The sequence below is a fragment of the Bifidobacterium anseris genome (assembly GCF_002860345.1).
GTDB classification, from domain to species: domain Bacteria; phylum Actinomycetota; class Actinomycetes; order Actinomycetales; family Bifidobacteriaceae; genus Bifidobacterium; species Bifidobacterium anseris.
Window position 1 is genome coordinate 1 of sequence record NZ_NMYC01000005.1, and the last position, 57671, is coordinate 57671.

Below are 57671 nucleotides of genomic sequence, written 5' to 3' on the forward strand. Positions count from 1 at the left end.
AAGGCCTCCATCCCGCACGCGGCGTCGCTGCATCAGGCTTGCGCCCATTGTGCAATATTCCCCACTGCTGCCTCCCGTAGGAGTCTGGGCCGTATCTCAGTCCCAATGTGGCCGGTCACCCTCTCAGGCCGGCTACCCGTCAACGCCTTGGTGGGCCGTCACCCCGCCAACAAGCTGATAGGACGCGACCCCATCCCATGCCGCAAAAGCCTTTCCCACACCCCCATGCAGGGGCGCGGAGCATCCGGCATTACCACCCGTTTCCAGGAGCTATTCCGGTGCATGGGGCAGGTTGGTCACGCATTACTCACCCGTTCGCCACTCTCACCCCGGCAGCAAGCTGCCAGGGATCCCGTTCGACTTGCATGTGTTAAGCACGCCGCCAGCGTTCATCCTGAGCCAGAATCGAACCCTCCACAAAAAACATTCATGGAGACATCCAACAGATGACTCACAAAAGAAAAAGACGGACCATCCAATAAGGAAGGACGGTCACACAAAAACCCCGACACCCATCAAACCCCCTCGGGTACCACACGGGCGGGCATCGGACTGGCAATCAAAGACCACCACACAACCAACACGAAGTCAGTCGCATGATGAAGTAGTACAGTACACACTATTGAGTTCTCAAACCACCACACACAGCCAACGACCCTCCGAACCCAGTCCAGAAGCTCACCAACCGGCAGCAAGATGAATAACTTACACCACCCCAAACCAAAACACAAACCCACCCCCACCACAACACCCCCAAAACCCCTGCAAACACACACAACCACCGGCGTGTCGCAAACCACCCAAAACCACCCACAAACACCACCACAACCCATAACAACAACCACAACAACCCACCAAAAAACACCCACCACCGGCGTGTCGCGATACAGTCGACGTGTCTATCGATCGTCGATCAGCCAGGCAAGTTCGTCGAACGTGCAGATTCTGTGACGAAATCATCGCGCATCACCACAGCGCACTGCGCGCTTATTATCATGTTTTGTCGGCGCGTTTCCGCCGCGTATCATGCAGACGGACGCCCCACCGTTACCCTCGGCGAGACAGGATAACGATCGATACATATTTCCGGTGCATCGCACTGTAGTCAGGCCGCAGATTCGCGATGCCTGTACGAAAAGAGATGCATGTCCACCTCGAAATCCCCGGCCTGCCAGTCCACGCGCGACGATCAGGCCACTCTCAACGCATCCGTCGTCACGGTGACGCCACGTCGACGCATGCTCATGCTCGTCAACATCATCCTGTGCTGCATCGCGTCGTCGCTGCTGTCGACGGCGCTAAGCACGGCGCTGCCGCCGATCATCAGCGAATTCGGCATCGAAGTGAGCACCGGCCAATGGATCACGAGCATCTACGCGCTCGTCATGGCCATCATGATTCCGATGACCGCATTCCTCGCGAAACGCGTTCCGACGAAGCCGCTGTACGTGGGCGTCATCGGCGTCTTCCTATTCGGCACCGCGCTGTGCATGTGCGCGCCGAACATCCAGACGCTGCTGCTCGGCCGCGCGCTGCAGGCCATCGGCGGCGGCGCGATCACGACGGTCGGCCAGATCGTGCTGTTCGCAATCTTCCCGATCGAACAACGCGGCACGATCATGGGATGGTACGGCCTCGCGCTGAGCGCTGCGCCAATCGTCGCGCCGACGGTCGGCGGCGTCCTCGCCGACACTACCGGATGGCGTTCGATCTTTGCGCTCGTCGGCGTCGTCATGCTGCTGTCGCTCATCTTCGCCGCGGTCGTCTTCGCGAACGTGCTGCCGACGAGCCGCATCCGTCTCGACATGCCGTCGTTCCTGCTCACGGCGATCGCATTCGGCGGCGTCACCTATGGCATCGGCACGCTCACCGGCGGCATCGACCGCATCGGATGCGCCGCGCTCGTCGTCGGCATCATCGGCGCTGTGCTCTTCGTGCGCCGTCAGCTGCGTCTCGACACGCCGTTCCTCAACGTGCGCGTCTTCCAAAGCTACCGCTTCCGCGTCGGCGTCATTGCCGCGTGCCTGCTGTACCTCGTGATGATCGGACCGATGACGACGATTCCGCTCGCCGTGCAGGACGGCATGGGCTTCGCGGCGACCGTCTCCGGCCTCATGCTGCTGCCCGGATCGATCTGCAGCATCATCATGAATCCGGTCGCCGGCAAGCTGTTCGACCGTACCGGCGCGCGACGCATCGCGATCGTCGGTTCCGCGCTCACGCTCGCGTCGATGATTGCGCTCGCGTTCGTGCAGTCGACGACGTCGCTCGCCGTGTTCGCCGGCGTCAACGCCGTGCGCACAATCGGCATCTCCCTTGTGCTGATGCCGCTGCTCACCTGGTCGATCAGCGGACTCGACGAATCGATGACGGCGGACGGCACGTCGCTGTTCAACGCGCTCGCCCAGATGATGGGCGCCGTGAGCACCGCCGTGTTCGCCGGCATCATGGGAAGCCGCGGCATGGCTGGCTTCAACATGTCGAGCGCCTTCGGCGCGCTGTGCACGCTCGCGTTGTTCATCGTCGCGATTGTGTTCATCAAGAATCGTCGGAAAACCGCGATCGCCGCGCCGACGAAAAAGGACGCCGCCGCAATCGACAATGGCGAAATCAGCAACACAACGATTGCCGACGACGACATCAGCAACGCCGATATCGACGTGTTCGAGACGGCCGAGCAACTCGAAGTCGCCTCCTGACGGCTCGCTCGACGCGAAACGGGCGCAGTCGCGGAACATTGTGCGCGATGTTCCGCGACTGCGCCCGTTTTTTCGTTGGCGGCTGGATGGGCACATGTCGCACGCGGCAGCGGCGTTCATGGTAAGCCTGTAGACAAGGAAACAATCAACGCAACGACAAATCACAGCAGCGTCAATAGCGACAGAACAGGAGCGCGACATGGCGAAGAAAATCATGGTGTTCACCGGAGCGGGCATCTCTACATCAGCGGGAATCCCCGATTTCCGCGGCCCCGATGGCGTATGGACGAAACACCCCGACCAGATGCAGGTGTACGACATCGACGCCTTCCTTAGCGACAAGGAGGCGCGCGAATACTCATGGCGGTGGCAGAAGGAATCGCCGGTGTGGAACGCGAAACCCGGCGCGGCGCATTACGCGCTCGTCGATCTTGAAAAGGCGGGACTGCTCAGCCTCATCGCCACGCAGAACTTCGACGCGCTGCATGAGAAGGCCGGCAACAGCCCGGACAAAATCGTCAATCTGCACGGCACGATCGGCACATCGCACTGCCTCAGCTGCCATGCGCAATACGACACCGAGGAAATCATGGCACGGCTCGACGAAGAGCCGGATCCGCACTGCCATCGCAAGATGCCGTACCGCGGCAACATGCCGTGCAACGGACTGCTCAAGACGGACGTCGTCTACTTCGGCGAAATGCTGCCGGAAGGCGCGATGGAACGGTCGATCCGCGCCGCGCAGCAGGCGGACGAACTGTGGGTCGTCGGTTCGACGCTCGAAGTGTTCCCGGCCGCGAGCATCGTGCCGGCGGCCGCGCAGGCGGGCACGCCGATCACGATCATGAACATGGGCAGCACGCAGTACGATTCACTCGCCGACCGCCTCATCCACGACGACATCGCGACGGCGCTGCCGAAGCTCGTCAAGGAGACGATCGCGGAGAACGCAGGGAATCAGTGAGATTGCGCAATCAGTAAACAAAAAACATCGTTGCCCCGACGGCCGCGTTGCGCGCCGGGACGACGATGTTTTTTGCTTGTGCGATGTTCGAGGTCGACGTTCACTGGCTGCGGCGGCCGCATCAGCGAACAGCGTAGTGTTGCACGTGGAACATCGTGTGGAACATTCGGCGCATGATGTCGCTGTGCCGCGCGTGCTCAGTAGAAGCGCTCAGTAGATGCGCTTCGGCGTGTAGCCGGCGTCGCGCATCATCTGCAGCACCTGTTCGATATGCTCTGGGCCGTTCGTCTCCACGGTGACGCCGAGCGCGACCGAGTTCGTGTAGTGGCCGTTCGCCTTGAACTGATCGTGGTCGAGAGCGATGACGTTCGCGCGCGCCTTCGCGAGAATCGTCGCGACCTTGACGAGCTGCCCCGGCGTATCCGGCAGTTCGACTTCGAAGTTCATGATGCGGCCGCGCGCGATCATGCCCTTCTGAATGACGGCGCCGATCGTGACGGTGTCGATGTTGCCGCCGGACATGATCGGGACGACGACGTGCTCGCCTTCGGCCTCGGCGAACTTGCGCGAGCGCAGATTGAGATGTTCGAGCGCGGCAAGCGAAACGGCGCCGGCCGCTTCGACGACCATCTTGTGCTTTTCGAGCATGAGCAGAATCATCTCGTTGATATCGCGTTCGGAGACTTCGATGAGATCGTCGAGGAACTCGTTGAGCAGCGCGAAGGTCAGGTCACCGGGACGGCGCACGGCGACGCCTTCGGCCGACGTGACAACCTTGTCGGCGGCGACGACGCGGCCTGCGTCGAGTGACTTGCGCCACGCGGGCGAACCTTCGGGGATCGCGCCGATGACGCGCACGTCGGGACGGAAGGTCTTGACGGCGAGCGCGACGCCCGCCCCCAGACCGCCGCCGCCGAGCGGCACGACGATGTCGGTGACGTCTGGGCAGTCCTCGAGGATCTCCATCGCAATCGTGCCCTGGCCGCACAGGACCTCGTAATCGTCGAAGGGCGGCACGTAGGTCATGCCTTCGCTCTGGCTCAGTTCGATGGCGTAAGCGGCGGCCTCGTCGAAGACGTCGCCGTGCAGCACAACGTCCGCGCCGTACGCCTTCGTCGCGTCCACCTTGAGCGGCGGCGTGATCTGCGGCATCAGAATCGTCGCCTTCGCGCCGCGTTCACGCGCCGCATACGCGACGCCCTGCGCGTGGTTGCCGGCGGACGCAGTCACGATGCCGCGCTCGAGTTCGTCATCGGTCAAAGATGCAATCTTGTTGTAGGCACCGCGGATCTTGAACGAACCGGTGACCTGCAGGTTCTCCGGCTTGAGCAGAATCGTATGACCGGTCATCTCGGACAGCACCGGGGACGCAATGAGCTGCGTGTGCTTCGCGGTTCCGTCGAGTCGTTCGGCCGCCAGCTTGAGCTGCGCGGCATGGTCATGGCGCATCGCCTGCAATACATCTTTTTGTTCCATAAACGGATATTGTAAGTTGCGGTTCGCGAAGTGCCGCGGGGGCGTCCGCGTAGTGGCCATGTGCGTGAGATGGAGGCAGGCGCGCGCCTTCTCAATACCCAGAGCGCATACTCAGAGATTGACTCCCTCATTCGATACTGCCATCAGCTTCGCACACGAAGTTCTGCCGCATTCCCTTTTCGAGAATGAAACGCTTCTGATAGAAGACATCCGTGTAGTCAAGCACTTTATTCATCTGCGCGGTGTCGAAGAACGCGCCGATGGCCGCCGAGACGACCGGAACGGCCTTCTTGACCGCCTGCTGCGTCAGTCGCTTACCAATCTGCTCAAACACACCTCGGAACATGGCATTCTCAAGGCCAGCCTCGCCTGCTTTTTCCAAAGCCCTCTTTGCCGCCTTGTTCGCCAGCGCGCGCAGCTGCACTATCAGCAGTGGAATACCGTGACTCCGACGAGCGTGCCGCCGATGATGAACGAGCCTGCCAAATCACGGGCGTGATGCGTTCTCCTCGTTGTTTGCGCTGTGGTCGCGCGTCGCGGTGCCGCGGTCGGCCGATGTAATGTACGGATTCACCATGGCGCCGCGCTCTGCTCGCGCTTCCGCGGAATGGCGGTCCCAGTTATCACAGTAGGTGTAGGTAATCATTCCGGGAGCGAACCGCTCGACGAGCGTCTGATGCACGATTGACTCATGGCACCGTGTTGACCTGACCACATTTCATCATTTCCATCATACTGACGCGCGACAGCCCGGGGCTGCCGCCACGGTCCATGCTTGATTCAGACGACGTCGGCATCGTGCTTGCGGCGGCCGATGAGTCGCCGACCAAGCAAGTACAGCAGCATGCCGATCGCGAGGTTCCCCAGCACAATGAGCAGCGCAGCCCAAAGATTAGTCTGCATGAGCGTGAACGTGTCCGCCGAGAACGTGGAGAACGTGGTCAGGCCACCGCAGAATCCGGTCGTCAGGAATTTGGAGAGTGATTTCGATGGCTGCCTGTTCTCAATGATCGCAGTGAAGAGTCCCATGAGGAAACAGCCGCAGCAGTTGATGATGAGAATGGAAAGCGGGTCGGCAAGCCAACCGTTCAGGCCGGTTTCCAGAAGATAGCGACAGACCGCACCGAGTGCACATCCGAGTCCCACAGCAAGCAGTTTCATAACCCACTCCTTCTATTTCGCGAACAGTTGGGCGGCAAGAAAACCAAGCGCCACGCAGCACACGCCGAGTACCACGCTGCCGAGCCAGTACAGCCATGCGCGCAATGTGCGGTCCGTGTTGAACAGTGCGACGACTTCGGACGTGAACGTGGAGAACGTGGTCAGACCACCGCAGAAGCCGGTGACGACGAGCGCTTTCCATGGGGCGCCGAGCGTGCCCACGGCAGTGACGGCGAGCATGATGCCGACGATGAACGAGCCCGCCAGATTGACGAGGAGCGTGCCAAAGGGGATGGCGTAGTCGGAGCGATTGAGCCAACTTGAGCACAACGAGCGTAGACAGCCACCAGCGAAACCGCCGACTGCCACCGCGGTGAGATTCCACCAGATCATGGTCGTGATGCGCTCCTCTCGTTGTATGCGCTGTGGCGCGCTGTTGTTGCGCTGTGGTCAGTTGACCGCGTTCCATCATAGTGATGTGGGGCCCGGCGCGGTGGACGGCTGGCTCTCACTTCCCACAATCATGTATGCAGCGGGTTCGGTGGCGAGGAAATCGCGCGTGACGCCAAAATCGAAGGTTGCGCTCTCCGTCATGACGCTCTGCGGGCCCTCGAGGATTGTATCTATATCCTCAAGGCGCACCTTGCTCGGGCACACGACCATCACGATGACACTGGCGATGGCGGTTCCCGTCAAAGATTCAACGGCGCGAGCCAACGCACCCGCCACCGCTCTTGCATCGCGCGTCTCGGAACAGTGAAACTGTGCAAGATGCAGATAACATCCTTTCACGTCATCAATAATCAGTGAAGCCGGAATACAAGAAAACGAATCGTCAGCATTCAGCATGCGGAGTAATGCTCGGATAGGCGCCAACGGATCCTGACCATCATCAGCACACGCCCATGCATCAGCAGACACACCGGGCGACCCAATCGTAAGAACGGACTGCTGAATTCTCGTATTGACGACAGTCGCTAGAAAGCCATCATCCCGATACTCGATTCCCGTCGAATACGTATCCGTCACGCTTCCTCTTTTTTTCATTTGGCGATTTCATTGCATTGCAAGAATCACAGAATCAGAAAGAACTCAATGTCACCCTGGAATACTCCAGGAATATATCACCGCATCAATCATTGCGATGCTTCCCAGCGGCCCCATCCGCTGATTCAACTGATGTGTGCGGCGCGCGGTGCGCGACGTGCACGCCTCACACCACCGATCACATAGCCGAGAATTCTTACATGCTTACAATGAAATCTTACATGAAAGAATTGATTCTTACATCAATGTAAGAATTCAGCGAGCCGGTTTGGAGCGCACGCAGACCACCGTTCGCGGTCGCGCACAGCCGCACGCCATCAATTATTCGCAATCGTCAACAATAGAAAACGGGCGGCCAGTCTACTGACTGACCGCCCGCAATGCTTCACGAGAAGCAACGCGCGCTCGCACGGCGTCACAACTGCACGACGACGCCCTCCCAAGCGGCCAGCTCACCATTCGCGAGCGCCTTCGCGCTGTGGATCGCGTCGATCGTGCTCAACACGATCTGGTCTTCGCGCACGCCGTCGCCGACCAGTTCAGCCACTGACTTTGGCAGTTCGGCGTGCTTGCCGCTCAGGTTGAGCACGACGAGCATGCGGTCGTCGCCCAGTGTGCGCGTGAACGCGTAGACCTTCTCGTCATCGTCGTCGACGAGTTCCCATGCGCCGGCGGCGACGAGCGCACTGTTATGGCGCAGGTTGACGAGTTTCTTGTAGAACGCGTATACGGAATCCGGATCGTCGAACTGCGCGGCCGCGTTGATTTCGACGTGGTTCGGGTTCACTGAAATCCACGGTTCCGTAGCGGCACCAGCGGCGGTGAATCCCGCGTATTTGGAGCCATCCCACTGCATCGGCGTGCGCGCGTTGTCACGGCCGAAGAGCGCGAGCGCCTCCATCATCGATTCCGCGGACTGCACTTTCGCAGTCTCCACACGCTGACGGTAGGCGTTGATCGATTCGAGGTCGCGGTACTGGTCGAGCTTCGTGAAATGCGCGCCGGTCATGCCGAGTTCCTCACCCTGATAGATGTACGGGGTACCACGGTGCAAATGGATGAGCATGCCGAAGGCCTTTGCGGAACGCGCGCGCATCTCCTCGCTCGTGTCGTCTCCCCAGCGGGTAACGACACGCGGCTGGTCGTGGTTGCAGGTGAACAGGCTCGCCCATCCGCGATCGTGCACGGCTTCCTGCTGCGCCTTGAGCTGTTCGCGCAGATGACGCACGTCGAACTTGACGATATCCCACTTCGAGTCGCCCTGATCGATGCCAACGTGATCGAAGAGGAACAGCATATCGAGTTCCTTGTTCGCCGGGTCGGTGATGTATTCGTTGCGCACGGCGTCCACACCCGGCGCTTCGCCGACGTTCATGTAGCCGCCGCGCTTTTCGAAGACTTCGCGACGCATCTCCTTGAGGAATTCGTCGATACGCGGACCGTCCGAGCTGAACGGATACGGCGACGAGTATCCTTCTTCGCCTGCCGGATAATCGTCGATTGCGCTGCCAGGTTCGCCAGGCAGGTGTCCTTCGCCATCGACGACCTTCGAGATCTGCGTGATGACATCCATGCGGAAGCCGTCGATGCCGCGATCCATCCACCAGTTCATCATGTCGTACACGGCTTTGCGCACGGCCGGATTCTCCCAGTTGAGGTCCGGCTGCTTCTTCGAATACTGGTGCAGGAAGTACTCGCCGCGCTGCTCGTCGTACTGCCATGCGGAGCCGCCGAAGTACGAACCCCACTGATTGGGTTCGGCTCCCGGTTCGCCGGGCGTCTTGCCTTCGCGCGCCGGACGCCACCAGTACCAGTCCGCCTTGTCCGAGTTCGGGTCGCGTGATTCCTGGAACCATGCGTGCTCGTCGGAGGTGTGGTTGACGACGAGATCCATGATGACCTTGATGCCGCGCGCATGCGCCTGCTCGAGCAGTTCGTCCATGTCTTCCATCGTGCCGAAGATCGGGTCGATCGCCTGATAGTCGGAGATGTCGTAGCCGTTGTCGTCCTGCGGAGACTGGTAGACGGGGCTGAGCCAGATGACGTCGACACCAAGGTCGGCGATGTAGTCAAGGCGGCTCGTGATGCCTTTGAGATCGCCGATGCCGTCGCCGTTGGAATCCTGGAAGCTGCGCGGATAGATCTGGTAGACGACGGCGTTCGCCCACCACGGGTTCGGCGTGGCTCCGTTCGTGCGCACGGTGTCCGGCAGTGTGGAACGGTTGAGTGTGGTCATAGATGCGGCTCCTTCGGCTTGGCTGTTGCGCTACGGTTGGTATATGGAAATCAGCCAACGCAACGGTTTCGGAATGTGACCATAGTAGGCGACGGCGAATTAGTTTCCCATTCAATGTGCGCCATTGGCGTGTGGGAAAGTATTCATGTGCAAGCGGCGGCAGAAGCGCACCATATCGCGCTATGACGCGACACAGACAGCACCCGTGCACCAGCTGCAACGCGCTGATCTGATGACAGCAGCGCCCGCAACGTCGTCATGGTTGCGCGCATCACTCGAATGTTCACATGAACAATCGAGTGATGCTGAACTGCACTCCGCACACAAGCCCACATCGCCACACATACGCACATATCCAAGCAGACACGCACACACATACCCCCAATCCCGACCAAAATCACCCACCCCGTCGTTCATATGCCCCATCCGCCAACGCGACGGCCGCATATCTCGATTACTCAAGAAAACAATCGAGATATGCGACACATGGATCAAGCAGCAACGCACCTTACACACCGTGGGCAAAAGAAACACAGCCACTAGAGACAGAAGGAGTCAGAAAGCTCAGAGCAGCAGTATGCCACCAACACGCAGTCGCCATAATCAAGCGTAATCGTGCGCTCTTCACCGGATTCCAGACGCTTGCAATCGCCGGTCCGCGAATCGAACAGGCCAATCGGACACCCAGAGGCACGAATGTGGACGGTCTGCGGGCAGTCTTCGTTCAAACCAATGTACAGCACCACATACTGGCCGCGGAACGTATTGCGGATGCCGAGCGGCACATTGCCGTGCACCGGGTCACAGAGCAAGCTCTCCAGTTCCGGCACGCCGACTCCATCTGGATGAGTGAGCTCGCCGCGCTCATCAAAGAACGGACGAAGCACCTCGAAATCGGTTTCATCGAGCGCGTCGGAACAGTAAATCGGACCGCCGCTGATCCACCGTAGCAGTGCATGCGTGCGCGCATGCGGGTGACGAGTCCAGAACATGTCCCAATCGCAGCGGTAGAGGGCGCCCACCATCAGCGAGCAGTAAGCGTTCTCAATGACGTGCTCGGCGAGCGACTCCGGGGTGCGCGGGAAGAAGTCGTCACTCGTGCGCGTGAGCACCGAACGCGGGCGATTCCAAATGTTCTCCGGTGCCATGCCCATGCAGTTGATGAGCGGAACGTTGTCGGCGAACGACTCACTGACCGCAATCTCAAGCGCTTCATAGCGCGCGCCTAATCTGTCGAACGACTCGACCCCACGAGTGAGCGGCGTCATCGTGCTCTGAGAGTCAACCTTGACGAAATCGACGCCGGCGTTGTGCAGCTCGGTGTCCCAGGCACGCCAGAACGCGACGCCGCGGTCCGGGTGCGGAATCAGCATGCCGTTCGGCAAACGCTCGAGCGTCTCGGCAAAATCGCGAGCGATTGCAGAATTCGAGTCAACGCCCTCCCAGTACCCTTGGAATGCCTGCCAGACGCCGACGTACTGCACATGGAAGTCATGCTTGAGCAACTCCACCGTGTGCGCAAGACCGTGCGGGAACCGCTCGCTGTCCGCGGTGAAACCAGTGAGTTTGTTGGCCTCGGTCTGCGACCAGCCATCGTCGATGAGCACCCACGACACGGGCACCCGTTTTGCTTGGAATTCCCGCATTTTCTCGATGATCGCCGACTCGCTCACCTGCTGGCCGAGCGAATCCCACGTGCACCAGCCGAGACCGCGGAACTGCTCGGGAAGGCGTGGTTTGCGCAGCATATCGCGGTGGGCGGCGATGCCGTTGACCTGCGCCGCATGCCGCACGCATTGCTCGACGAGCGCGTACGGGTCGTCGCCATACGCATACAGCAGCGCCAGGCCCTCCACAGTCGTACGCCCCACCTGATTCGTCGACACGTCGATCGCCACGCCGTCCGCGCACCCTTCGATGCCGCGGATATCGGCACGGCATGCCCGATTGCTCACCGCGAACAGCAGATGCCACTGCCGATCCGCCTGATTCGCGGAACGCCACAGCAGCATCTGCGTGCGCGGCGGCACGTCGGCGCAATCGTTCACCCATGTCGGACGCATCCACCATTCCTTGTGCTGATACAGGCACAGCATCGGCGATTGCGGCGTCGGCAGCGCGCATGTCAGCGTGAGCGCGCGCGACGCGCGAAACGTCGGATGTTCGAGAATCGGATTGCCGACGGGCAGTTGTGCGCTGACGGCGATCTCGACGACGTCGCCGTCAGCGCGCATGTCGACCGATTCGAGCGGCAGCGCCCGCGCAACGCACTCTCCCCCAGGTCCACATTCGGTGTACGCGGTCACCAACGTGACCTCCGGCAGTCGTCTCGCCTGGCCTGTCGTCATATGCCTTCTCCTTCGTGCGCCGATGACGTCGACGTTGCCGCATAGTAGCCAAGCTTGTCATAGTCCACAAGTCGCGCGCACATATGCGCACAATCCCGATCAAAGACACCCATCGCAATCGCTCCTGCACCCTATCCACCAACGCGACGGCCGCATATATCGATTGCTCGCAGAAACAATCGATATATGCGGCCAAGCATCGCGCATCGCACACCCGCGCGCACCCGCGCGCCGTCACTTCACGGCGCCGCGCATGACGCCACCGATCACCCACTTCTGGGCGAAAACATAGACGACGAGCACCGGCGCCATCGCCATCAGATAACTCGCGAAGGCCTGCGGATAGTTCGTCGCGAACTGCGAACTGAACACGTACTGTGCGAGCGGAATCGTCTGATTGCTCTGGTCGGTGAGGATGATGAGCGGCAGCAGGAAGTCGTTCCACGCCCACAGCGCCGTCATAATCGCAATCGTCGCGTTGATCGGTCCCATCAACGGGAAGATGATCTTCCAGAAGATGCGCCACGTGCCCGCGCCGTCGATGCGGGCGGCCTCCTCGAGCGAAATCGGAATCGAACGGATGAAGCCCGTCGCAATGAACAGGTTCGTGCCCAGACCCAGAATCACGTAGAGAATGATCAGGCCGGCCTGGTTATCGAGATGCCACGAGCCCATCTGCTTGGCGAGCGGCAGCATGACGACCGGGAATGGCACGAACATCGCGGCGATGAAGAAGTAGTAGAGGAAGCGGAAGAATCGCTTGTCCATGTTGCGCGCGATCGCGTATGCCACGAAGGTGTTCGTCACGAGCGTGAGCGAGACGGCGAGCACGGTGATGATCGCCGAGTTGAGCGCGGCGCGCGGATAGTCGACCCTTGCCGACGCGGCGGCGAAGTTCCCCCACTGCCAGCTCGTCGGCAGACTGAATGTGCCCGCTTCCGCCGGCGTCTTCAGCGCGGTGACGACCGTGAAATACAACGGCACGAGGATCGTCAGGCTGAACACGGCGACGACCGCGGTCAGCCACCAGTTGATGCGGCGATCCTTGCGGAACTTCTGCGACTGCGCATGATGAACTGTGGTTCGTGTAGTTGCGGACGTCATGATGATCACACCTTTTCCTTGCTGCCGAAGAACTTGAGCTGAATGAACGCGATGATCGCGAGGACGATGAAGAACAGCACGGCGTTCGCGGTCTGATACGCGTATTCGCCGCCGGTCAGGCCGCCCTTCCAAATGAGGTAAGTGACCGTCTCCGTCTTCGAGTTCGGGCCGCCGTCGGTCAGCGCGACGACCTGATCGAAGGTGCCGAGCGCGTTCTTCATCGTGAGCACGAGATTGATCGTGAAGAACGGTCCGATCAGCGGGAACGTGATCTTCCAGAACTTCTGCCATGCGTTCACGCCGTCGATTGCGGCGGCCTCATAGACCTGGCTGTCCACCGTCTGCAGACCGGCGAGGTAGATGAGCACCGAATAGGCGACGCCCTGCCACACGGCGAGGAAGACGATCGGAATCCACGCGTACCGCTCGCTTGTGAGCAGCGATTCGCTCAGCCATCCGATGCCGAGCGCCTTGCCGAGCGCGGGCAGCGGCTGCATGAAGATGTACTTGAACACGTAGCCGATGACAAGCACCGCCAATGTGTACGGGATGAAGTAGATCGCACGGAAGCCGTTCTTCCAAGCGATCTTGCCGTTGAGCGCGACCGAAAGGAACAATGCGATCACGTTGATGAGCACGGTGATGGCGATGGCGATCAGGAATGTGAACAGATAGGCGTGTCCGACGCGCTCGTCATGGAACAGCGCCGCATAGTTCCTCAATCCGATCCAGTCGTAATCTCCGTATCCCTGCGAGTTGGTGAACGAATACAGCACGCCCTGGATGAACGGCACGTACAGGAACACGGCGAAGATCACCGCCGCCGGCACGGCCATCCAGTAATAGGCGCGATCCACCTTACGATCGGAGAACGCGGACCGTTTCTTGTTCTTTTGCCGATTCGGCGGCTGGTTCGCCGGCTTGCGGGAGTGGTGGGTGTCGATGTCGTTCGCAAGCACGTCCTCCATCGCGCGCGCCTGCTGACCGGCATTGGTCAACGAAGTCATTTCTGACCTTCCTTTCCTTGCAATCTCATTCGCGGAAGTCGCGGGCCTGCACTTTGTCCCACTCGTTCTGCATCGAATCGACGAACTGATTAACGTTGCCGCTCAGAATCGCGGACTGCAGATAGCCGCCGATGTTGATCGACGACGGGATGTAGTGGTCGCAGAAATCGGCCACACGATTGCTTTCGAAGAACGGGCGCACCGTCTCGAGCGCAGGGTTGCCGAAATAAGTCTCCTTGAGCGGCGTGATTGCCGACTGCGCGTCCGCGTAGTTCTCCAGCTGCTGCTTGCTCATCAGGAACCGGATGAACCGCATCGCCTCCTTGGGGTGTTTGGTATCCGCACCCATCGTGAGAATGACGTCGTCACCGGCCGTGAGAATCTGCTCGTCCGCGTCATTCGTGGCCGGCATCTGCGCGAAGCCGAGATCGATGTCCTTGTTGATCATCGTGATCTGCGGAATCGCGTATGTGCCGAGCGGGATGATGGCCGCCGCTCCCTTCGCGAAGTTCTGCGTGCCCTGCTGGTAGGTGACGCCTTTCTCACCGTCCGCGTACGAGAACAGATCGATTTCCTTCTGCACTGGCTCGGTCCAGATCTGCCTGAACGTGGTGGTGCCGTCCTTGAGTTTCGTGTACTCGCTTTCCGGCACGAGCGTTCCAGCGAGCGACGCGAGAGGCGCCTGCGTCGTCCATGCGTCTGCGAGCGTCGCCTGCACCGGGTCGATGCCGGCATCGCGGAACGTCTGCAGCATCGCCGTGAACTCATCCCATGTCTTCGGCGGGTTCTGTGGGTCGAGCCCGACCTTGCGGAACAGTTCCTTGTTGTAGATGTACCCAGACGCATTGCCGGCGAACGGCAATCCGTACAGCTTCTTCTTGGCCGGATCGGACGTCTGCACGAGGTTCTTCGCGATGTCCACCATGCCCTCGTTGAGTTCGTCGACGATCGGATCATCGGTGAAATCATGGAAGACGCCGCTCGCCGCGAAGGTGCCGAAACTGTAGTCGCCGTTGAAGGTGATGACATCCGGGACGCGGTCCTTGACGAAGCGCGTGCGCAGGTCGGTCTGCGCGTTCGCGGAATTGTTGATGTTGATGCGGATGTCCGGATTATCCCGCTCGAATTCCTCGGCCGCCTGCTTGAACCAGTCCGCGGCCTCAGCCTTGAACTGGAAGAAATCGAGCGTGACGCGTCCGTCGGCGCCGGACGCGCCGCAGCCGGCCGTCCCCAGTCCGACGGCGAGCGTGCATACCGCGGCGCCGATTCCTTTCCATAGCCGCCGAAGCGTCGACGGTCCGCTGCTCGTTGCGAATGTCATCGTGACTCCCTCGTCCGTTCCAGTGTTCCTGTTCCTCAATCGGCGTCCGCTCCATCACATCCGCCGATATCATGCAGTGTATGAATCCGCGGATTTCATTCCCACCGTCCCGCGCGTCCGAGAACGGCGCAAGAAAAACAGCGTATATTTATATACCCATGGAAACAAATTCGGATCGACTGGAGTTCCCGCACTGGTTCAGCAAGTCGCAGGCCACGCACGACGTGGCGCGCGGCATCATGCAATACGGGCCGATCGCGCGTACGCCACTCGCGCAGATCTTCAACCTGTCCCAGGGTGCCCTGTCGCGCATCACGAGCGATCTCATCTACGACGGTGTCATCGAGGAGCTGCCTGCAGGCACCGCACAGACGGGGACGCTGCCCGCGGGAGCGGCGGTCCACGACATGGGCGGCCGGCGCGGGCGGCCGCAGACGGCGCTGCGCATCCGCGAGAACGAGCATGTCTTCCTTGGCGTCAACATCCACGACGGCGCGATCACCGTCTCCGAAGTCAACACGATGTGCCGGCCGATCGGTGCCGAGCTGACCGAGGACATCACCGACCGCTCCCCCGATGCGATCGTCGCGCAGATCGCACGCATGGTGCGGGCTGCCACCGCACCCGACGCGCCGGCGCCGACGGCGATCGGACTCTCGCTCGGCGGCCATGTCGAGGACGACCGTTTCGTGACCTTCGCGCCATTCCTGTACTGGGACTACGCGGTGGATCTGGGCGCGCTCGTACAGCATGCGACCGGCGTCCCGACGAAGGTGTTCAACGACCTCGATTCGATTCTGTTGTACGAATGCTGGTTCGGCGATGCGATCGGGATTCCGCGCTTCGCCGTCATCACGATGGGCGCGGGCGTCGGCTACTCGCTTTCCGATCAGGGCGATCCAATCGACAATCCAGACAAAAGCTACGGCTTGGCGGGCCATGTACTCATCGACCCGGAGGGGCCGCGCTGCTCCTCCGGGCATGTGGGCTGCTCGCAGTGCCTGACGTCCGATTCGATCGCCGAGGAGTACTCGGGCATCATCGGCCGAGTGACCACCTTCGAGGAGTTCGCGCATGATCTCAATATCAACAGGCCGCAGGCGCGCCGCCTCGGCGAACGCACCTGCTTCCGCCTCGGTGTGCTCGTCGCGACCGTCTCGAACCTCGCGATGCCGACGCAGGTGCTCATCAGCGGCGAAAGCTCATTCATCGCGAAGAAGAACCGCGAGTTCATCCGCAAAGGCATCGACGCCTACCGACACAGTCAGGCCGCACCGGTGTCCTTCACGATCCCCGAGTTCAGCTGGAGGCTTTGGTCGGACGCGGCGGCCGCCCGTGCGATCGCCGCGTTCATCAGTTGATTGACTGACAGTAATGTGCGTCAGATGCGCGAGACCGAGAACAGCACGGCGTTCGCCGGGTGCAGACTCGGCGGACGCAGCCCGTACGATGCGAGCGCAGCGCCGCTCAACACAATGCCGTCGGCGTTCCACCAGCCGAGCGGACTCTGGCCGTTGCCGAGCTCGGAGAACGGTTCGCCGGCAGCGAGCGAGCACGGCAGCGGACGGACCACATAGTTCGCACAGCGATCAAGCCCGGGCAGCCGCACGGGCGCGGCCGGGTAGTTCTGCGACGTCGTCAGCTGCGTGAACCGGTAGACGGCACGTTCGCCGTCGGCACTGATTACGCCGTCCACACGCACGGCCGGGTCGGCGTCATCACCGTGCACCGCCATGCCATGCGCGAAATCGTCACGGTGACGCTTGTACGCGTCCACCCATACGCCGAGTTCGTCAAGCGCCGACTGCGGCTCGGCGAGCAGGTTCCACTCGATGCCGAGATGCCCGAAGAACGCCATCGCCATGCGCATTTCCTGGCTCGTCGCACGATGCGTGGAATGCGCGGGACTCGCGCCCACATGCTCACCGATCATCTCCGGCGGCACAAGCAGCGACGTGTACCGCTGGATGTCGGCGCGCTCGACCGGGTCGACGCAATCGGACGCCCAGATGCGGTCGGCCAACGAAAGTATCGCGAAGTCCACACGACCGCCGCCCGACGAGCAGCTTTCAATCTCCAGTCCGGGATGCGCGGTCTTCAAGTCGCGGAAAATGCGGTAGACGGCGAGCGTCTGCGCGTGGATTGCGGGCAGACCGGTACGCGGCGAGACCGCCTCGGTCACGTATTTGTTGTGGTCCCACTTGATGTAGTCGATGCCGAGTTCCGCCACGAGCGTGTTCATGCAGCCATACACGTAGTCGTAGGCGTCCGGATTGCTCAGGTCGACGACCTGCTGGTTGCGGCCCTGCATCGGCAGACGGTTCGCCGTGGGCTTGAGCACCCAGTCGGGATGCTCGCGGTACATGCGCGAATTCAGGTTCACCATCTCCGGTTCGAACCACAGGCCGAATTCCATGCCCTTGGCGTGCACATGGTCGGCGAGTGCCTTGAGCGAACGTTCGCCGTCGGGCCACACATCCTGCGCAATCTGCCAGTCACCGAGACCGGCCGTATCGTCGCGGCGGTCGCCGAACCATCCGTCGTCGACGACGAAGCGTTCGACGCCGCTGGCGGCGGCTTTGTCGGCGAGCGCCTTCAACGTCTCGAAGTCATGCTGGAAATAGACGGCCTCCCAGGTGTTGAGGATGACCGGGCGTGGCTTGTCGGCGATGCCGTGCGCGGCACGCCAGCGGGCGTGCGTCGCGCGCAGCTCGTCATGGAATCGTGAGGCTACCTCGTTGAGCCCGTTGCCGTAGGAGCCGTAGAGCCATGGCGTCGTATAGCCGGCATCCGCCGGAGCCACGTCCTCGCCGGCACCCTCATGAGCGGGCAGCCTCATTTCGCCACCGGCGAGCACCTCGCCGCCGCCGAGCAGTCCGGTCGTGTACGGCAGACGTTCGGCGGCCATCAGCGAATTGCCACTCCAGGCGACGTGCACCGCGTAGACGTCGCCGTCGGTGAAACCAAAGCCGGGGCGTCCGGCGTTGAGCAGCAGCGACGCGTCGAAATCGGGACGGCCGACCATGCTCGCCTTCTGGAAGCGGCCGATCGTGAACGGCTGGCGTTGCGGCGAGCGTTCACGCAGATGATGGCCGGTCGTCGTCAACAGTTCGGTCATATCGGCGGGCACCGGGAACGCAAGCTCAACGTGGCCGATCTCAAGCGCCTCGGCACGCCCGTTCGTCACCGTCAGCCGCTGTCGCACAAGGCCGCTGTCGCACAGTTCGCAGCGCCAGACGATCCGCACGCCCTGCTCGCCGTCCTCGGCGACGACGTCGGCGCCGTCATCGTCGATCCGCACATCGGTGACGGCGAATCGGCAATACAGTTCGACGCCGTCGGCTCGCACAACGAAGCGCGGCGAACCCGTCCATGCCTCGGCCTGCGTCGGCAGCACGCTCGGCCACGCGGTTTCGTCAAGCGCGCCGGAGACTCGCTGCGGACGCAACGCGTCCACGCTGGAGATAAGCGCGTGCGGGTCGGATAGCGGACGCCCCCAATGAACGATACGCGGCAGCTCGTCGCCGACGATTGCGAACGCGAAGGCTGCGCACGCCTCATGCCGTTCGAGATAGACGACATGCACCGCCTCGCCGCGGCTCGAGGTTCCGCTGAAATCCATGATCGTGGCCATCCGTCCGTCCTTTCATCCGGGCCGCTCATGCGTCATCGCCCGCGGCCGATATGCGATGGAGGATTATCCTATGAATTCGCGCATTCCTTGACACGCGTCGGCGTGTTCGCGCGGCCGGCAAGAAAATCGGGCGTCGACACCGGCTCACATGCGCCGCGCGCGGAAGAAATCGGCAAGCCGATCCGCGCACCGCTGTTCGCACACGCCGCCGACGACCTCAGGCACATGCCCCACATGCGGGTCGCGCGGAATGTCCCAGACCGAGCCGCATGCGCCGAGCTTCGCATCCCACGCGCCGAAGACGAGGCGTCCGATATGCGTCTGCAGGCACGCGCCCGCGCACATCGGGCACGGCTCGAGCGTCACGATGAGCGTGCAGTCATCCAGATTCCAGTCGTCGCGCTCGTCGGCCGCCTGACGCATCGCGAGGATCTCAGCATGGGCGAGCGGATCGGCGTCGCGCTCGCGCATGTTGCGGCCGATACCGACGACTTCGCCGTTCGCGTCGACGATGATCGCACCGACCGGCACATCGCCGTGCGTGGCCGCCTCGTCGGCGAGCGCGAGCGCCTCCTCCATCCATCCGCGCATCGCCGCGCGGTCCATCTGCATCAGCGACATCAGCGGCTCCTTTGCATCGTGTACATCGTGCGGCGACGAGTCGTACAGCCGTCACCATTTGCTTTTCAGTCATCATACGATGTGCCACATGCCGGTAACGACCAGCTTGCTATGCTGAAAACGATCCCCATGATGAACGCGCTTGGCGGGGATGTGACCGTGACGGCGAAGATGATAGGGCCAAGGAGGACCGACTGTGGCGATTTTTGGACTGATTCTGGGCATTGTCGCCGCCGTGTTGCTGTCCTCCTTCCTGAGCCGTTTCATTCCGCGCATTTCGACGCCGCTCGTGCAGATCGCGCTCGGCGTGCTCATGTCGCAGCTGGCCTTCGTGCCGGACACCGAACTCGACCCGGAACTGTTCATGGTACTGTTCATCGCGCCGCTGCTGTATCTCGAAGCGCATGAGATCAACAAAAGCCAGCTGCTCAAATCACTGAAGCTGTCGCTGTCGCTCGCCTTCGGACTGGCGATTGCGATCATGGTCGTCGTGGGATTCACACTGCACGCGATCTGGCCGATGTTCACGCTCGCCGCGGCGCTCGCGCTCGGCGCCGCGCTCGGCCCGACCGACGCGGTCGCCGTCAGCTCACTGAGCCATGAGGCGTCGCTGTCGCAACGTCAGATCGGCGTGCTCAAAGGCGAATCGTTGTTCAACGACGCGTCGGGCATCGTCGGCTTCCAGTTCGCGATCACGGCGGCCGTCACCGGCCAGTTCCGCGTGACCGAGGCGGTCGGCGAGTTCGTCGTCTCGTTCTTCGGCGGCGCATTGTTCGGCCTCATCGTCGGCATCATCGCCAACTGGCTGTTCGAGACCTCGCGGCAGCTCGGTTGGGAGACGACGACGTCGCGCATCCTGCTCGAGCTGTTCCTGCCGTTCCTGCTGTATCTGGGCGCCGAAGCCGTGCACGTCTCCGGCATCCTCGCCGTCGTCGCCGCTGGCCTGACGATGCGTTTCGACCGCACCGGCATCGGCCCGAATGTCGCACGTACAAACATCGTCGCGTCGAGTGTGTGGTCGGTGTTCTCGTTCTCGCTCAACGGCGCCGTGTTCATCCTGCTCGGCCTGCTACTGCCGGATGCGATGCGCGCAAGCTGGGACAATCCGGCGATCAGCAACTGGACGCTGCTGACGATCATCCTGTGCGTGTCCGCCGTCATCGTCGGCCTGCGTTTCCTGTGGGTGACGGCGATGCTGCGTCTCGCGCGCGCCGAGGATTCGCGCAAACGCCGCCGCATGACGCCGGAACGCTGGCGTTCGGCGGCTGTCATGACCTTCGGCGGCGCGAAAGGCACGATCACGCTGTCCTTGATGTTCACGATTCCATACACGCTCGCGAACGGCGAATGGTTCCCGATGCGCGACGAGCTCATCTTCATCGCCGGCGGCGTCATCATCGTCACGCTGCTGCTCGCGAATTTCCTGCTGCCGATCATCGCGCCGAACAAGGCGGCGGCCGAATCGCGCGAAATCACCGAAGCGTCGATCGAAGTGCTGCGGCGCACCGTCGAGGAACTCGCCGAGCTGGCGACCGACGAGAATCGCGCGCCCGTCATGGCCGTCATCAATTCGTATACGCAGCGCATCACGCGGCTGAAGAAACGGTTGGGCGAGACGACGAACGCGGACGCGCGCGCCGCATTGCAGCTCGAGGCGCTCGACTGGGAGAAGGACTACGTCAAACGTCGGCTCGCCGAAACGCGCATCGACCCGCTGATCGATGCACATGAACGCGGCATTCGCGTCGAAGCCTGCGAACGTCTGCTCGACCAGATCATGACGACGCTGCGCCACACGCACACCGAACGCGACTCGTCGCATGTGCTGTGGCAAATCAAGGGACGCGTGCACTCGCTGCAGCGGCGCACCGTCATCCTTTCTCGGCGCGCGGCGAACAAGATCCGTCGCAGCACTCCGATGTTCAGCGAGGACGAAGTGTACGGTAGCATGCGCGACCTGCAGACCGACGCAATCGACCACGTCATCGACCGCCTGTACGAGGAGATGACGAGCACGACCTACGACACGGAAATCGTTTCGGGACTGCTGCTCGACTACCGTCGCGCCGAGGCGTCGCTCAAATCACGGCCGAACATGCGCAATTCGGCGTCACTGTCGACGCGCATCGACGCCGTCAAGCGCGAAAGCTTCGGCATCGAGCTCGGCGTCATCCAGGACATGCTCGAAAATGGTGACATCACGCGCGCGCAGGCGAAGCAGCTGCGCAAGAACGTCTATGTGATGAGCGTCGCCGCCGATGCGAACTTCTGACGACGGAGCGCGAAGCCGCGATGTTCACGATGTTCGATTGATGATGATCGTCGATTGAGTATGCAGAAAGGCGACGCCGACCTCGATGGTCGGCGCCGCCTTTCTGCGTTGTGGGCGACTACTGCGCGACACCGCCGGTCGTATCACCGGGGAGCGTCGTCGTGCCTCCGGGGTTTGTCGTCGTGCCGCCGTTCACCGTTGTGTCACCTCCGGTCGATGGAACGCCGCCGCCGGTCGTATCGCCACCGATGGTGCCACCTGTGGTCGCACCGGTGCCATTGTCGACGCCCGTGCCGGTGCCGTTAGTGATTCCCGGCTGCTGCGCGTTCGCCGCGTTCTGCAGTTCCTGCTGGCGCTGCGCTTCGGCGGCGGCCGCGTTCGCCGCAGTCAGCGCATCCTCGGAGGCGCGCACCGTGTCGCCGGCCGCACGCAACGCGTCACGCGCCTTGTCGGCGGCCTCCTGCGTGAGGCCGGCGTCGGCGACCGTCTTCTTCGCATCGTCGATCGCCGTCCGTAGTGCCTCGCGCGTCGCCTCGTCGGCGACGAGGCCGGCCGATTCGTCGTACAGCGTCTGCGCTTCGTCGATTGCCGACTGCAGATCCTTCCTGACACCATCCGACTTCGTGCGCGCGTCCTTTGACGCGTTGACGGCAGAGGCGGCGTCCTTGAGCGACTTCGTCGCGTCCTCGATCTGTGTGGCCTGCGCGTCAAGCTTGTGCGCCGCCTGTTCGAGCGCGGGCTGTGCGAGCGACGCCGCGCACATCTGGTCGATGTTCTGCGTGTCCTTCTGCAATGCCGTCGCCTGCTGCAGCGCATCGGCAAACTTCGTGACCGTCGACGCGTCGGCGACGGCGTCCTGCGACGTCGAGGCGAGGTCACCGTCCGCCTTCACCTCCTTGTCGAGCGCCGCCGACACGGTCTGTACGAGCTCCTGCGAGCGCTTGCAGGAGGCGAGCGCGGCGTCCTTCGCGTCGGCCGACTTGCCATGCCGCCAGATCACGATGCCGACGACGATGAGCGCGATGACGACGATCGCGGCGACGATGGCGATGATGATCTTCTTCTTGTTGGAGCCGCCGTCACCGTCATCGCGGCCATGTCGACCGTTGCCGGGTTCGCCCGGCTCGGCGGCGCCGTCGTCCTCGTCGGAGACCTCTTCGAGGGGTTCGAAGGAGTTCGGTTCGCTTGCCGTGACCGTCTTGATAACGGTGTTCGTGTAGGACGACGCCGTCCGTCCGAGCACATGCGTGCCGTCGGCGGCGGTGTCATCATCGGAACGCAGATTGATCGGCGGCAAGGTCGCCGTCGTCGCTGAATCCTGCATCATCTGCTGCGTATAGGTGTTGACCGATGTGGGTGTCGGCGCCGGCGGGAACAGTTCGGTCTGTTCGTCGTCGGCCGCGGCGGCGCTGCCTTCGGCGGCTCCCCACACCGGCACATTGAAATCGTCGGAGGCCGCGTCGGCACTCAGCGGCGCCGTGCGGGACGTCGGCATCGCCTGCGTCGGTGCTTCGGTATTCGAATTCGCGAACGTGAAGGTCGGCATCGCCTGCGTCTCGGATGGCGTAGTCGACGGCATAGTCGACGATGCAGTGGCCGGCGTTTCAGCGGGCGTAGTCGACGATGCAGTGTTCTGTGCGGTGTTCTGAGTAGTCAACGACGCAGTGTTCTGCGCGATCGACGACTGTACGGTCGTCTGCTGCGCGTTCGCGTTGTGCTTCGGCTTCGGCGCGTCGTCGAAGGAGGGGAAACGCAGCGCGGCGCTGTCGACGCGTTCGTCAATCGGCTGCAGACTGTGGTCGATGTCGCCGGCGGGGTCGCTCGGGAACTGCAAATCGGAATTGGAAGGATTGGAATTGTTCGCCATAGGCCGTCATCCTCTCTTCATCTCATGCGGACGTGCGTGCGGCGTGGGCACGTCCGGCGGCGCCGACCACTAGTCGTTGATCTGCGCGCGGTAGAAGTTCACGTAGGAGCGCGACGGCGTCGGGCCGCGCTGTCCCTGATAGTGGGAGCCGGTCGTCGCCGAGCCGTACGGATGCTCGGCCGGCGAACTCAGCTGGAAGAAGCACATCTGACCGATCTTCATGCCGGGCCACAGTTTCACCGGCAGCGTCGAGACGTTGGATAGCTCGAGCGTGATGTGGCCTTCGAAGCCGGGATCGATGAAACCGGCCGTCGAATGCGTCAGGATGCCGAGACGGCCGAGCGAGCTCTTGCCTTCGAGGCGTGCGGCGAGCGTCGCGTCGAGCTTGACGTATTCCCATGTCGAACCAAGCGCGAACTCGCCCGGATGCAGAATCCACGGCTCGTCGGGCTTGACTTCGAACTGTTCGGTGAGTTCCCCCTGATTCTCCGCCGGATCCACATAAGTGTACGCATGATTGTTGAACAGACGGAAGAAACGGTCGAGACGCACGTCGATCGATGCGGGCTGCACCATTTCAGGCGTCCACGGATCGAGCGAGATATGGCCCTCGGCCTGTGCGGCGAGGATATCGCGATCGGACAGCAGCATCTTAGGGGCATCTCCTTCGTGACGGATCGGTTCCCATGCCATGGCCGTATGCACATGGTCATGCTCGATTCAGTGTAATTGCGTACGCCGACGCACTCGCAATGTTCGAGCGGCCGCGACGCCGGCGGCTGATTCGCGCGCGCGGACACATGCGCACGCATATGGGGCGCGTATATTGGCGGTATGACTGATGCTTCCAAGAACCGTGGCGCCCTCATCGGCCGCCCATCGACGGTCGTGCCCGGCCGTTTCGGCGAACCGCTCACCGTCACCTCCGCGCGCACATCGCGCAACGGCGCCACCGCAGCCGGCGGCCGCCCGCTGTTCCTGTGCCTGCATGGCTGGGGTTCCAACGAGGACGATCTGGCCGACATGATGCGCTATGTGGCGCCGTACAACGATTACGTCTCGCTGCGCGCGCCGCTTGTGCTGCAGGAGGCGTCGCTCATGCAGCCGGGGGCGTACTCGTGGCTGCATGATGCGATCCCCGTCGGAGAGGATCTCGACCGCGACGCCTTCGCGGCGGCCACGGCGATTGACGCATGGGTGATGGCGAATGTCGACGCCGGCCGCGACGTCGTGCCGATCGGCTTCTCGCAGGGCGGCATGCTGGCGATCCAGCTGCTGCGCGTGCATCCGGAACGCTACCGCGCGGCGATCAGCCTGTCTGGATTCCTCGCGCCGGGCATCGTCGAAGGCGCCCATCCCGCCGACGAACGACTGCTCGAACTCAATATCCCGACCTTCTACGGCTACGGTTCGGCCGACACCGTCGTGCCGAAGTACGACATCTACGAGACGCTCGCATGGCTCGAGGAGTACACGTGGCTCACCGCGCACGAATACCGCGGTCTCGACCATGCGGTCAGCCTTGCCGAATTCGCCGACCTGCGTCAGTGGCTGCTCGACCACGACATCTCGTCAGGCATCATGTGACATCATCTGACGACTCCACGGCCGTCCGCAGCCGCGGAACGATTGGAAAACAGCTGATGGCCCGAGCGGGCGCCGACCTTGTGGACAAGGTCGGCGCCCGCTCGGGCCATCAGTTGTAATCAACAATCAATCAATACTCAGTATTGATGATGACGACGTGTCAGCGCTTCGCACGCATGCGCAGGAAGATCTTGCGAATCTCCGAGGCAAGCAGCACGAAGAAGGCCAGGCCGATGCACTCAAGCCATGCCATCGGCGGCAGCGGCGTCGTGCCGAAGGCCGTATTGAGGAACGGCACATAGATGACGAGCAGCTGCAGTGCAATGGACAGGCCGATCGCACCCCACAGCCACTTGTTCGAGAACAGGCCGACGAACGCGCTCTGCAGATGCGAACGCGACGCGAGCGCATTGAACAGCTGTGCGAACACGAGAATCGTGAAGCCCATCGTGCGCGCCTCGACCATCTGTGCGTCATGACCCATCGCACTGACTGAACGGTCGGTGAATAGGCCGCCGGACAGATGCATGTCCATGCCGATGAGCGTGACGACGGCCATGATGATGCCGATGTAGACGATATCGCCCCACATCGCGCCGTCGATGACACGGTCGGTGAGCTTGCGCGGCTTGCGGTTCATGACGTCCTCGGTCATCGGGTCGACGCCCATCGCGAGCGCCGGCGCCGCGTCAGTCAGCAGGTTGATCCACAGCAGCTGCGTCGCAAGCAGCGGCACGGTGACACCGACCGAAGCCGGGTTCTTGATGCCGAGCCAGCCGGCAAAGACAACGCCGAAGAAGACGGTGAAGACTTCACCGACGTTCGAGCTGAGCAGGTAGCGCAGGAACTTGCGGATGTTGTCGAAGATGCCGCGGCCTTCGCGTACGGCGGCGACGATCGTCGAGAAGTTGTCGTCGGCGAGAATCATCTTCGCCGACTGCTTCGTCACTTCGGTGCCGGTGATGCCCATCGCGACGCCGATGTCCGCGGCCTTGACTGCCGGGGCATCGTTGACGCCGTCGCCGGTCATCGCGGCGATGTTGCCCTGACGCTGCAGCGATTCGACGATCTTGAGCTTATGCTCCGGCGCGACGCGCGCGTAGACGGAGACCTCGGAGGTCGCCTTGTCGAGCTGTTTTTCGTCCATCGCGTCGAGCTCGTCGCCGGTGAGCGCCTTGCCGTCCTTGGCGATGATGCCGAGGTCGGAGGCGATGCGGGCAGCTGTGAGCGGATGGTCGCCGGTGATCATGACGGTGCGGATGCCGGCGCGGTGCGCCTCGGCGACGGCGTCACGCACTTCGGTGCGCGGCGGATCGATGATGCCGACCATGCCGTTCCAGATCAGATGGGCTTCGATTACTTCGGCCTGTTCGGCGATATCGGAGACTTCGCCGGCCGAGTTCGTACGGATGCCAGGGATCTGCGCGAGCGAATCGGTTTCGAGCGGACGGTACGCCTCGCCGAGCGTGCGGTACGCCTCACGCGAGAGTCGTTCGACCGTTTCGAGGATGTCCTGACGGTCACCTTCGGTGAGCTTGCGGATCGCGCCGTTGACGTAGATGCGGTCGCAGTAGCCGAGGAGCACGTCCGGTGCGCCCTTCGCGAAGACGGTGAGCTTGCCGGCGTCGGTCGCGTTGCGCGCGATGACGGACATGCGCTTGCGCTCCGACGTGAACGGGATTTCGGCGACGCGCTGGAAGTGCTCGTACTTCTTGTCCGCATGCGTCTTGCGCGCGGCCACGACGAGCGAAACCTCGGTCGGATCGCCGACGACCTCCCACGTGCCGGGCTTGTCGCCCTCACGCAGCTCGCCATCGTTCGCGAGCGTGCCGGCGCCGAGCGTGGCGAGCACCTCGTTCGCGATGTTCTCCGGGACGGCGGCGCCGTCGAGCGCGACCATGTCGCCTTCCGGCGCATAACCGGTGCCGGTCAGTTCGACCTCGCCCGACGGCACGACGACGCGTTCAACGGTCATCTCGTTGCGCGTGAGCGTACCGGTCTTGTCCGAGCAGATGACGGACGCGGAGCCGAGCGTCTCGACCGAATGTAGCTTCTTGACGATCGCGTGGTGTGCGGCCATACGCTGCACGCCGAGCGCGAGAACGACGGTGAGGATTGCGGCGAGGCCTTCCGGCACGGCCGCAACGGCGAGCGAGACGGCGAGCAGCAGCGAATCGATGACGTCGTGGACGCTGTGGAACCCTTCGAGGATCGCGAGCGCGAGCAGCACGACGGCGGCGATGATGCACACGGCGATGCCGAGAATCTTCGAGACGTGGTTCATTTCCTTCTGCAACGGCGTCGCCTCGTCGTCGGTCGACTGCAGCAGGTCGGCGATCTTGCCGACCTGCGTGTTCATGCCAGTGCCGGTCACGATCGCGCGGCCGGTGCCCTGCGTAACGGAGGTGCCGTTGAAGACCATGTTCGTACGGTCGCCAAGCGCCTTCGCCTTCTCGAGTGTCTCCGGCTTCTTACCCACCGGGACGGATTCGCCGGTCAGCGAAGCCTCGGCGATGCGCAGGCTCGCGGCGGCGAGCAGACGGCCATCGGCCGGAACCGTGTCGCCTTCACCGAGCACAAGAATATCGCCGGGGACGATGTCGGTCGTGTTGATGCGCTCGACGCGGCCGTCGCGCAGCACGTTCGACGTCGGTGCCGTCATCTCGGACAGCGCGTTGACGGCCTCCTCAGCCTTCGCCTCCTGCACGTAGCCGAGAATCGCGTTGACGATGAGGATCAGCACGATGACGATGGCGTCAAATGGCAGCGCTTCGCCGCCTTCGGCACCGGGTGCCGCGTTGACTTTCTCGATGATCCACGCGACGAGCGAGATCGCCGTCGCGGCGAGCAGCAGGTAGACGAGCGGATCCTGGAACTGCTGCAGGAACTTCTTCCATTTCGGCACCGGCGGCGCGCTCGCAAGCTCGTTGGGGCCGAATTTCTCGAGTCGTCGCTTGGCTTCGGCGGCACTCAGGCCAGTGCGCGGATCCACGTCGAGCGCGGCCGCCACTTCGGTGGCGTCGACGAGCGACGGATCGACGTCGCGCAGCAACGCCTCCTGCGCCTTCACCTCCCGGCTCTCTTGGGCGTCCTCGGTCTCCACATGGGGCTCGTTGGACAGCGCGGATGGATCAATGATGCGATCATCCATAGGTTATTTCTCCTCGGTCAGCCGCGGAGTAGTCAGTCAGGCGTTCCTCCCCCGGCCCGGTATGGGTGGACCGGGAAACGGGCGCCGGACTGCGCGGTTATTTCCGGCGCCACGTTGGCATGGCGCCTCATACGTCTGCCATTATTCCATAGTGATGACCATCATGCGACCGTTTGCTACGAACTACACACAATCAGCGAAAACCCGGGCGGCTCCCCACGGCTTCGCGCACAGCGCGCTTTGGCGCGGGGCGCTGCCATAATTGTGCCCATGGTTACGAAGAAAGGCCCGACCAAGGGGTCGGGCGGCAAGCACCGCAACGCGTTGCGAGGCAAGGGCCCGACGCCCAAGGCCGAGGACCGCGTCTATCACAAGGCATACAAGGCGAAGAAGGAGGCGCAGAAGCGTCAGCGTTCCGATCCGCGTCTGGCCGCACGTCGCCGCGCCGCCAAGTTCACGAACGATTCCGACGATCTGGTCATCGGCCGCAACGCCGTCCTCGAGGCGCTGCGCGTCGGTGTGCCAGCGAGCACGCTCTATGTGGCCGCGCGCATCGAACCGGACGACCGCACGCGCGAGATCATCCGTCTCGCCGGCCAGCATGGTCTCAACCTGCTCGAGGCGGACCGTCTGGAGATGGATCGCATCGCACGCTCCGATCATCATCAGGGCATCATCATGAAGGCGCAGCCCTTCCAGTATTCGTCGCTCATCGAACTCGCCGAACGTGCCGAACGCAAGGCGCGCGCGATGGAGGCCGCGAATTCGAAGGCCGCACGCCTCGCCGCGCGCCCGCTGTTCATCGCGCTCGACGGCATCACCGATCCGCAGAACCTCGGTGCCGTCATCCGTTCGGCAGCCGCCTTCGGCGCGAACGGCGTCATTCTGCCGGAGCGCCGTTCCGCGTCGGTGAACGCGACCGCATGGAAGGTGTCGGCGGGCGCCGCCGCACATATGCCGGTCGCACGCGTCGTCAATCTGACAAAGGCGATCGAAGCGCTCAAGGAACGCGGCTACTACAGCGTCGGCCTCGATGGGGGCGGCAGCAAACTCGTCGGCGAGACCGGTTTTGAGACCGATCCGCTCGTCATCGTGCTCGGTTCGGAAGGCAAAGGCCTGAGCAGGCTCACACGCGAGGCCTGTGACTGCATCGCGAGCATCCCGATGACGAATGCCGTCGAATCGCTCAACGCGTCGGTGGCCGCAGGCATCGCGATGTACGCGGCCGACCGCGCCCGCCGCGAGGCCGCCGAGGACTGAGCTGATGATGGCCGTACGGGCGCTCATGTGCCACGCACGGCCATCATCGTTACTTACTCACCGTAGGGTCCCATGAAGCGGGATCCGTCAAAATGGATCATATGTTCCGGGGCGTCGGCGCACCATGCTTCGGTCTCCCATGCGAGTACGGCAAGGTATTTGCGCATGACTTTCCGAGTAGGAAATGCGGAGACCAGCACAACTTCCTCCCATTGGTCGGAGAAGAGACTGCGCAGTTCCTGCTTCCGCGTCACATCCACAGGCCCGTGCGTACTGGCGGCTTCGATGAGGAACAGCCAGCGGCGTGCAACATCCCACGCGATGACATCCGGAGCCTTGTCGCGTGCCCTGAGACTGATTCCCAGCTCATCCATCAAATCGGCATCGACGGTTCCATGCTGATGATCGGTGTCATCGATATAGGCAATCCGGCAATGAGGCACGAACCGAGGAAGCATTTCCTCCACAATCGCCTTGATGAGGACAGATTGCCCGCTTGGAGATAGCTGCAGAGTGGCACCAGACGGCAGACTGACGGGGGTCTTAGGCATGGCTTTGCGCTCCGCCGCAAGCGACTGATATGATTCGTGCTCCGCGAGGAAACGTTCGATCAGCTTCTCGAATACCTGCTCATTGCGCCGGCGCAATGCCGCAAGCGCATCGGCGGTCACACGATAGTTCCATTTGGGTGAGTTGATTGGTCTATCAGGCCTATCCGCATTCTCCTCGACGAGCTTGGCGATGATGAATTGATGCAGCGTGAACCTGCGAATCGTCTCACGCGTGTTCGGCTTGTAGTCGACGCCATACCAATCACGAATCCAATCCATGATATCCCGCGTCGTCAGCATCGGCGCGGAGGCGTTCTGCCAATCATCGCCCGGTTTGAGCTGCAGCAATGCGAGCAATGTCATTGCGCTGCGCTCATTCTGCTGCTCTTTGCCCACCCCGAATTCGCAAAGCACTGCGATGGCGTCGGCGATCAGCTCGTCTCTACCCATGAAAACATTCTCCCCACGGTCTGATCGACCCTCATCTGATCCATATGGCCGTCGATGGGCAGCAGATCAGCCAATGCAGCCAACTGCCGCTGCTCCGGACAGGGCAGTTGGCGCAGATCGGTGGCATTGACCTGCGTGCTGCCGGATATCTGACGATACCATTCGTCGACGATGCTCGTAGAAAGCCACAGCGTCAGGCCGCGCGCGACGGCATCGTCGAGAGGCACTGTCGTACGCGACGTGCCACGATGGATGTAATTCAGCTTGTTGTCGACGACGAAAGGAACCTCACTGCCGAGGTAGGAGGCATGGATGCGTCGCAACTGTTCCTTGGCGGAAAACCGACCGACAAAGCAGTAGCTGCCGGCAGGGAGCACAATATTACGATTGGCCGCCTCCTCGGTCGTCCATTGAGGACGTTCGCATTGGACGGGGTGCTCGGTGACGAGCCCATCCTGATTGTCCATCCAATACAGAGGATATCCGCCGGGCGTATCGGTATCCGACAGGATATCGCGGTTACGGAACCAGACCAGTTTCCCGGTCGACACCCATAACCCTCTCTCGCACAACGGTTTGAAATCTATCAAACGATCGTCCTGCTGCCGTATACGCAGCATATGGTCACGTCCCAGCAACAACGAAGCGAGCGGCATGCTGTCGGCATGCTGCTCCGACAACGGCGTGGTGGGCGACGCATCATCATATATCGTCACCGTATCCACTTGTGGACGCTTGGACACCTTCAGCAACATGATTTCCTGAAGGATGTCCATATCCTTGAAATGCTCCTGACGGGAACCGTATACGGCCACCGCGTCGAGACTGCATTCGGCGAGCAACCACTTGCGGAAATCCTTGAAGTACTCACCGTTCATCCACGACCGAGGAACAATCGCCACACACTCGCCTCCGTCGGCAAGCGCCTGAATCGCAATCACCAGAAACGCCGTATACAGATTGGTGACCTTCACCCCACCGCTGGCAGTTCCAATCACCATCGGCTTGATCTTCTTGTATGGCGGATTGAGGATAGCCCGATCAAACTCGGCATCCAGCCATACGTCAAAGACCGAAGCGTTGATGACACGGACATCGTCACACACCTGCTGCAGGGAATCCTCCGAGTATGCGATGAGATCGGGATCCTTCTCAATGGCCGTGACACTGGAGCCACGAGCCGATTGACCGGCTACCACCGCGCCGAGAATGCCCGTACCAGAACCAAGATCGAGGATGCGGACAGGAGCATCCGTATGGCTGAACAGCCCTGCCGCCTGTTCAGCCACCGGCATCGGCGTGAAGAACTGCTCCAGTTGCTGTTGCCGTTCGGCAGACAGTGCAGTCGCAGCCTCATTACGAATCTCGGCAATGGTCCTACTCATGTGCCCAAGAATAGCCATCTCTGTCGTCATGCCACCCTTGTTGGACGGACTCTCCACGCATCGGCGTTCGGGACGGCGTGCCACCACCGCCAATACACGAATGCCCCGGCCTTACAAGCCGGGGCACTCCAGTTTCAGGGCGTTAGCTCCTACAATCGTCTCCGCTCAATGCGACCAGACGGCCGCGTCCTGGTCGAACTCCGGGTCGTAGTCGTCGTCCTCGTCGTGATGCACGGACGCGTCGTCGTAGGTGGATTCGTCGTCGATGACGCCGGAATCAGCTTCGGCGTTGAGATCGTCGACGGTCTTCGCGTCCATCATCTGCTTGGGCAGGATGTCCTTCACGTAGCTCTGCACGGCGTCGGCCATCGGCACGTCATGACCGGCCTTCTCCGCCATGAACCAGCGATGGTCGAGCACCTCGTGGAAGAACTGCGCCGGCTCGATCTGCGAACGGTACTCCGGCGGGATCATACGCACCGTCGGCTCGAAGACCTCGCGCATCCAGTCAGTCGCGACGATCTCGAGATCCTCGCCGTCACGCCACGTCGATGCGCGGTAGGCGTCGAGATCGTTGAGCAGACGACGCGCCTGGTTCTCCTGCACGTCCAGACCGGTCAGGCGCAGTAGCTTGCGGTTCGCATAGCCGGCGTCGACGACGCGCGGACGGACGAGCACACGCTTGCCATCCTCGGTCGTCGTCACCTCGAGCTCGTCGACGTCGAAGCCGAGCTCGTTGAGGCGATTGACGCGCTTCTCGATCTTCCACATCTCGTTCGGGTTGAACTTGTCAGTGTCGGTCAGCGCGCTCCACAGCGAATGGTAGCGGTCGACGAGACGGTTGCCGACCTCGATCTCGTCGACATCCGGCGGCAGCAGCGCGCCAGAGCTCAGATCCATCAGTTCGCCGATGATATTCGTGCGAGCCAGGTCGATGTCGTACTCGCGCTGGCCCTGCGTCAGCTCAACCTGCAGGTCGCCGGTCTCCGCGTCGACAAGGAACGCGGAGAATGCGTCGGCATCCTTGAGGAACAGGACGTTGGACAGCGACACGTCACCCCAGTAGAAGCCGGCGAGGTGCAGCCGCACCATGAGCACGGCAAGCGCGTCGATAAGCCGCTCCGCCGTATCCGGACGCAACGTGCGCGCGAACAGCGCACGGTACGGCAGCGAGAAACGCAGATGCTTTGTCACGAGAATCGCTTCGAGCGGCTCGCCGTTCTCGTCATGACGACCGGTGACAACGGCGATCGGCTGCACGGTCGGCAGGTTCAGCTTCTGCAGCTGGCGCAGCAGCTCATATTCGCGTTCCGCGACATTGCGCGTGATCTCCTTCATCGCATAGACCTCGTCGCCGACGCGCACAAAGCGCACGATATGCCGGGAGATGCCTCGCGGCAGGTTGACGAGGATGTCCTTCGGCCATGTGGACAGCGGCTGCTCCCACGGCAGCGTGAACATCTTCGGGTCGGCGCTTGCCGAAGTGATCTTGAGCGACGGTGGCTCTTCGGAAGGGGTGGCCGGATCCTCGGCCTTCACGCTCGTCGCCTTCAACGCGCGCGGATCCAACTGCGGATTGTCATTGAAGCTCATAGTCGCCACTTTACCTCATAGGTTTTCCGGATGTGCTTTGGCACGATAGGCCCAAGATACGACCCAAGATACGCAGGAACCCCGCGGATGGGCGGGGTTCCTGTTCACAGCTTCGGATCAGGACTGGCGTCCTGCCGGCATCAGTTGATGCGCAGCTCGGTCGACGGGGCGAAGAGATGCATCTTGGCCGGGTTGACCTTGATCTTGACGGTGTCGCCGACCTTCGGCAGCGCACGCGGGTTCACGCGAATCGTCGTGAGCTTGTTCTGGTCGGACATCATCGACGCGTGCTCATCCTGCTGGGCGATCGCGTCATCGGTGAGGATGTTGCCGTAGATGTAGCCGTCGGAGCCGAGATCCTCGACGTTGACGACCTTGAGCGAGAACGCATTCGCATCATCCGGGCCGGCGAGCGAAGCATCCTCCGGGCGGAAGCCGACGACGATCTCGTTGTTGTCTTCCGGCGTGAGCTTGTCAAGCGCTTCCTTCGGCAGCTCCATCGTATCCTGGCCGATCTTAGCCTTGCCGTTGACGACCGGGTGCGTGTTGATGTTCATCGACGGCGAGCCGATGAAGCCCGCGACGAAGACGTTGGCCGGGCGATCGTACAGCTCGGTCGGCGCGCCGACCTGCTGCAGGATGCCGAGCTTGATGACGGCAATGCGGTCGCCCATCGTCAGGGCCTCGGTCTGATCGTGCGTGACGTACAGCGTCGTGACGCCGAGCTGGCGCTGGAGCGCCGCAATCTGCGTACGGGTCTGCACACGCAGCTTCGCGTCGAGGTTCGACAGCGGCTCATCCATCAGGAAGACCTTCGGTTCACGGACGATTGCACGGCCCATCGCGACGCGCTGGCGCTGACCACCGGAAAGCGCCTTCGGCTTGCGGTCGAGGAACTCGGTGAGGTCGAGGATCTCGGCGGCCTTCTCGACACGCTTGCGGATCTCTTCCTTCGGGGTGCCGGCGATCTTCAGCGCGAAGCCCATGTTGTCGGCGACGGTCATGTGCGGATACAGCGCGTAGTTCTGGAACACCATCGCGATGTCGCGATCCTTCGGCTGCATCGTGGTGACGTCCTTGCCACCGATCAGGATGCGGCCCTTGTTGACCTCCTCAAGGCCCGCGAGCATGCGCAGTGTCGTCGACTTGCCGCAGCCGGAGGGGCCGACGAGCACGAGGAACTCGCCATCCTTGATATCAAGATTGAGATCATCCACCGACGGCTTGTCGTTGCCCGGGTAGATTCGCGTGACGTGGTCGAAAATGACTTCTGCCATTATTCATCCTTTCATCGGCAGGTACGTGCCGAACGATCCGTTGTGAGGGGATTACTTGTGGCGTGTCCGCCTGCAGCCGTCGACTTCGACGCGGCAACAGACTTCTACGTTCGCCCGGCAGGAATCTCTCCCCGCCAAGCTGTTCCACACTATACACGGTCCTCTCAACTTATCAATTCCTCAGGCGTGCCGCACGTGTCGCTCCCTCCACGCCCCGCGTCAACATCGTCGATTGCGCGGGCGGCCTCGCCTGCGCCAACGATACCAGCCGTTTTCGTTCTGCGCGACATTCATCGCACCGCGCGTCGCGCCACGCATACACCCTCCGTACAATCGACGGTATGACGCTTGAGAAATGGGAACGCATCTCCAACATACCGTTGTTCGTACTGTCGGCCGTGTTCCTGTTCGCGTACTCGTGGCAGATCCTCGCGCAGACGCATTTGACCGCATGCTTCATCGCGATCAACGTCGTGTGGGTGACCTACGGCGTCGATTATCTCGTCTCCTTCCTCCTCGCCGAGAAGAAATGGCTCTGGTTCCGCAGGAACATTCTGCTGCTGCTGACGCTCGCGCTGCCGATCTTCCGTCCGCTGCGACTGCTGCGACTCATCCCGATGCTGCACATCTTCAACCGTTCCGCCGGCGCGGCGACACGCGGACGCATCACCGTCTACGCGACGAGCGCGATAGCGCTGCTCATCTACGTCGCCGCGCTCGCCGAATACTCGGCCGAGCATCTGGCTCCGGGCGCGACGATCACGACGTTCCCGCTGTCGTTGTGGTGGGCCTTCGTCACTGTGACGACGGTCGGCTACGGCGACGTCTACCCGGTCACGCTCACCGGCCGCTTCATCGCCGTCGCGCTGATGCTCACCGGCATCGCACTCATCGGTATCGTCAGCGCGATGATCTCGTCGTGGATCATCGATCAGGTCAACGGCGGCGCGCGCAACATCACGAAGGACACCGCGCAGACGACGGGCACACACGCGCAGTCCGACAACGACTACAACTCCGCGGACATCCGCCTGATGCGCGCGGAGATCCTGCGTCTGACGGACACTGTCGGCCAGCTCAACCACGAACTGCAGCGCACGCACCGCCTGACGAAACGCGCGCATCGACGCGTCCAGGAGCACCACGGCAACGTGTACCTCGACGAGAACGGACAGCTGCGCCGCGAATCGTCGGGCGGCCTCGTCGACATCGACACGACGACCACGACGTCGACGCCGGTCGGCGATCATGACACGCACGCGGCGCCGCACGACGTCGGACGCGGCGTGCGCGAACAACGCGACGCGCCGCACCACGCGGGCGACGCGCCGCAGACGCAGTCCGGCGATGCGCCGAATCCGGCCACAGGACAATAATTGCCCATCGACACCGCAACGACCTTACGATAGGAATCATGAGTGATCTGCACGCTTTGAACCTCCAGCCCGGCGACATCGTCGGCGGATACACGCTCGACGCACGCCTCGGCGCCGGCGCGATGGGGTCGGTGTGGCGTGTGACGGACGGCGGCGGCACAAGCTACGCGATGAAGATACTGAGGGATTCGCTCAACGACGAAGCCGTCGACGAGGAGGGTCGGCGCGCGCAGACGACGGCGCGCGAACGGCTGCGCCGCGAGGCGATGGCTCTCAAACGAATCAAGGATCCGGGCGTGTGCAGCATCGTCGACATGGAACTCGACGATTCGCTCGCGTTCATCGTCACCGAACTCATCGAAGGCGACAACCTACGGCAGGACGTCGCGCAGAACGGACGCTACACCGGCAGCGACCTCGAACGACTCGCCGAGAAACTCATCGCCGCGGTGCACGCCGTGCATGCGGCCGGCATCGTCCACCGCGACATCAAGCCGACGAACGTCATGGTCTCGGTCACCGGGCCGATTCTCGTCGACTTCGGCATCGCGATGGGCGAAGGCGAAAGCCACGTGACGAGCACAGGCCTCGTCATGGGCACGCCGGGATTCATCGCCCCCGAAATCATCGAAGGTCAGGAAGCGAACGAGGCGACCGACTGGTGGTCGACGGCCTCGGTGCTCGCGTTTGCGGCAACCGGCGCGCCGGTGTTCGGCACGCAGCCGATGCTCGCCGTACTGCAGCGCGAGGCGACCGGCAATGCGAATCTACAGGGGCTGCCGCCGCGCACGATGCAGGCGTTCCGCGCGGCACTTTCACCGCATCCCGAAGAACGCTGCACGCCCGACGAACTGCTCGACGCGATCTCCGCGGATGCATGGGAGGCGGAATCACAACTCCCTTTTGAGGCCGTCGCTCCAGCCACCGGAGCGACCTTCAGGAGAAACGAGAGCGTGAACAACCCGCGCACGTTGTGGCGCGCGCAGTCGATGCCGACCGCCTCGATCCTGTTCCCCGGCGGCCGTCCGCGCGCCGGCGTGCAGGCGGCCGGCAGCGCGGGAGTTGCGCAGGTGGGTGGCGGCGACGTTCGGCCAGTTGAGACAGCGCAGGCGTACGGTGACGCGGCTGTCGCGAAACCTCTCGATCCGCCACGTCCGCCGACGGCGACACGGCCACTCGAAGCGGCGACGACACCGCTTGCGACGGCCACGCCCATGTCATCGACACAATCGACGCCATCGACGCCCACAGGAACGCGCGTGATGCCGGTCGACGCGGCCGACGTCGAGGCGACGCAGGTGATCGGGCCGATCGAACAGCCGACGATGGCGCTCGCGCCGCCGCAATCAGCAATGCCCGAGCAGGAGGGCGCCACGCAGGCGCTTCGTCCGGCGACGGCGGCGCCGTCGTGGCGCACGGTGCCGGCACAAGCGGCTGCGCACACAACAGCACAAACAGCGCCGGAGCAGGCCGCGCCGGCGCAAGAGAACGCGCAGTCGCAGCAGCCACAACAGCCGCTGGCGCAGTCGACGTATGCACAGCCTCCGCAAGACACGACGCCAATCTGGGCGTCGCGCGGACGGCTCGCGTGTCTGCTGCCGCTCGTGCCGCTCGCCGCACTCGCCGCGAGTCTGCCGATCGTCGCGCTCATCGTCGCATCGTTCATATTGTGGACGCTGATGGCGGTCGGCTACAACGCGGCCGCGCAGAACGCGCGCGTGCGCCGCCGTCAGGGTGAACGCCGCGGCAGCGACACGGCGATCCGCGCGATCTCGTTCCCCTGGCATCTGCTTAAATCAATCGTCTTCATCATTCCGACGATGCTCGCGCTGTGGCTCATGGACACCCTCGTCGTCGCGCTCGCGACGCTCGTCTGCGCGCTGCCGCGCTATGAGATGCCGCTGCCGATCTTCGGCGGCTCGCTGACGGTCGCCGTGCCGGACGCAGCGCCGGCGTCGCTGACTGGCGCAAGCTGCGCAATTGCGTTCGCGGCCGGCGGGCTGCTCGCCGTGCTCGGCCCGTGGTCGTCGCCAGTGCGGCTCGGCGCTGGACATCTGCTCGGGCTGACACGACGCGAGCGTGAACGCGCGCAGTTGCCGCCGCAGCAGAATCGGCGTCAATGGGTGTGGCTTGCGCTCGCCGTCATCGGCGTGTGCGCAGCCGCGATCAACATCGAGGTGTCGCCGGCCGTCGCATGGTGGCCGCTGCTGCCGTGGTAACGCCGCGGCGGCGATGATGTGCGTGCTTCGTAACGGATGTGCGCAAATGGTGGATTTTGGCGGCACGGCAACCTACACTCGAGACAGATTCAGGAAAGGACCCCGATGGCTCGAAACACCCCATCCAAACGCGAACGCCGGCGCGAAGCCGAAGCTGCCGCGCAGGCCGCGCAGGCGGCAAAAGTGGCGAAGGAACGCAAGCAGCAGACGATCATCGGCGCCATCGTGGCAGCCGTGCTCGTCGTGCTCATCGTCATCGCCGGCATCGCCGTCTATCGCAGCACCCGCCCGGCGTCGACCAATGCGTCCACGACGACGACCGAGGAGGCGAAGGACGCGAAGACGACGCTCGCGACGTCGCCATCGAAGCCGTCGGTCGCCGATGAGCAGGGCGGCATCCTCATTTCGGCGAACGGCTACGACAAGCCGGTCGCGGACGTGCCGACCATCGGCATCTACATGGACTTCATGTGCCCGGGCTGCGGCAGCCTCAACCAGAACCTCGACAAGGACCTCGTGAAGATGGCGGACGCCGGGCAGATCAATCTGGATCTGCATTTCATGTCCTTCATGGATCGTTTCTCGACTGATCAGTATTCGACGCGCACGGCAAACGCGGCGCTGTACATTGCCGACCACGATCCGAATCCGGACCATCTACTCAAGTTCATGTCCAACCTCTACGCTTCCGACTTCCAGCCGGATGAGTCGAACTACGTGCCGATCAGCGATGAGAAGATCGCCGAACGCGCCATCGACGCCGGCGTGGACAAGGATGTGGCGAACAAGGCGATCACGCGCCAGTACGACGACTATCTCGACGCCGTCAACACCTATACGCCGACACGCGAGGAGCTGTGGAGCACGAGCGGATCGATGAAGGGTTCGATGTCGACGCCGACGGTGACGATCAACGGCCAGTACTGGGACATCCACGACTCGAAGGTCACGGCGAAGGAATCGCTCACTGACGCGCTGTGCGACGCAATCGGCCTCAAGCCGGCGGATATCGGCGTCAAGGGCGATCTGCCGTCGATCGGTGCGAAGGGCAAGGCGCTCATTCCGTGATGACGCGTGCTGATGCTCGGTGCGAGCGACGCGCCCGGCTTCGGCGTGAAGATGGCGTGTGCATTCGGCACGCGGCGCATCCACGGTCTTGACCATTCCAGATGAACTGCTATGCTGTTCACGGTTGGCGCGCGACGCGCCCGACGCAATAGTGTCAGCCTCCTTAGCTCAGATGGCCAGAGCGGCCGCCTTGTAAGCGGCAGGTCGTCGGTTCGATCCCGACAGGAGGCTCGATTTGCATTGAGGACGAAGAATCCATATACTCATATTGTGTATGAGAAGTTTGGCCTCATGCAAAGGAATACTTACCTCCGAGTAAGCAAATCCTGAGGGCTCCCCCAACCATAGCCCTCAGGTGCGGGTGAAGCATCCCCCCAACCAGCTTCGCCCGCGGGGGGCGAGAACATCCCCTTCTCTCTCGCCCCCACCCCTTCCAGCGGAATCCCCCGAGGCATCAGCCCCGGGGGATTCCTCGTTCTTCCCTCCTACCGAGTCTGTCCGCGGGACGAAGTGTCGGCGCGGGCGACGAAACGGGACGCTGCGGGGGGACGCAGTCGGGGTATCGCGAGACGGCCGTGGACACCCTTGCGGACACCGAGGGCGAAATGGCGGCGCGCGTCAGTACAATCAAGGCAGAACAGCAACGTGCAGGAAAGCAGGAAAAGGGGAATCATGCCCAAGCGATGGTCACCGAGACGTACCGTGACGTTGCGCCGCATCCGTGTCATGGTCTGCGCCGTCGCGCTCGTGCTGGCGTCATGTCTCACCTTCGCGTTCACGGCGCGCAAATCGGTCGCGCTCGACGTCAACGGTGACACGCGCTATCTGACGACGTACGCGACCACGGTGAGCGGTCTGCTGCGCGAGCAGGGCGTCGACGTCAAAACGCATGACCTCGTCAAGAACACCGGCGACGGCACGCTCGTCAACAACGACGTCGTCACCGTGAAAAGCGCCTACCAGACGACGATCACAATCGACGGACAGCAGATGCCGTTCTGGACGGTCGCTGACAGCGCCGAGCAGCTGCTCGACTTCTTCGAACAGAACGAGGTCGCCGCGTCGCGCGTCACCGTCGACATCAAGAACGTCTACAACCAGCTCACCGGAGGCATGGTCATCAACGCCGACGGCCCGGTCACGGTGATCGCCGACGGCAAAACGTCGATCGCGCCGAATGGCAAGCTGCCGGCGGCGTCGATCCTCGATTCGAAAGGCATCACGCTCGGCAAGGACGACCGCGTCAGCGTGCAGAAGGAAGGCGGCAAGACGATTCTGCGCGTGCAGCGCGTGACCTACGGCGACGAAACGGAGACCGTCGTCATCCCGTACACGACACGCACTGTGCAGGACGACACGCTCGACCCCGGCGCGACGCGCGTCGACATGGCCGGCGAGAACGGCGAGAAGAAGATCACGTATCGCGTCACCTACGTCGACGGCAAGCCGGTGGACAAGACGCAGACGAACGAAGTCGTGACGAAGACGGCGCTCGACGAGGTCGTCGCAGTCGGCCCGGAGAAGGTCGAACTGCCTGATGACAACGGCGGCAATGGCGGCGCGAATGATGACGATGCTGACACGGCGGACGGCACGGACGCTGACGGCAGCGGCGATAGCAGCGATTCCACTGGCGATAACAGCCCTGACGAGAACGCCGGCGAGAGCACGAATGAGCCGACAGAGCAGCCGAGCGCGCAGCCTACCCAACAGCCGCAGCCGAGCGCCGAACCGACTCAACAGCCAAGCGCGCAGCCGACGCAGAAACCTACCCAGCAGCCGCAGCCCACGCAGAAACCTACTCAGCAGCCAACCCAGAAGCCGACGCAACAGCCTACGCAGAAACCGACGCAGCAGCCGCAGCCGACGCAGAAACCAACCCAGCAGCCGACGCAGCCAAGCACGCCTGCAGAGAGCTGCCGTCTGTGCCGTCCGTCGGCCTCGGCGGCGCAGGCCTATGCCGCCGGCGCGGCCGCGCAATACGGCTGGACCGGCCAGAACTGGACCGACCTCGTGAAGCTGTGGAACCGCGAATCGGGCTGGCGTTGGAACGCCGAGAACCCGTATTCGGGCGCCTATGGCATCCCACAGTCGCTGCCCGGCAACAAGATGGCCGCCTTCGGCTCGAACTGGAAGAACGACGCCGCCGTGCAGATCGACTGGGGCCTGAGCTACATCGCCGGCCGCTACGGCTCGCCGATGAAGGCCTGGGAGCATTCCGAACGGGTCGGCTGGTACTAAACCGCCTATGAGCGCCGCCGCCTGGCGCCCGGCGGCCTCTCGCACCCCCTGCTCCGGCCATCCATCCCACTCATTCCCCCATTCAGCCATAGCCGATAGGTAATCCATCCGCAGTCACCCACCCTCGTTCAATCACGAACGACGATGCAGAGGAAAGACGACAGATCCCATGAGCGCACACGACGACGAACAACGCGCGGCCGCGACGGCCGACGCGGCAACGACAACGTCCGCAACATCCACCGCAGCAACATCCACTGAAACAACATCCGCCGCAGGCCATCTACTCGGCGCCGCCGACATCCGCCGCATCGCCGCCGACGCCGGCATCAGCCCGACGAAGAAATTCGGACAGAACTTCGTCATCGACCCGGGCACGGTGCGCCGCATCGTGCGTGAAGCCGGCGTCGGCGCCGACGACCATGTGCTCGAAGTCGGCCCGGGCCTCGGTTCACTCACGCTCGCGATTCTCGAAACCGGCGCGCAGATGACGGCGGTCGAAATCGACCCGCCCGTCGCGCAGCGGCTACCGCGCACGATTGGCGAATTCATGCCGCAGGCCGCCGATCGTCTGCGCGTCGTGCGCGCCGACGCGTTGACGCTCGCGCCGCAGAATCTGCCTGATTTCGCCGACGACGCGTCGTTCACGCTCGTCGCGAACCTCCCGTACAACGTCGCGACGCCGATTCTGCTGACATTGCTTGAACGATTTGACAATCTTGGTTCGTTCCTCGTCATGGTGCAGAAGGAGGTCGCCGATCGGCTGTCCGCGCGACCCGGATCGAAGATCTACGGCACGCCGAGCGTGAAGCTCGCGTGGTACGGCGTCGCGAAATCGGTCGGCACGATCGGCCGCAACGTCTTCTGGCCGGCACCGAATGTCGATTCCGCGCTCGTGCGCTTCGACCGCTACGCGCCGGGCGAGGCTCCGGCGGCGAAGTCGAGCCGCGAGGACGTGTTCGCGCTCATCGACGCCGCCTTCGGGCAGCGCCGCAAGACACTGCACGCGGCACTCAAGAAGGTCGTGCCGGAAGGCACGTTCGAAAAAGCGGGAATCGACGCGACTCGACGTGGCGAAACGCTGACCGTCGACGAATTCGTGCGTCTCGCCGACGCCGCGAAGGAGCTCGGCGCATGAGCGGCGCGATTGTGAGCGTCGACTGCCCGGCGAAGACGAACCTGACACTGCACGTCGGCGAGCGGCATGAGGCGTGGGGCGGCCGCCACTCCCTCGACACGATGTACTGCGCCGTCGGCGTCTACGACACGGTCACGCTCGAGCAGCGTCCCGATGGCGCCGGCTGCTCGCTCGAGATCTCCGGGCAGTATCTGGGCGATCTGGCCGCGTCGAGCAGCGACATGCTGCGCAACCATGCGATGCTCGCGTTGTTCGCGATGGCGCAGGCCTGCGGACGCGACCCGGACGTCGCAGTCACAATCGAGAAGAACATCCCCGTAGGCGCCGGCCTCGGCGGCGGTTCGGCGGACGCGGCCGGCACGTTGCTCGCGCTCAACGAACTGTGGGATCTGCATTGGCCGATTGAACGACTCGCGCCGATCGCGGCGACGCTTGGCGCGGACATGCCGTTCTGCCTCGTCGGCGGCTACGCGCACGGCTCGGGCTACGGCGAGATCGTCACGCCGGTGTCGGTCGACGATCCGCGCATCACGGCGTTGCGGGCCGACGGCTACGACGGCCGGGTGCTCGTCGGCGCCTACCGCGCCCAGCTGAGCACGCCGGAGGTGTACGCGGCCTTCGATGTGCTCGGCGGCGACGGCTCGCCGAACGATCTGCAGGCGGCGGCCGTCTCGCTGCATCCGCGTTCGGGCGTGGCGATCGAACTGGCGAAGGCCGCCGGCGCGACACGCGCCTTCATCTCCGGATCGGGACCGTCGGTGTGCGCCTTCGTGCCCGACGACGCCGCCGCGCACGCGGTCGAGCAGGCGTGGCTAGACGCGCAGGCCGTCGACCGACTTTTCGTCGCACAGGCGCCGGTGACGCCGGTCGTGCATGTGCCGGAACGTCGCGCTGACGCGGCCGCGGATGACCCGGCAGCGTCAGCATAATGGGATAAGGTGAGACCACACACACCTCGTCAACAAGGGATAGGTATGGCACAGAACAACGGGGCGCGCGAGGCCCGCAAGGCATACGTACGCAAGCGCCAGTCGATCGTGTTCGGCATCGTCGGCGTCGTGCTCGTCGTCGCGCTTGTCTTCTCGACGCTCGTGTTCTTCCATGTGGGCGGCCTTGGCCAGACGGCGCAAACGAAAGAGTCGGCAAACTACGACCGCACCGCGCCGTGCGCGTCCCCAGCGGCCGACGGCTCGACGCCGAAGTACGTGGACAACCGTTCGGTGACGGTGCGCGTGCTCAACGGTACGCAGTTCTCCGGTTTCGCGCAGGCCGTGGCCGAGGCGCTCGAGAACCGCGAGTTCGTCGTGCAGGGCGTCGACAACTACGACAGCGCGAAGGTGGAGCGCACGCTCATCATCTTCGGCAAGAACGCGATTCCGCAGGCGTACACGCTCGCGAGCAACTTCAAAGACGCGCAGATGGTCATGGACGACCGTCCCGACAAGCTCGTCGACGTCGTCCTCGGCGCAACGTTCAAGGATCTCGTGCCGACCGAGGATCTGCCGAAGACCGGCTCCGACATTCCGAACATCGAAGGCTGCAAGGCGCCGGACAAGATGACGTCGCTGCCGAAGGCGCCCGACCATACGGCGGTCGGCTGAGTCCCTCCAGCCGTTTTGCGAACGCCCCGCACGCATGTCGTGTGCGGGGCGTTCGCAAAATGGCGTCCTGGCGATCGTTCTGTGTCAGTTCCGCCCCGGTGATGTTCGCAAACGCGCCCGTCAGCGGTCGGCCGTGCGCTCGTCGTACCAGCGATGCAGCTCGGCGACGGCCACATCGTGCTCGACCGGGCCGTGATCGAGACGATAGTCGAGCATGTGCCGGTAGGCGGCGCCGACCTCCGGCCCCGGCTCGATCCCCAGTTCGGCGATGATCTCGTTGCCGTTGAGGTCCGGGCGGATCGCCTTGAGATCCTCCTGCTCCTTGAGTTCGCGGACGCGTTCCTCCATCTCGTCCATCGCCGTGCTGAACACGAGCTCCTTGCGGCGGTTCCGCGTCGTCACATCGGCGCGCGTGAGCCGGTTGAGCCGTTCGTAGAGCGGCCCGGCGTCCTTGACGTAGCGGCGCACGGCCGCATCCGTCCACGGCTCGTCCACATAGCCGTGGAACCGCAGATGCAGATTGACGAGTTCGCTGACGTCGTCGACGATGTGATGGTCGAAGCGCAGCGCCTTGAGGCGTTTGCGCGTGAGCTTGGCGCCGACGGCGTCGTGATGGCGGAACGTGACCTTGCCGCCGGCTTCGAACTTACGCGTCTTCGGCTTGCCGATGTCATGCATGAGCGCGGCAAGGCGCAGCACGAGGTCGGGTCCGGGCACCGGGCCGTCGGGACCTGTTTCGAGCGCGACCGCGCGGTCGACGACAATCATCGTGTGTTCGAAGACGTCCTTGTGGCGATGATGTTCGTCGATTTCGAGCTGCAGCGCCGGGATTTCAGGGAAGACGATGTCGGCGAGTCCGGAATCGACGAATGCCTCGATGCCGGCGCGCGGGCGGTCGGACAGCAGCATCTTCGTCAGTTCGTCGCGCACACGCTCGGCGGAGACGATCTCGAGTCGCGAACCCATGTCGCAGATCGCCTCGGCGGTCCCGGCCTCGATCGTGAAACCGAGCTGCGCGACGAAACGCACGGCGCGCATCATGCGCAGCGGATCGTCGTCGAAGGATTGACGGGGGTCGACGGGCGTGCGCAACAGCTTGCGCTGCAGGTCGTTCGCGCCGCCGAAGGGGTCGACGAACTCGAGCTGCGGCACACGCAGTGCCATCGCGTTGACGGTGAAGTCGCGGCGCGACAGGTCACCCTCGAGCGAATCGCCGTAGCTGACCTCGGGTTTGCGCGAATCGGGGTCGTACACATCCGAACGGTAGGTCGTCACCTCCACCTTGACTTCGGTGCCGTCGGGACGCCGACGCAGCGCGCCGAGCGTGCCGAACTTGCGTCCCATGTCCCAGAAGCCGTCATGTCCCCACCGTTTGAGGATCGGCTCGAACTCCTCGGGCCGCGCCGACGTGCAGAAATCAAGATCATGCGAAGGCCGATGCAGCAGCAGGTCGCGCACGGGACCCCCGACGAGCGCGAGCTCGTACCCGGCATCGGCAAACATCTCTCCCAGCTCAATGGCTTCCGGCCACACTTCGAAGTCCACAGGTTTCCCTTTCCGGCAATCGTCATGACGCGTCGGACGCGTCCCATCGGCGTTTCCGCCGGCACTTTTCTGCCCTTCAAGCATACCCGCACCCCATCGGCGGCAAAACATGAGTAAGGTGGACTACATGACCACACCCGCAGACGTTGCACGCATGCTTGCCAACGCTGCGGCCAACCATGCCCACAGTCCGCTTGAGCCGGACGCGCTCATGTACACGTCGCAAACGCAGACGCTGCACATCACGACGGACACGGCGCCGGCGAAACCCGACCCACACACGCCGACGCCGGCGATGATGCCGCGCCGCCGCACGAGCGACCGTCCGACGACCTTCGCGTCGCTCGACGCCCAGGAACTGCCGATCGTGCGCGAATACTCGGCCGGCGGCCTCGTCTTCGACGCGCGCGGCCGCGTCGCAATCATCGCGAGGCATTCACGCAGCGGCCACCTCGAATGGTGTTTGCCGAAAGGCCATATAGAAAAAGGCGAAACACCTCAGCAGACGGCCGTGCGCGAAGTGCATGAGGAGACCGGTATCCTCGGTGAGGTCGTTGATTCGATCGCCACGATAGACTATTGGTTTACCGGAACCAGCCAACGCGTCCACAAGCTCGTCCACCACTTCGCGCTGCGCCAGATCGGCGGCGAACTGACGGTGGAGGGCGACCCGGACCATGAGGCCGAGGACGCCATCTGGGTGGACTTCGCCGATCTGGACGACGTGCTCAGTTACCCCAACGAGCGTAAGATAGCTTGGCTGTATGCAAGGAAACTGAACAGGCAGGGCTAACGTGAATCGACGTCACACCAATACGCACGCCCGGCGTCGTGCTTGGTGCGCGCTGCTGGTGCTGCTCATCGCGATCGCGACGGTGCTTGACGTGCACATCCCGCAAGCGGCCGCCGACGAGCGCGACGCCACGGCGAACGACGCGTCCGGCGTCGCGCTCGCCGTCGAATCGCTCACCGCCGTCATCACCGCGACCTCCGGATTCTCCGCGACGCTCACCGTCGAAAACCGCACGACGCAGCCGATGGACGCCGGCGCAATCGACATCCTGACGAATCCCGACTACAACTTCATCTCGCGCACCGATGTGCAGGAGTGGGCGGACGGCACCGCGCAGATCGACACGACGCACGAGCTTGCGCACGTCGGCGTCGCGGCGATCCCGGCCGGCGGCCGCGTGCGCGTGCACGCCACGCTCGCCGCCGACAACGCCGCGCTCGCCGCGCTCACGACGTGGGGGCCGCGCCCGCTGCGCATCCTCTACTCCGCGCAGAGCGGCGACGCGCAGCCGACGAGCGCGACGCTCAACACCTACGTCACGCGTTCGCAGGACGGCGCGGCCGGCGTGCGCACGCCATCAATCGGCATGAGCGTCGTCATGCCGCTCACGTCGTACGATTGGAACGCCGATGCGAAGACGCGGCAGCAGCTCATCACATCGGCTGCGCGCGATGTGCAGGCGTCCGCCGTCGCGACGCTCGGCGACGCCGAACGCAAGGCGCTGCATGATAAAGATCAGCTGAGCACGAAGTATCCGAAACTGCAGGTCGTCACCGATCCCGCCGTGCTCGCGACGCTCGGCACGCCGCATCTGACGGCGCTGATGCAGCCTGCGCGTTTCGACATCACCGCATACGCGCGCGTCGGCGATCCGCAGGCCTATGCGCGCGCCGGCGTCGACGACGATGATTGGAGCGCCGCGAGCGCCGTCGCACGACTGCGCGACGCGCTCGGCGACACGTCCGCCGATGCGACGACGATCGCATGGCAGGGTTCCGACAGCTGGACGAGGGATGCGCTTGACGCGGCGCGTGGGGCCGGCTATGACACGGTGATCGCGACCGGCGACTTCAACATCGCCGACGATGCGACGGCGCAGACGCTCGTCTACCGCACGCCGACCGAACATGGCGACGTCACCGTGCTCGGCACACAGCCGCTGCTCACGTCCCTCGCGAACGCGCACGCGTCGTCGCAGCACGCGCGCGCCGAACGCACCGACGCCGGTCGCATCGCGCGTTTCATCGCGCAGAGCGCGTTCTATCAGATGGAGCAGCCGTACGCGCAGCGCACGCTGCTCGTCTGCTTCGGCGAAGACGCGACGGCGCAGGAGGTGCGCATGCTGATGGATGCGCTCGGCGACGCGAGCTGGATCGATCTGACGTCGCTTGCCGACCTCGCGGCGCAGGATTCGCTCGTCTCCTCCGATCTGATGCCGCAGCTGATCGATGAGAACGTCGGGCTGTCCGGCGGTCGTGTCGACGCCGTCCGTGAGACGCTCGTGCAGCTCGGCGCGAGCCGCAATGACCTGACGCGACTCGCCTCGTCGATTCTCGGCGACGGCGACGGCGGCGCGAAGAAATCGAAGGCCGAGCCGAAATCAAACGACACAGCGACGCCAAACGATGCCGTGACACCGAACGATGCAGCGACATCCACCGACACAGCGACATCCACCGACACAGCGAAATCGAACGACGACGCAGCGACGGCGACGGCGCATGCGACCGTCGACGCGAGTCCCGCACCGCAGGAGACCTCCGACACGTCCCGGCTGACCGAGGCCGCCTACGCGCGCCGGCTGCTCGATGCCCATGCCCTGCTCGCGCTGTTCGCGCTGCAGGGCGATGCGACGTCGTGCACGGCGATGCGTACGGCCGCACGCGAACTCGCCGACGCGGCCTTCGACGCGATCACGTTGAACCCGTCGGGCAACGTCAGCGTGCTGTCGGAGACGGCGTCGATGCCGATCACGGTGAGCAACAGCCTGCCGTTCCCGATTGACGTGCGCATCTCGTCGCGCACTGACGCGATCGAGATCGTCACGGCGCGCATGACGCCGATCACGGTGCCGGCGCACGGCGAGGCGCAGGCGTCGATTTCGATTCGCGTGACGACCTCCGGCACGGCGGTCGCGCGCGAGCAGCTCGCCGACAGGGACGGCGACCTCTTCGGCGCAGTGCAGCAGACGTCGATCACCAGTTCGCTGCAGATCAGCGACAAGAGCGGTCTCGTCATCATCATCTTCGCCGTCGCGCTCGGCCTACTCGGCCTGTGGCGACAGTTCCACCGCAAGAAGGATCCCGACGAATGAGTTCTTCCGTAGGCCGCAATTCGCTGATCATGGCTTCCGGCACGGCCGCGTCCCGCATCACCGGCCAGATCCGCACGATTCTGCTCGCAGCGGCGATTGGCACGACCGGTCTGGCGGCGAACGCGTATCAGGCCGGCTCGATGATCCCGCAGGTCATCTACACGCTCGTCTCCGGCGGCATCTTCAACGCGGTCCTCGTGCCGCACATCGTGCGCACGTTGCACAGCGACAACGCCGAGGAGCAGCTCAACAAGATCGTCACCTTCGCCGTCACGCTGCTGCTCGGCGTCACCGTGCTGATGGCCGCGCTCACGCCGTGGATCACGCGGTTGTACGTCAGCGGCAGCCCCGAGCTGATCAGCCTGACGTGCGCGTTCACGCTGTGGTGCACGCCGCAGATCTTCTTCTACGGCCTGTACACGGTGCTCGGCCAGATCCTCGCCGTGAAGAACAAATTCGGTGCCTACGCGTGGAGTTCGGTCGGCGCGAACCTCATCAGCTGTCTCGGCTTCGTCCTGTTCATCGTGCTCTACGGCAACCATTCGCAGTCGTCGGCCGGCGCGTGGACGACGCCGAAAATCGCGTTGACGGCCGGCATGTGGACACTTGGCGTCACGTTCCAGGCGCTGATTCTGTTCGTGCCGCTGCTGCGCGCCGGCTTCCGCTTCCGTCTGCGCTTCGGCGTGCGCGGCATCGGCCTGCGCACGATGGGACCGATCGCCGCGTGGAGCATGGGCATCGTCGCGATCGACCAGATCGCCAACATCATCATCACGCGCATTCTGACGGGCGCGCCGGGCGTCGCCGCACGTACGATGCATCTCAGCGAGTTCGACGTCGCCGGCAACGCGACTTATCAGAACGCGTACACGATCTACATCCTGCCGTATTCGCTCATCGCCGTCTCGGTCGCCACAGCGATCTTCCCGCAGATCTCGTCGGCAATCGCCGATCATGATATCGAACGCGCGCGCGGCGATCTGAGCGGCGCGCTGCGCACGGTCGGCGCGATCATGTTCCTGTTCACAGCCTTCTTCCTCGTCATGCCGCTCGCGATCACGCGCGCTCTGCTGCCGACCGTCTCCGTCAACCAGGCGATCCTCATCTGCGGCCCGTTGATGGGCTTGTGCGCCTGCCTGCCGTTGGCGAGCGCGTATCTGATCATCCAACGCACGTTCTACGCCTTCGAGGACGGCCGCTCCCCCTTCGTCTTCATGACGATCATGTACGCGCTGCAGCTGTCGTCGTGTCTGCTGTGCACGCGTTTCCTTCCGCCGACCGATTGGGCAACCGCCGTCGGCCTGTGCGCGTCGGCGAGTTATCTGCTGTCCTTCATCCCGCTCGTGCATATGCTGCGCAAACGGTTCGACGGCTCGCTCGACGGCCGCCGCATCGCACTCACCTATCTGAAGGCTTTCGCGGCGATGATCGTCAGCGTCGTCATCGGCTTCGCGTTGCAGGGGCCGATCTACCGGCTGCTGCATGTCAACGATCCGTCGAGCTCCGGCGTCGTCGGCTGGCTTGAGTCGGTCGGCGCGGCGATCGTGCTGTTCGTCGTCATCGTCGCTGTCTATCTGGCCGTGCTGTGGGTGCTGCGCTGCGAGGAGCTCACGCAGGGCGTCGCCGCGTTGCGCGCGCGTCTTTCGCGCCGCGCGGGCGCGGCGGGAACGCCGGCCGTCGTCGACGCCGTCGACGGCGAGGAGCGCGCGTTCGACGCCGCCCACGGCATCGTTGATGATTCCAATGGTGCCGCCGCCGATTCCGACGCCTATGACGACGACAGCACGCGCGTCATGCCCGAGCTCAGCCGCATCGCACCGGCGGTGCCGATCGACGAGCTCGTGCAGCTCGACCCGCCGGTGCCGGCAGGCCTCGCCGAAGCACCGATTGCGCTCGCCGCCGACCGTCCGCGCACGCCGGCGCCGACGACCACCGCGAACAGTAGAATGACGGTGCACACATCCGCACGGCCTTACGAATCAGGGGAAACCATGAAGCCTCATCTGGGAGATACCATTCTCAACCGATACACGCTCGTGTCACCGCTGCGTGAAGAGGCCGGCCTGCAGGTGTGGAAGTCGAACGACCGTGTTCTGTCGCGCGACTGCCAGCTGTTCATCGTCAACAACCGCGCCGTCCTCGCGAGCACGAATGCGCTCGCCGGCACGCTCGCCGCGTCCCGCGACCCGCGCTTCACGCAGGTCATCCAATTGCAGCACGACGGCGACATCGCCGTCATTCTCACCCGTCTCGACGGCGGAGTCTCAATCACCGAATACATGCGCGACGATGGTGCCGGCGCGCCGCCGCTCAGCTACGAGGCGATGCGCACGATCATCGGCGAGACGATGGATGCGATCCGTTTCCTGCAGCACGACCGTCTGACGCATCGCGCACTGTCGACCGACACGGTGCGCCTGACGCGCAACGGCGTGCAGCTCGCCGATACCCCGGTGAGCGCCGCGCTCGCAGACACGGCGAACACGCCCGCCTCATATAACGACGAACGCCGTGCGATCCGTCAACTCGCCGGCGTCCTCTACGGCATGCTCACGCGCACGCCGTCGACGATGCATCCGCGATTCTCGCTCGACCGGCTGCCCAAGGACGCGCCGATCGAGTTCCGTCTCATCGTCAAGCGCGGCCTCGAACTGAACGAGGGCGACAAGCCGACGGTGCCGCTCGTGACGATGGCCGAAATGGACGCGCTGCTCGGCGCGCGCAAGCCGCTGCATGCGCTGACGCGTCACGATCTGCGGCTGACCGGCGCCGACGGCGAATGTTCGATCGTGCGTGCGATGATCCAGCCAGCGCTGCCTGGCGACATCCTGCCGATCCCCGATTCGATGGTCTCGTCGCAGACGATGCCGTCGATGATGTTCCCGGCTCAGCAGCTCGACCCCGAATCGCTCGCCGAACTCGAAGAGGAGACCCAAGAGGCGAAGGACGACGCGGACGCGGCGAATGGCCGCTCGTTCAAGGCGGTGTGGAACAAGAGCAAGGCGATCATGGGCGGCACCGACGACACGGCCGCGAAGATCCCGGAGATCTCGCCGAACAACGCGACCGAGATGTTCACGGCCTTCGACCCGAACGCCGTCCAGGAGACGCCGATGACGCCGTCGCGTCTGACGGTGCCGCTCGACGTGTCCTCGATGCGCGACGGTACCGTCGACACGTCGTCGTCGACGTCGTCGACCGGCCATCTGCCGGCGATCGACGAGAACGGCAATGTCGTGCCCGACGGTTCACAGTCGCAGCGCGAACTGCGCAAGGAGCACGAGGACATCGACGCGACCTATGTTATGGGCGCGCCGGCGCTGCCGCCGAGCTTCGCGCCGCAGGAGCGTCCGAAGTCGCAGCCGACGTCGAACGTCACCGAACCGAAGCCGAAGAAGAAGGGCAAGAAGCGCGCCGCGATCATCGTCGGCATCATCGCGATCCTCGTCGCGCTCGGCTTCGCCGTGCACAGCATCGCGACGAGCGGATCGCTGTTCGGCTTCGGCAGGCAGGACACGACGTACTGGCCGGACGCCGACCTGTCCAACGTCCCCTTCGGCGAACGCAACGGCGGCGACGTGAAAGCCCCGGAGGCAGCGAATCGGCAGAGCGAGACGCCGAAGCCGACCGAGACACCGTCGAAGGCGCCGAACAACACCGCCTATCCGGTCGCCTCGCAGCAGTTCCTCGACCGTCCGGCCGGACAGCAGGGCTACGGCTACTATCTGCATCTGCAGAACAAGGAAAACGTCGACCGGCTCGTCGTCAAGATCCAGTCCTCGGGCGGCAAGGGTGTCGTCTACGCGAACGCGACGGCCGACAACCCGACCGGCGGCGAGAAGATGGCCGAATTCACCTTCGCCGAGGGCGGCACGACCGAAGTCAAGTTCTCGAAGCCGATCGAGACGCAGGACATCATCATGTGGGTGCCGCTCGACAGCTTGCCGGGCAATCAGCTGTACATCAACTCGGTGCAGGCGTTCTAAGGAAACCTGAGTCGCTACAACGTGGCGGGGCAAGCGGCAGCAGTCGCTTGCCCCGCCGCGTTCTTGCGTCACGGGACGAGCGCATGTGCCCACAGAGATACATCGAAATAATCGACGGGGCGCATCTATTGTGAAGACATGAGTGAAATTCGCGATGTCATCATCATCGGTTCGGGCCCCGCAGGCTACACGGCGGCCATCTATCTGGGACGGGCGGGCCTCAAACCCCTCGTCATCGCGGGCGCCCTCACGCCGGGTGGGCAGCTCGTCAACACGACCGAAGTCGAGAACTTCCCCGGCTTCCCCGACGGCGTGCTCGGCCCTGATCTGATGGAGGCGATGCAGCGTCAGGCGGAGCGTTTCGACGCCGAACTCGTCTACGACGACGTCGAATCGGTCGAACTTGACGAGACGATCAAGACGGTGCACTGCAACGGCGGCGACGTCTACCGTGCGCGCGCCGTCATCGTCGCGACCGGCTCGTATTACCGCCATCTCGACGTGCCCGGCGAAGAGGAGTACGCCGGCAAGGGCGTCTCGTACTGCGCGACATGCGACGGTTTCTTCTTCCGCGGCAAGCCGATCGTCGTCGTCGGCGGCGGCGACTCGGCAATGGAGGAAGCCGGATTCCTGAGCCGTTTCGGCTCGTCGGTGACGCTGCTGCATCGGCGCGACCAGTTCCGCGCGTCGCGCATCATGATCGACCGCACGATGGAGAATCCGGCGATCGATGTGATGACGAACACCGTCGTCACGCGCATCAACGGTGACGGCAAGGCCGTCACGTCAATCGATGTGCGCGACGTGAAGACCGGCGAGGAGCGTGAGCTCGACGCAAACGGCGTGTTCATCGCAGCCGGGCAGATCCCGCAGACGGCGTTCCTCGGCGGCGCGCTGACGCTCGACGACCACGGCTACATCGTCGTCGACGGCGCGAGCACGCGCACGAACGTGCCCGGCGTCTTCGCGGCAGGCGACTGCGCCGACCCCGTCTATCAGCAGGCGATCAGCGCAGCCGGTACCGGCTGCCGCGCAGCGATCGACGTGCAGACCTATCTCGAATCGATCGCCGAGGAAGCCGACGCCTAAGGCGTTACTGCTGCGGGTTGAGCAGGCCGATGATACGGTCCATCTCCTCGGGCGACGAGAACACGATCTCGATGCGGCCGTGCTTCTCCGACCCCTTGATCGAGACCTTCGTGCCGTAGCGCTGTTCGAGGCTGACCTGAATCGGCGAACCGGCCCACGGGTTGTGCTTGTTCGTCTTCGGCTTCTTCGGATGGTCGCTCGCCTGCATCGAAACGATTTCCTCGACGCTGCGCACGCTCAGACCTTCGTCGACGATGCGCTTGGCGAGCGCCTCCATCGACGCGGCGTCCGGCAGGCCGAGCAGCGCGCGCGCATGTCCCGCCGAAATCTTGCCGGAGGCAACCGTCTTCTGCACGCTCGCCGGCAGATTCATCAGGCGCAGCGTATTGGCGATCTGTGGACGCGACTTCGAGACGGAACGTGCGAGCTGCATCTGCGTGAGGCCGAACTCGTCGATCATCTGCTGATAGGCGGCCGCCTCCTCGAGCGGGTTGAGCGCGACGCGGTGCAGGTTCTCGAGCAGTGCATCGCGCAGCATGTAGTCGTCGGCCGTCGTCTTGACGATCGCCGGGATCTTCGTCAGGCCGGCGATCTGCGACGCGCGCCAACGACGCTCGCCCATGATGAGTTCGTATTCACTGTCCATGCGGTCGGCGAAGGGGTCGCCGCTCGGCTGCTGCGGCTGCGCATGGGCGGCGCGGATCTGCTCGACCGGGCGCTTGCGCACGACGATCGGCTGCAGCACGCCGACTTCCTTGATCGATTCGGACAGTTCGCGCAGTTCCTCGTCGTCGAAGACGGTCCGCGGCTGATGCAGATTCGGTCCGATCTGCGTGACCTCGAGTTCGACGAGGTAGCCGCCTTCGACCGGCTTGAGGCCGTCCTCGGCTGTCTCCTGCTGCGGCGCGGCGTCGTGCTTCGCGACGATCGGCGTGCCGTCGAAGAACATGTCGCTCGGGTGCGCCATGTCGCCGATCGCCGGCATCGTCGCGCGCTTCTGCGACGACGATGAGGTCGTTGCCGACATCGAGCGCGACTGCGACGACTGTTCGGCGGTCTGTGCCGCAGGACGATGCTCGGCTGCCTCCGGCTGCAGCGTCATCGGCGCGGCGAGCTTCGAGACGGTCTCGCCGTGGCGCGTCATCGTGCCCATCGACGGAATCGTCGAGCTCAGCGGCGACACCGGCGTGGCCGGCTGCTCACTGGCGGCTGACGCGGCGGCCGGCGTCTGCTGCTGTTTCGCCGGCTTCGGCTGCGACTTCGCCGGCGTCGGCTGTGTCGGCTGCTTCGGCGTCTGCTTCTTCGGCTGCTCGGGCGGCGTCACCGAGTCGGGCTGTTCGCCGGGCAGTGAGGGGAACAGTGCACCGAGTCCTCGGCCCAAACGTGATTTCGATGCCATGTCACTCCTCGTTTCTTCTCGATGCGATGGTCTCCAGTACGACGGCCGACCGGTTGTTGATTTCGAGCGCGGCCTCGCGGTAGGCAATCGCGCCCATGCCGCGCGGATCGTAGCTGACGACGGTCTGCGCGAAGCTCGGCGCCTCCGAGATCTTGACGGTGCGCGGAATCGTCGTGTCGAGCACGATGCTCGGGTAGTGCGTCTTGACTTCCTCGTACACCTCGCGGCTGAGCAGCGTGCGACGGTCGAACATCGTCACGAGCATCGTCGAGACGAGCAGTTCAGGGTTGAAGTTCGACTGGACGAGGCCGATCGTGTTGATGAGCTGTCCGAGGCCTTCGAGCGCGTAGTATTCGGCCTGGATCGGGATCAGCATCTCGGAGACCGCGCACATCGCGTTGATGACGAGCAGGCCGAGGCTCGGCGGGCAGTCGACGAACACGTAGTCGTAGTGCACGTCGCTGTTGGCGAGGAATTCGTCGAGCGCGTGCCGCATCAGGTTGTTGCGGTCGGGCATGTCGGCGAGTTCGAGGTCGGCGCCGCTCAAGTCGATCGACGCGGGCACGACGTGCAGCGTCTTGTAATCGGGGCAGACCTGCATGACGTCGGCGATCGTCGCGCGGCCCTCGATGACGTCGTAGACCGACGGGTCGCCGGAGTTGTGCTTCGCGCCGAGCGCCGTCGATGCGTTGCCCTGCGGATCCATGTCGACGACGAGCACGTTCATGCCCGTCTGCGCGAATGCAGCGGCCACGTTGACGGCCGTGCTCGTCTTGCCGACGCCGCCCTTCTGATTGGCGACGGCGATGCGGCGTGTACGTGCCGGACGTTTGAATTCCGCGGCGTTGATGCGTTCGTAGCGCGTAGATTCGTCGGCGATCTGCGAGCCGACGCCGGAATCGCTGCCTTTGAAGATGCGCGCGAGCGTTTCCGTTGTGCTTTCCATGCCGGGGATGTTCCCTTGATCTGTCACGAGGACTGTCCTCCTAGTTGAGTCGCAGTGTCTTCAAGTCTGTGTAGCCGTCTGGACAGGGCGTCCGCCCGATTCCCAATGTGGATAACCGGTGGATGATTGTGGATAACTTCCGTTTTCCCCACGCCCTGCCACTGTGAAAATCGTTGATTTACAAGCTGTCAGCGGCCATCAAGTTATCCACATCGAGATTGTGGATAACTTTTTCCAATCAACAGTCGATGTGGATAACCTACCGCCTCGCCGCCTTTTTGCTGGTCGCCTTCTTGTTGATGATGACGACCCGCGTATCCTCGAGGCCGTCGGCGACCGGTGCCGTCACGACGCGCGGGCGCACACCGCCGTATTGGGCGATCACCTTGCGCGCCTTGTCGATCTCAGTCTGCGCGGAGCGCCCCTTGAGCGCGATGAGCTCACCCCCCGGTTCGACGAGCGGCAGCGTCCAGCCGGCGAGTTTCATCAACGGCGCGACGGCGCGGCAAGTCACAGCCGCGAAGGGATGCCGAATCGCGTCGCGCACCCCCTCGGGGACGACGACGGAGGCCTTGACGTGACGCTTCGCCTCCGGCTGACGTTCGTCAAGCGCGGCAATCGCCTCCTCGGCGCGCCCCCGCACGACGATTACATTGGACAACCCCATCGCCTCGACGCATTCGGCGAGCCACTCGCAGCGACGCTCCATCGGCTCGATGAGCGTGAACGCGCAATCAGGCAGCATCGCGGCGGCCACGAGGCCCGGAAAACCGCCACCGCTGCCGATGTCAGCGACGGTGCGGAAGCGCTTGCCTTCCGTCGCCTCGCGGATGAACGGCACGATCGCCGCGGAATTGAGCAGATGCCGCTCCCACAGGATGTCCACGTCGCGCGGCCCGATGAGCCCCCTCGGTTCACCTTCCTGCGCGAGTTTCCCGTGAAACA

At 63.5% G+C, this 57671-nt stretch carries 41 protein-coding genes, 1 tRNA gene and 1 rRNA gene (1 of these 43 running past the window's edge); 18 read left to right on the plus strand and 25 right to left on the minus strand.

What is annotated here, in order from left to right; genetic code table 11:
• A 16S ribosomal RNA gene (locus tag CGZ88_RS05185) occupies positions 1-421 on the minus strand; the annotation flags it as partial.
• A gap of 724 nt (positions 422-1145) precedes the next feature.
• Here CGZ88_RS05185 and CGZ88_RS05190 point away from each other — a divergent pair.
• A complete protein-coding gene (locus CGZ88_RS05190) occupies positions 1146-2699 on the plus strand; it encodes a DHA2 family efflux MFS transporter permease subunit (protein WP_101671304.1) in 1554 nt (517 codons plus the stop codon).
• A gap of 199 nt (positions 2700-2898) precedes the next feature.
• The gene (locus tag CGZ88_RS05195; RefSeq protein ID WP_026644981.1) at positions 2899-3663 is read left to right on the plus strand and encodes an SIR2 family NAD-dependent protein deacylase; all 765 of its coding nucleotides are present in this window, start codon (positions 2899-2901) and stop codon (positions 3661-3663) included.
• Between the two features lie 210 nt (positions 3664-3873).
• Here CGZ88_RS05195 and ilvA read toward each other — a convergent pair whose 3' ends face one another.
• The 11 genes from ilvA to CGZ88_RS05245 form a co-directional block, all read right to left on the minus strand.
• A complete protein-coding gene (ilvA, locus tag CGZ88_RS05200; RefSeq protein WP_026644980.1) occupies positions 3874-5139 on the minus strand; it encodes a threonine ammonia-lyase in 1266 nt (421 codons plus the stop codon).
• 127 nt (positions 5140-5266) lie between these two features.
• Positions 5267-5563 carry a hypothetical protein gene (locus tag CGZ88_RS05205; protein WP_026644979.1) on the minus strand — a complete coding sequence of 99 codons (297 nt, stop codon included), beginning with the start codon at positions 5561-5563 and terminating at the stop codon, positions 5267-5269.
• 63 nt (positions 5564-5626) lie between these two features.
• Positions 5627-5821 (minus strand): hypothetical protein, encoded by a 195-nt coding sequence (locus CGZ88_RS08880; RefSeq protein WP_133120904.1) that lies wholly within the window; start codon positions 5819-5821, stop codon positions 5627-5629.
• Between the two features lie 98 nt (positions 5822-5919).
• Complete coding sequence (gene crcB / locus CGZ88_RS05210; protein ID WP_026644978.1) at positions 5920-6300, minus strand: fluoride efflux transporter CrcB; 381 nt, start codon at positions 6298-6300, stop codon at positions 5920-5922.
• A gap of 12 nt (positions 6301-6312) precedes the next feature.
• The gene (gene crcB, locus CGZ88_RS05215; RefSeq protein ID WP_034523614.1) at positions 6313-6693 is read right to left on the minus strand and encodes a fluoride efflux transporter CrcB; all 381 of its coding nucleotides are present in this window, start codon (positions 6691-6693) and stop codon (positions 6313-6315) included.
• Between the two features lie 75 nt (positions 6694-6768).
• Positions 6769-7347: a hypothetical protein gene (locus CGZ88_RS05220; protein WP_101671305.1), complete on the minus strand. Its 579-nt coding sequence runs from the start codon at positions 7345-7347 to the stop codon at positions 6769-6771.
• A gap of 415 nt (positions 7348-7762) precedes the next feature.
• A complete protein-coding gene (locus CGZ88_RS05225) occupies positions 7763-9583 on the minus strand; it encodes a glycoside hydrolase family 13 protein (RefSeq protein WP_026644975.1) in 1821 nt (606 codons plus the stop codon).
• A gap of 539 nt (positions 9584-10122) precedes the next feature.
• Positions 10123-11931 carry a Sip1-related alpha-galactosidase gene (locus tag CGZ88_RS05230; RefSeq protein ID WP_081664022.1) on the minus strand — a complete coding sequence of 603 codons (1809 nt, stop codon included), beginning with the start codon at positions 11929-11931 and terminating at the stop codon, positions 10123-10125.
• Positions 11932-12165: 234 nt separating this feature from the next.
• Positions 12166-13035, minus strand: coding sequence for a carbohydrate ABC transporter permease (locus CGZ88_RS05235; RefSeq protein WP_101671574.1), 870 nt, complete (start codon positions 13033-13035; stop codon positions 12166-12168).
• 5 nt (positions 13036-13040) lie between these two features.
• Positions 13041-14042, minus strand: a complete 1002-nt coding sequence (locus CGZ88_RS05240; RefSeq protein WP_026644973.1) for a carbohydrate ABC transporter permease — start codon at positions 14040-14042, stop codon at positions 13041-13043.
• 25 nt (positions 14043-14067) lie between these two features.
• Entirely contained in the window at positions 14068-15363 is a 1296-nt protein-coding gene (locus tag CGZ88_RS05245; RefSeq protein WP_101671306.1) for an ABC transporter substrate-binding protein, read from the minus strand.
• 158 nt (positions 15364-15521) lie between these two features.
• Between CGZ88_RS05245 and CGZ88_RS05250 the strand changes: the two genes are divergently transcribed.
• Positions 15522-16724, plus strand: coding sequence for an ROK family protein (locus tag CGZ88_RS05250; RefSeq protein WP_026644971.1), 1203 nt, complete (start codon positions 15522-15524; stop codon positions 16722-16724).
• Positions 16725-16744: 20 nt separating this feature from the next.
• Here the strand turns inward: CGZ88_RS05250 and CGZ88_RS05255 are convergent, their stop codons facing one another.
• Together CGZ88_RS05255 and tadA are read right to left on the minus strand one after the other, a co-directional pair.
• The gene (locus CGZ88_RS05255) at positions 16745-18997 is read right to left on the minus strand and encodes an alpha-galactosidase (RefSeq protein ID WP_026644970.1); all 2253 of its coding nucleotides are present in this window, start codon (positions 18995-18997) and stop codon (positions 16745-16747) included.
• 144 nt (positions 18998-19141) lie between these two features.
• Positions 19142-19618 (minus strand): tRNA adenosine(34) deaminase TadA, encoded by a 477-nt coding sequence (gene tadA, locus CGZ88_RS05260; RefSeq protein WP_231371412.1) that lies wholly within the window; start codon positions 19616-19618, stop codon positions 19142-19144.
• Between the two features lie 196 nt (positions 19619-19814).
• Here tadA and CGZ88_RS05265 point away from each other — a divergent pair, with 196 nt between their 5' ends.
• Entirely contained in the window at positions 19815-21890 is a 2076-nt protein-coding gene (locus tag CGZ88_RS05265) for a Na+/H+ antiporter (protein WP_026644968.1), read from the plus strand.
• 118 nt (positions 21891-22008) lie between these two features.
• Here CGZ88_RS05265 and CGZ88_RS05270 read toward each other — a convergent pair whose 3' ends face one another.
• Both CGZ88_RS05270 and dcd read right to left on the minus strand, forming a co-directional pair.
• On the minus strand, positions 22009-23757 hold the full coding sequence (locus tag CGZ88_RS05270; protein ID WP_101671307.1) for a hypothetical protein: 1749 nt from the start codon (positions 23755-23757) through the stop codon (positions 22009-22011).
• A 69-nt stretch (positions 23758-23826) separates the two neighbouring features.
• Positions 23827-24408 (minus strand): dCTP deaminase, encoded by a 582-nt coding sequence (dcd, locus tag CGZ88_RS05275; RefSeq protein WP_026644966.1) that lies wholly within the window; start codon positions 24406-24408, stop codon positions 23827-23829.
• A 183-nt stretch (positions 24409-24591) separates the two neighbouring features.
• Between dcd and CGZ88_RS05280 the strand changes: the two genes are divergently transcribed.
• Positions 24592-25344 (plus strand): alpha/beta hydrolase, encoded by a 753-nt coding sequence (locus CGZ88_RS05280; RefSeq protein WP_101671308.1) that lies wholly within the window; start codon positions 24592-24594, stop codon positions 25342-25344.
• Positions 25345-25504: 160 nt separating this feature from the next.
• On the opposite strand, the gene CGZ88_RS05285 is transcribed toward CGZ88_RS05280, so the two are convergent.
• Positions 25505-28495 carry a cation-translocating P-type ATPase gene (locus tag CGZ88_RS05285; RefSeq protein ID WP_026644964.1) on the minus strand — a complete coding sequence of 997 codons (2991 nt, stop codon included), beginning with the start codon at positions 28493-28495 and terminating at the stop codon, positions 25505-25507.
• Between the two features lie 270 nt (positions 28496-28765).
• On the opposite strand from CGZ88_RS05285, the gene rlmB reads away from it, so the two are divergent.
• Positions 28766-29755: a 23S rRNA (guanosine(2251)-2'-O)-methyltransferase RlmB gene (rlmB, locus tag CGZ88_RS05290; protein ID WP_026644963.1), complete on the plus strand. Its 990-nt coding sequence runs from the start codon at positions 28766-28768 to the stop codon at positions 29753-29755.
• Between the two features lie 53 nt (positions 29756-29808).
• Here the strand turns inward: rlmB and CGZ88_RS05295 are convergent, their stop codons facing one another.
• The 4 genes from CGZ88_RS05295 to CGZ88_RS05310 form a co-directional block, all read right to left on the minus strand.
• Positions 29809-30756, minus strand: coding sequence for a BsuBI/PstI family type II restriction endonuclease (locus CGZ88_RS05295; protein WP_026644962.1), 948 nt, complete (start codon positions 30754-30756; stop codon positions 29809-29811).
• Positions 30738-32141 carry a methyltransferase gene (locus tag CGZ88_RS05300; RefSeq protein ID WP_101671577.1) on the minus strand — a complete coding sequence of 468 codons (1404 nt, stop codon included), beginning with the start codon at positions 32139-32141 and terminating at the stop codon, positions 30738-30740. The genes CGZ88_RS05295 and CGZ88_RS05300 overlap by 19 nt, the downstream gene beginning before the upstream one ends.
• Positions 32142-32306: 165 nt before the next feature.
• On the minus strand, positions 32307-33734 hold the full coding sequence (locus tag CGZ88_RS05305) for a DUF4032 domain-containing protein (RefSeq protein ID WP_026644960.1): 1428 nt from the start codon (positions 33732-33734) through the stop codon (positions 32307-32309).
• Between the two features lie 140 nt (positions 33735-33874).
• The gene (locus CGZ88_RS05310) at positions 33875-35011 is read right to left on the minus strand and encodes an ABC transporter ATP-binding protein (protein WP_026644959.1); all 1137 of its coding nucleotides are present in this window, start codon (positions 35009-35011) and stop codon (positions 33875-33877) included.
• A 341-nt stretch (positions 35012-35352) separates the two neighbouring features.
• Between CGZ88_RS05310 and CGZ88_RS05320 the strand changes: the two genes are divergently transcribed.
• The 8 genes from CGZ88_RS05320 (at position 35353) to CGZ88_RS05355 (ending at position 44654) form a co-directional block, all read left to right on the plus strand.
• Positions 35353-36387 (plus strand): potassium channel family protein, encoded by a 1035-nt coding sequence (locus tag CGZ88_RS05320; RefSeq protein ID WP_081664021.1) that lies wholly within the window; start codon positions 35353-35355, stop codon positions 36385-36387.
• A gap of 38 nt (positions 36388-36425) precedes the next feature.
• Complete coding sequence (locus CGZ88_RS05325; protein WP_026644958.1) at positions 36426-38606, plus strand: serine/threonine-protein kinase; 2181 nt, start codon at positions 36426-36428, stop codon at positions 38604-38606.
• 105 nt (positions 38607-38711) lie between these two features.
• Entirely contained in the window at positions 38712-39674 is a 963-nt protein-coding gene (locus CGZ88_RS05330; RefSeq protein ID WP_026644957.1) for a DsbA family protein, read from the plus strand.
• 157 nt (positions 39675-39831) lie between these two features.
• Positions 39832-39905: transfer RNA gene (locus CGZ88_RS05335), tRNA-Thr, on the plus strand.
• 441 nt (positions 39906-40346) lie between these two features.
• Positions 40347-41915, plus strand: a complete 1569-nt coding sequence (locus tag CGZ88_RS05340; protein WP_101671310.1) for an aggregation-promoting factor C-terminal-like domain-containing protein — start codon at positions 40347-40349, stop codon at positions 41913-41915.
• A gap of 169 nt (positions 41916-42084) precedes the next feature.
• Positions 42085-43053 carry a 16S rRNA (adenine(1518)-N(6)/adenine(1519)-N(6))-dimethyltransferase RsmA gene (gene rsmA, locus CGZ88_RS05345; protein ID WP_101671311.1) on the plus strand — a complete coding sequence of 323 codons (969 nt, stop codon included), beginning with the start codon at positions 42085-42087 and terminating at the stop codon, positions 43051-43053.
• Positions 43050-43982, plus strand: a complete 933-nt coding sequence (locus tag CGZ88_RS05350; protein WP_051198535.1) for a 4-(cytidine 5'-diphospho)-2-C-methyl-D-erythritol kinase — start codon at positions 43050-43052, stop codon at positions 43980-43982. Before rsmA ends, CGZ88_RS05350 begins: the two co-directional genes overlap by 4 nt.
• A gap of 45 nt (positions 43983-44027) precedes the next feature.
• Entirely contained in the window at positions 44028-44654 is a 627-nt protein-coding gene (locus CGZ88_RS05355) for a LytR C-terminal domain-containing protein (RefSeq protein WP_101671312.1), read from the plus strand.
• Between the two features lie 120 nt (positions 44655-44774).
• Here CGZ88_RS05355 and CGZ88_RS05360 read toward each other — a convergent pair whose 3' ends face one another.
• Complete coding sequence (locus tag CGZ88_RS05360) at positions 44775-46199, minus strand: CCA tRNA nucleotidyltransferase (RefSeq protein WP_026644953.1); 1425 nt, start codon at positions 46197-46199, stop codon at positions 44775-44777.
• A 127-nt stretch (positions 46200-46326) separates the two neighbouring features.
• On the opposite strand from CGZ88_RS05360, the gene CGZ88_RS05365 reads away from it, so the two are divergent.
• The 4 genes from CGZ88_RS05365 (at position 46327) to trxB (ending at position 54381) form a co-directional block, all read left to right on the plus strand.
• Positions 46327-46992 carry an NUDIX hydrolase gene (locus tag CGZ88_RS05365; RefSeq protein ID WP_026644952.1) on the plus strand — a complete coding sequence of 222 codons (666 nt, stop codon included), beginning with the start codon at positions 46327-46329 and terminating at the stop codon, positions 46990-46992.
• 1 nt (position 46993) lies between these two features.
• Positions 46994-49306 (plus strand): DUF6049 family protein, encoded by a 2313-nt coding sequence (locus CGZ88_RS05370; RefSeq protein WP_101671314.1) that lies wholly within the window; start codon positions 46994-46996, stop codon positions 49304-49306.
• Entirely contained in the window at positions 49303-53292 is a 3990-nt protein-coding gene (locus CGZ88_RS05375; RefSeq protein ID WP_231371410.1) for a lipid II flippase MurJ, read from the plus strand. Before CGZ88_RS05370 ends, CGZ88_RS05375 begins: the two co-directional genes overlap by 4 nt.
• 138 nt (positions 53293-53430) lie before the next feature.
• Complete coding sequence (gene trxB, locus CGZ88_RS05380; protein WP_026644950.1) at positions 53431-54381, plus strand: thioredoxin-disulfide reductase; 951 nt, start codon at positions 53431-53433, stop codon at positions 54379-54381.
• A 4-nt stretch (positions 54382-54385) separates the two neighbouring features.
• On the opposite strand, the gene CGZ88_RS05385 is transcribed toward trxB, so the two are convergent.
• From CGZ88_RS05385 to rsmG, 3 genes are all read right to left on the minus strand, one after another.
• The gene (locus CGZ88_RS05385) at positions 54386-55780 is read right to left on the minus strand and encodes a ParB/RepB/Spo0J family partition protein (protein ID WP_026644949.1); all 1395 of its coding nucleotides are present in this window, start codon (positions 55778-55780) and stop codon (positions 54386-54388) included.
• Position 55781: 1 nt separating this feature from the next.
• The gene (locus CGZ88_RS05390) at positions 55782-56726 is read right to left on the minus strand and encodes a ParA family protein (RefSeq protein WP_034523608.1); all 945 of its coding nucleotides are present in this window, start codon (positions 56724-56726) and stop codon (positions 55782-55784) included.
• A gap of 259 nt (positions 56727-56985) precedes the next feature.
• Positions 56986-57671 carry the 3' portion of a 16S rRNA (guanine(527)-N(7))-methyltransferase RsmG gene (rsmG, locus tag CGZ88_RS05395; RefSeq protein WP_034523606.1) on the minus strand. Its footprint extends 88 nt past the window's final position, so only the last 686 of its 774 coding nucleotides appear in the window; its start codon lies off the right edge, out of view — the gene reads right to left on this strand; its stop codon occupies positions 56986-56988.

Excerpts from the sequence above, each read along its gene's own strand:
- CGZ88_RS05190 (WP_101671304.1), top strand. The coding sequence starts at position 1,146 with ATGTCCACCTCGAAATCCCCGGCCTGCCAGTCCACGCGCGACGATCAG.
- CGZ88_RS05255 (WP_026644970.1), bottom strand. The coding sequence starts at position 18,997 with ATGGCCACGATCATGGATTTCAGCGGAACCTCGAGCCGCGGCGAGGCG.
- CGZ88_RS05340 (WP_101671310.1), top strand. The coding sequence starts at position 40,347 with ATGCCCAAGCGATGGTCACCGAGACGTACCGTGACGTTGCGCCGCATC.
- CGZ88_RS05250 (WP_026644971.1), top strand. The coding sequence starts at position 15,522 with ATGGAAACAAATTCGGATCGACTGGAGTTCCCGCACTGGTTCAGCAAG.
- CGZ88_RS05355 (WP_101671312.1), top strand. The coding sequence starts at position 44,028 with ATGGCACAGAACAACGGGGCGCGCGAGGCCCGCAAGGCATACGTACGC.
- CGZ88_RS05240 (WP_026644973.1), bottom strand. The coding sequence starts at position 14,042 with ATGACTTCGTTGACCAATGCCGGTCAGCAGGCGCGCGCGATGGAGGAC.
- CGZ88_RS05220 (WP_101671305.1), bottom strand. The coding sequence starts at position 7,347 with ATGAAAAAAAGAGGAAGCGTGACGGATACGTATTCGACGGGAATCGAG.
- trxB (WP_026644950.1), top strand. The coding sequence starts at position 53,431 with ATGAGTGAAATTCGCGATGTCATCATCATCGGTTCGGGCCCCGCAGGC.
- crcB (WP_026644978.1), bottom strand. The coding sequence starts at position 6,300 with ATGAAACTGCTTGCTGTGGGACTCGGATGTGCACTCGGTGCGGTCTGT.
- CGZ88_RS05305 (WP_026644960.1), bottom strand. The coding sequence starts at position 33,734 with ATGAGCTTCAATGACAATCCGCAGTTGGATCCGCGCGCGTTGAAGGCG.
- dcd (WP_026644966.1), bottom strand. The coding sequence starts at position 24,408 with ATGCTGCTGTCCGATCGCGATATCCTCGCCGCACAGGCCGAGGGCCAT.
- CGZ88_RS05330 (WP_026644957.1), top strand. The coding sequence starts at position 38,712 with ATGGCTCGAAACACCCCATCCAAACGCGAACGCCGGCGCGAAGCCGAA.
- CGZ88_RS05235 (WP_101671574.1), bottom strand. The coding sequence starts at position 13,035 with ATGACGTCCGCAACTACACGAACCACAGTTCATCATGCGCAGTCGCAG.
- CGZ88_RS05230 (WP_081664022.1), bottom strand. The coding sequence starts at position 11,931 with ATGACGACAGGCCAGGCGAGACGACTGCCGGAGGTCACGTTGGTGACC.
- crcB (WP_034523614.1), bottom strand. The coding sequence starts at position 6,693 with ATGATCTGGTGGAATCTCACCGCGGTGGCAGTCGGCGGTTTCGCTGGT.
- CGZ88_RS05270 (WP_101671307.1), bottom strand. The coding sequence starts at position 23,757 with ATGGCGAACAATTCCAATCCTTCCAATTCCGATTTGCAGTTCCCGAGC.
- CGZ88_RS05295 (WP_026644962.1), bottom strand. The coding sequence starts at position 30,756 with ATGGGTAGAGACGAGCTGATCGCCGACGCCATCGCAGTGCTTTGCGAA.
- CGZ88_RS05385 (WP_026644949.1), bottom strand. The coding sequence starts at position 55,780 with ATGGCATCGAAATCACGTTTGGGCCGAGGACTCGGTGCACTGTTCCCC.
- rlmB (WP_026644963.1), top strand. The coding sequence starts at position 28,766 with ATGGTTACGAAGAAAGGCCCGACCAAGGGGTCGGGCGGCAAGCACCGC.
- CGZ88_RS05280 (WP_101671308.1), top strand. The coding sequence starts at position 24,592 with ATGACTGATGCTTCCAAGAACCGTGGCGCCCTCATCGGCCGCCCATCG.
- tadA (WP_231371412.1), bottom strand. The coding sequence starts at position 19,618 with ATGTCGCTGATGCAGATGGACCGCGCGGCGATGCGCGGATGGATGGAG.
- CGZ88_RS05195 (WP_026644981.1), top strand. The coding sequence starts at position 2,899 with ATGGCGAAGAAAATCATGGTGTTCACCGGAGCGGGCATCTCTACATCA.
- CGZ88_RS05350 (WP_051198535.1), top strand. The coding sequence starts at position 43,050 with ATGAGCGGCGCGATTGTGAGCGTCGACTGCCCGGCGAAGACGAACCTG.
- CGZ88_RS05365 (WP_026644952.1), top strand. The coding sequence starts at position 46,327 with ATGACCACACCCGCAGACGTTGCACGCATGCTTGCCAACGCTGCGGCC.
- CGZ88_RS05245 (WP_101671306.1), bottom strand. The coding sequence starts at position 15,363 with ATGACATTCGCAACGAGCAGCGGACCGTCGACGCTTCGGCGGCTATGG.
- CGZ88_RS05225 (WP_026644975.1), bottom strand. The coding sequence starts at position 9,583 with ATGACCACACTCAACCGTTCCACACTGCCGGACACCGTGCGCACGAAC.
- CGZ88_RS05320 (WP_081664021.1), top strand. The coding sequence starts at position 35,353 with ATGACGCTTGAGAAATGGGAACGCATCTCCAACATACCGTTGTTCGTA.
- CGZ88_RS05325 (WP_026644958.1), top strand. The coding sequence starts at position 36,426 with ATGAGTGATCTGCACGCTTTGAACCTCCAGCCCGGCGACATCGTCGGC.
- CGZ88_RS05310 (WP_026644959.1), bottom strand. The coding sequence starts at position 35,011 with ATGGCAGAAGTCATTTTCGACCACGTCACGCGAATCTACCCGGGCAAC.
- ilvA (WP_026644980.1), bottom strand. The coding sequence starts at position 5,139 with ATGGAACAAAAAGATGTATTGCAGGCGATGCGCCATGACCATGCCGCG.
- CGZ88_RS05300 (WP_101671577.1), bottom strand. The coding sequence starts at position 32,141 with ATGAGTAGGACCATTGCCGAGATTCGTAATGAGGCTGCGACTGCACTG.
- CGZ88_RS05285 (WP_026644964.1), bottom strand. The coding sequence starts at position 28,495 with ATGGATGATCGCATCATTGATCCATCCGCGCTGTCCAACGAGCCCCAT.
- rsmA (WP_101671311.1), top strand. The coding sequence starts at position 42,085 with ATGAGCGCACACGACGACGAACAACGCGCGGCCGCGACGGCCGACGCG.
- CGZ88_RS05390 (WP_034523608.1), bottom strand. The coding sequence starts at position 56,726 with ATGGAAAGCACAACGGAAACGCTCGCGCGCATCTTCAAAGGCAGCGAT.
- CGZ88_RS05375 (WP_231371410.1), top strand. The coding sequence starts at position 49,303 with ATGAGTTCTTCCGTAGGCCGCAATTCGCTGATCATGGCTTCCGGCACG.